Source organism: Planococcus salinarum, from assembly GCF_007004625.1.
Classification (GTDB): Bacteria; Bacillota; Bacilli; order Bacillales_A; family Planococcaceae; genus Planococcus; species Planococcus salinarum.
In genome coordinates this window covers 1-43,479 of the sequence record NZ_VIFV01000028.1, presented here as the reverse complement: position 1 = coordinate 43,479, position 43,479 = coordinate 1, and the positions used below count along the sequence as shown (strand labels likewise).

The window sequence follows — 43,479 nt, the reverse complement described above, 5'->3', positions numbered from 1 at the left end:
CCAGCGTGCCTTGAATGAAAATTCCAATGGTCTCCTTCGAAAAGACGGTCTGCCAAAGGAAATGGACTTCAACCAGGTGGATCAACCGTTCGTTTCTACGGTGGCCGACAAACGAAATAACATCCCATGGAAGTCGCTGGATTATCGTACACCTCTGGAAGCATTTTTGAGTCACCTGAATGGAGTCGATCTGTCTAGCTTAAATTGACAAACGGAAATATATAAAAAATTACATTTTTATTTAATATTTTTACTATTTTCAACAAATATCTAATAACATATAAACTTGGGTTGACCGAAAGCCTGAGCTTTCTCTCCAAACTCAAAAACCCCGCTCAGGTGACAGTCACCTGAGCGGGGTTTTTGAGTTTATGTTGGTTTTTTCGCTTTTCGCCTGCGAAAAGCAGCCATTTGGCTTTGGATTTTTGGTTTTTTTGCTGTGAGTGTGGATGTTTGGATGAGATATCGATCATTTTGCAGTATTTGTGTAATGGGAAATCTGGCTGAATCCGGATATCCGCGTTCGGAGGATTTTTTCCGCGTTCAGGAGATTTTTCCGCGTTCAAGCAGATTTATCCGCGTTCAGAAAAATTTATCCGCGCTCAGCCTTTCCCCACTGCTCTCTCCCTCTGGTCTGCATGGCTTTGCCGCAGCTGTTTACTCCTCCGCTTTCACGCTTCCGCCTTTATTTCCTTTCAGCTCATCCGCCAGATACACCGTGCAGCCGACAATCAGGCCACTTAATACGATCAGTCCCATGTAAATCGGTTTGAGATGGGTTTCTGCTACGCCACCCCACGGAAAAATAATGTCCTGCAAGGTAACGCCGATTACAAAGACGATGATGTAAAACAGCACAATCGTGATAAGCGATGCTTTCATCGGTCTCCCTCCTTGTATGTATTTATTTCAATAAACCCATGAGTCAATGCGCGCTAAGTGAAATTGATCCAATCACTCGCAATGATTATGGCCACGACCAGTGAAAAAACTGCAGCCAAGATCGCATCGTGTTTTACAGAGTTTTTTAGAGTTGGCATCCAGTCCAGCTTGCCGGTGAGGCTAACAAGCCGTGCCACAATAAAAAAGACAACAAAATAACTAAAAAACGTGCCAATCATGAAATCACCTCGTTTAATACCCAGTTTTTGAATCCCTGCTTCAATGGCTGGCTCAGGTTGCTGTCTAAAATGGCAACATAACAAAACAGTAAAAATATCCCTTTTATATTTATTTCGAATAACTCTTTTTATGAAAGCTGTTTTTGCAAATGGCGGCAATCTTGCCAGCCGTATGCGATTTCGGTCAAGGTGATCCCTCTCGCATCGGCTAAAGTCGCTTTTCTGATTTTCATTTCTTCCTCCTCATAGGGCAGGGGTGGCCGCCGAAGTGTACTCGGGTTTATGCTTTTTCGATTTACGATCAACTTCGCATGAAATACGATCAACTTTATGCGAAATACGATCAACTTTGGCTCAAATACGATCAACTGGCTAATCTGACGCTGGTGGGGCTGTATAGATTGCCGGCAGCAGGCCGCTGCTGAGTGAAATTGATCCGCTCGCGAACACATTTTGCGAACAAATCTTTTTTACTCCCAACTTGATCCGTTTATGCCCAACTTCCTGTGTTTTATGCCCAACTGGCGATTCCCCATTTTTTATTCCATTCAAAAAAGGACGGCTCTACGCCGTCCCTTCAGCCCTATTGCAGGACCCAGCCCACCACCGCGATCGATACCAACAAGAGCGCCATAATGCCCACGAAAAGATACCCGACAATCTGAAGCGGCTTCGGCATTGTCTCCAGGTTTTTATAATCCCCTGCGCCTGGATACCCTTCGATGCTTTGCATGTGCCCGACCGCGTCGTTGAATGGCTGCCTGTCTCCGAAGATGGCCGCTCCGTCGTAATCGGCCGAACCGCTCACGTTGAATTCGACACCCGGCTGCAGCTCGACTTTATCCTCGCCAATAAACAAATACGCCGGCTTCGTGCCCGTCACTTTGATGTGCCCATCCTGAAAATACGCGCCGCTTTCCTCCGGCAACGCGATGACCGGCGTTTCACATTCACTGATATAACGCAAAATCAATTCATCGTTTTCCCTTTCATAATGGCACCATACCGCCAGGCCGTCGAGCACATCCAGCCCGCTGAAGTCCTGTACGCCCACCTCATTTTCATCGAGGTGCGCACTGGTCAGAATGTTCGAACCGAGTACGATGGCGCCGGCGCTCCCGCCGTAAACCACGCCACCGCCTTTTATGTATTCTTCCAGGACCGCATCAAATCCGGAGCTGCGCATTTCATGCAATAAATGAAACGTGTTTCCCCCGCCGATATAGACGCCCGAAAATTGCTGCAAGTCAGCCGCAGATTTCCGATGAAGATCGGTCCACATGACAATGTCGTTGATGCCGAGCGGCTGGAAGACTTCCCGCATCCATTGAAGGCAATCGGCGTACGGAATCAGACCGTCCATCGCAATCGGAATATACAATAGCGGCTTCGTTTGGCCAACCCACTCTCTAAACTCCGCATCGAACTTTTCGGTATGTTCTTTGTCTCCGCCACCGGATAAAAATAACGTTCCCATGTCCCCACCCTTTCGCTCGTTGCCGTACTCATACAAAATCGAGAATCTTCAAATCCATCTCATCAATGACGCCCAGCGTCCCGCTCCGGTCCCATAACTTCATCTCTGACGTTTCGTCATTCTTCAGAAACGGAACCAACTTCACCGCGCTGCCGGCAAAAACCGGATTGTGCTTCACGCTGCTGTCTGCTGTGTTCTTTAATTTCAATAAACCCTTAAACTCCAGTTCGGTTATGTGTTGGCCGGTTTCCTCATAAAGTTCCCGGACGGCGCATTCCCTCTCCGTCTCATTGCCTTCGCGCCGCCCAGCCGGCAATTCCCATTGCTCCCGCCAGACGTTGTAGACCATCAGGACCTTGTCGTCACAGCTGATCACGGCAAAAGAGCCGGCCACCGGCGCGTAATCCTTTATGTCTTCTTCCTTTATCTCAATAAAATCCAGAAATTCGAAGCCGTTGTTTTGGGTGGTGTTCATGTGGAAATCTCCTTAAAATAAATTACACTTTATTCAATATACTTCTCCGTCAATCTCAAATACTCCTCAATCGCCTCTTTCAGCGCCTGCTGGGAGGCATCCCAGAAATCAGTCTTTGTTACATCTGCATCCAGGTAGTTCTGTGCCAGCTGTTCGACGGTCATCCGCCCGGAGTTGCGCAGCAGTTCATCGTATTTCTCCTGAAAATCGCCTGTTGCTTCTTTTGCCAAACTGTAAATGCCGTTGCTGAATAAATACCCGATCGTATAGGGAATGTTGAAGAAAGGTTTATCGGCGCTGTAGAAATGGCTGATATACATCCATTTGTAAGGGGCTGAGCCTTCAATGATCCCGCCGTAGAAATCGCTTTCCACTTCTTTGATCAGATTGTTGATCTCTTCCACTGTAAGCTGGCCATTCTTTCTTCTTGCATAAAATTCCTGTTCGAATCGGTACATGTTCGGCACGCTTACTACATATTTCAGGCCGTCTTTAATTTTCACTTCCAGCAGCGCCAGCTTTTCTTTTTCATTTGTCGTGTGCCCGATGGCTGCATCCAACACGAGATTCTCCAGGAACGTAGAAGCCGATTCAGCGACAGATGTGCCTTTTTGCTGGGCAAAAGCAGGTTCATCGTGAAGAATGAAATTGTGATAGGCGTGGCCGAATTCGTGTGCCAGGGTCACGATATCCTGATAATTTTCCCGGTACGTCATGAAGATGCGGCTTTCGTTGCTCAATGGCATGGAAGCGCAGAATCCGCCACCCGCTTTATCGGACCGATTTTCAGTTTCAATCCAACCTTCCTCAAAAGCACGTTCCGCAAATTGACCCAGTTTTTCACTGAACTGCTGGAATTGCTTAATGATGATATCTTTGGCTGCAGAATAAGTTATTTTCTCCTCAGATGCAAAAATCGGTGTTTCCAGATCGAACCAGCTGACTTGCTCCAGCCCGGTCAATGCGACTTTCCGCTGGAAATAGGCTCTATACAGATCCTTATTGTCATCGATCGACTTCACCAATGCCCGGATCGATTCTTCCTGGATCCGATTCTGTTCGACGGCTTCCTTTAAGACGTTGTGCCAGCCGCGCTGCTCATAGACATCCAGGCGGAAACCTGAAATCCGGTTCAATGCGGTGGCAAAATCCTCTGCCTGATCTGCACAGGTTTCTGCAATCGCTTCTGCCGCCTGTTGGCGAAGTGAACGATCTTCCGCGTACATCGCTTCATTCATGGCTTGCCCAATTGAAACTTCCTGCTCTTCCCCAGCGGACCCAATCGGAACTTTCATTTTTGCTAGCAGTTGCTGCTGGTGCTGTTCCCAGGCTTTAATGCCGTTGACCGACAGCACATTGATCAACCGCTCCATTTCAACCGGCAGCCGGTCCTTCACCGTATTTCTTCGTTCTTCCAAATAGAATGAGTAGGCTTTCACTTCTTCGTGTTCCATAAATTCATTCCAGCGGTCTTCCGGAAAATTCGCCAATGCTTCATCCAAGTCGATCTGCACAGAATCCAGTTTCGCTTTGATCACGGCACTCTCATCCAGCAATACAACCGCTTCACTGTCTTGAACGTCCTGCGAATAAAGGCAAATCACAAAATCGTCGAGTTCATCCCACCCGCTTCTTGCGTATTGGAATTGGTTCAGGAGTTTCAGAAAAGACCGGTTATCCGCTGCTTGACCGTATTCCTGATATGCTTTTAAACCCTCACTCAATTCCTCAAGCACGCTCTTTATTTCCACAATCAAATTTTTCAATTCGGCTGACTGGCTTCCTCCGGCATATAAAGTGTCCAGGTTCCAGTTCTGGCTGGTTGTTTGTTCCAATCCAATTCTCCTCTGCTGTCGTTTAAATTTTTGTATTCTATAATAACTTCTATTTATTCCTGAAAATTCCTTTTGAAAATAAAAAGAAAGAAAGGCTAATATAAAATCCAGCCTTTCTCCTCAATCAATTACTATTTCTCAATCCGTTATTCCACATAATACCCCAAAACTTCCGCTTGGATTTCATTGACTTTAATTATTTGCTGGCTGCCTCTGAACCAGTCATCGCCAACAACATAAACTTCATCACCAGCTAATGTGACTTGCGCTATATCCATTTGAAAAATCTCTTCCATACCGGTAGTTGTGCTTTCTGGGGAAGTGTTAGCCTCGAACCATTCCAAATATTCTTCAGTCGAACTGGTTCCCACACGGTGCGCCCGCCCATAAAACGTTTCGAGCTTTTGGTCATTGATGAAAATTTGTCCGTCCACGACTTCCACTTCTTCCCCCAGCAAAGCGACGATTCTTCCGATAGACCAGTGTGTGCCGTCGAACGAGGGACCTTCAAAGGCGATTATGTCTCCTCGGGCGGCTTCTTTGGCTGCGTTAGCCGGGTAAGCCTGCGGATCCACCAATAAAGGATGTTCTGAATAGTCGTGGTTGCCTCTGTCCATCGCATCGGATTTTATTTCCACCACTTCCAGCGGCTCTTCATAATCTGTAAAAACCTTAATTTCCTCCACCGTATCCGGATCAGTCAACGCTGGCAATTCGCTGGACGTGCCTGCTGGACCTGATGGCTCCATGTCATTTCCGCCCATATTTACTACAAGAAAAATTGTAGCGACTGTCAGAAGCAGCATCAGGACAGCTGCATATTTAAAATCAGCAAAATGACTCGTCGGCCGCTCCCCCCGTTTCATCTCTCTCAGAATTTTCCGTTTCAGCGGTTCGTTGAAGCGGGGCGATTCGCCGACAAACTCATCCAGGTCACGTTTGAATTTATTCATCCTGCATCCCCTCCCATTTTCTCAAATCCACCTTCTGCCGCAATAAATCCTTTGCACGCCGCAGCCTCGTCTTGACGGTGTTTTCCGAGCAGTTCAGTAGCCCGCTGATTTCTTTTGACGTGAATTCCTGGTATTAAAACAGCAGAATAACTTCCCTGTATTTGACTGGCAGCTCCAGGATTTTATTCGTGAGATTGCTTTGGTCTGTGTGCTGGACGTAAGTGTCCTCGGGTGATTTTGCATTAGAAATCAAACCGCCGAGTGAATTCGAGAACAGCGAGCGCCTGTTCTTCCAGCTCCGCAGATGGTCACGGCATTTATTGACCGTAATTTTCGACAGATAGGTTTTCAGGGAGGCACGGTGATCGAACTGGGCGGATTTACGGTAATAGCTGATGAACACATCCTGCATGATGTCTTCGGCGGTCGCCCAGTCCTTCACGTAAAAGTAAGCCAGCCGGATCAGGTATTCTCCGTGGCTGTCCATGATCGTTTTCATCTCTTCATCGGTCAGTGTCGTGTATTCATGCACCGGCATACGCCCCCCATCCCTTCCTGAACATCCAATAGACGTAAGTTTTCTGACAATAGTTTCGTTTTTTTAAGTATAGGCGAAAAAGTGGAATTAATAGGTATAATAAAGGATTAATCTTCTAAACCGATCAGAAGGCTTCGCAGTTGCGAAGCCTTCTTTTTATGGACGAGAGAGGAATTTTAGTGGCGGGAATTAGCCGACGAAATATTATCATATGCCACACATAATTATCGTTGCGCACACAAATTTGATTTATCGCACACAAATTCCCGTTACCGCACATAAATTTCCGGGAATAAAATCAGCGCCATTTCCTCATCGAAAATCCCCCGCCAGGAGGCAGTTTTTCGCGCCTTCGCACCTCTGATTAATGCTCTCCTGTTCCCTTCACAGCAAATTTCAACAAAACCTTCAAGTGAATGAATAAATTCGTTAAAAAACGGTGTCTTTTTGGCAAGCACTTTATCAATGCCCATATCCCCTTCTCCCAATGTACTTTAAAGATAAAAAGGCTTCGCGGACGCGAAGCCTTCTTTTAATGGATTGGAGTTTTTCGCGGGGCGAAAAACGTCCGCTTTTTGCACTTTCTCTTTTCAGTGGCTTTCGCGGCTTTTTGGTCATGTTAACCCTCGTTTCGGTAGCCGTTCGAGAATTTTTTAGTGTAAGCAATGGAGATTTCTATATAGACTATCAAGATTGGTGAATAATCACGATTTAGAGTGTCCATTTGGTCTCGAATATGAAAGTTGCCCTTCGTTAATTCCCATATTATGGACTTACTGTCCGCAAATGCTGAAATACTGTCCGGAAGAAGGCAAATACTGTCCGGAAATCCAAAATACTGTCCGGAACGGCTCAAATACTGTCCGGAGCTATTAAACGATCCTGATTTCCCTTCAAAGACGGGAAGTCCGCCAGAATTTATTATTTTCTTTTTATCCCTTCTAATCTATCCCGCCCAGTCGTGAAAAAGTGACACAAGTCGTCTACCTCCTTCTTAGATATAAAAAACCGGCACAGAAGAAAAAATCTCCTGAGCCGGTTGATTTTATTCTATTAAGCCAGTTTCTCTGACGCTCTCTTCTTCTTAACACTAACCAATGCCCCAACTGCCACAATTCCAAGCAACACGCCCCAGAAGATGAGCTTCCATTCCGCCGAATGGACGAAATCGTAAGGCAGGATGCCGAGGTTTTTATGGCCCAAAGTGAGAACCGTCAATTTAACGCCGACCCAGCCGACAATGACGAAAGCTGTCGTTTCCAGTTGTGGATATTCAGCCAGCAACTTAACGAATTTATGTGCCGCAAAACGCATGATGATGAGACCGAAGATACCACCGGCAAGCATGACGCCGAACTGGCCGCCGTTGATGCCGCCGATTTCCATTTTGCCCAGGTGAGGCAATGTCATCGCCAATGCGACCGCAGCAAGCATGGAGTCGATGGCGAAAGCGATGTCCGCCAACTCAACTTTCAATACCGTCATCCAGAAACCGGCACCTTGTGTTGCTTCCGGCTCTAACGAATGTTCTTTGTGTTTTCGCTGGTCGTAAATGTGCTTGAAGGCGATGAACAAAAGGTAAGCCGCACCTAACGCCTGAATCTGCCAAACGTCAACCAGCAACGTGATCAGGAACAACGCTGCAAAGCGGAACACGAACGCTCCCAATAATCCGTAGAACAACGCTTTTTTCTGCTGCTCTTTCGGCAAGTGCTTGACCATAACCGCCATAACCACCGCGTTGTCCGCAGCGAGCAACCCTTCCAGTGCCACTAAAACCAGCAACACCCATACATATTCCAATAAAATCGCTTCCATCTTCCAAACCCCCAGCTAATTTTTGCAACAAAAAAGACCCATGCCTTTTAAAAGGCAAAGGTCTTGCTAAGCAAAATTAACTGCTATCACAACCGGTGGCTGTTAACCACGTAATGACGACTGTGAAATAGGTTTCCCTATAGCTACTCCCCTTTGACGAACGTCAAAAGTCTATTGAGTTGTAACGTCAGTATAGCACCCCCGCTTTAAAAACAGCAAGCTTTTTTCGCTTAATTATGGCAAAGTTCACACATTTTATTTTAGTATATAATAACCATCACATTCGACTGTATGGTTTAAGATTTTATATGGTAGTATATTCTAAATCGGACTGGAGGTGTTTACGTTGGGAAGGACTTGATGAAGATCGGTGAAGTTGCAAAATTGAGTGGAGTGTCCACAAGAACCATTGATTATTACACGAATTCCGGCCTGCTGGCATTCGAACGCTCGGACACCAATTACCGGCTGTACCCGACCAACGTACTGCAGACACTCGAACGGATACAGGTATTGAAAAAACAGCGCATGTCTATTGCGGAAATCCAGGAAATCATTTGTGCAGGCGGGACGCCGGAAACGGAAGAACTGGTTGATGAAGTCATCGACGAATTCAACCGGCTGCAGCAAAAGATTGTCCGGCTGGAAGAACAGCTGAAGGATGCACCGGCTCATGCAAAAGCGCACGCAAGCAAAGCACTGGCAACCCAGATGGCCGCCATCACGGCCCTGCTCGCTTTGCTTCAATAAACCTCGGAGGTGAATCCCTTTTACAGGGAATATAAGTGGATATAATTACGATACTGAATTTAATATTATTGGTCGTCCTGCTCGGACTGACGGCATTTTTTGTCGGTTCAGAGTTTGCGGTCGTCAAAATCAGGATGTCACGTCTTGATCAATTGATTGCAGAGGGCAATAAGAAAGCGGTTATGGCAAAACGAGTGGCAGAGAACCTGGATTACTACCTGTCCGCCTGCCAATTGGGTATTACGGTTACAGCGCTTGGACTTGGTGCACTCGGTAAACCGACAGTCGAACGGCTGATGTACCCGATTTTCGAATTTTTTGCTGTGTCGGATTCGGTTGCATCGGCATCTTCTTATGCAATCGCATTCCTTCTTGTCACTTACCTTCACGTCGTTGTAGGTGAAATGGCACCGAAAACACTGGCAATCGAATTTGCCGAAAAGATGTCGCTTCTGCTTGCTCCCTACCTTTATTGGTTCGGACAGATCATGAAGCCTTTCATCTGGACTTTGAACGGTGCTGCGCGGATTCTATTGCGTTCGTTTGGTATACAGCCCGGGCTGGAACAGGCCTATTCGGAAGAAGAACTGAAAATCGTCATGGCGCAAAGCTTTGAAGGCGGCGCTCTCAATGAAACCGAACTTTCCTATATGGAAAATGTCTTCACTTTCGATGAGCGGGCTACAAAAGAAGTTATGGTTCCGCGTACCGAACTGGTGACGCTCGACAAAGATATGCCGCTGGAAGAAATCGTCCAGATTCTCGATGAATATAATTATACCCGCTACCCTGTCACAGAGGACGGCGACAAAGACCGCATCATTGGTTTTGTCAGCGCGAAGAAAATGCTGCCGCATATCGTAGCGGGCCGTCCATGGGAACTCCAGAACTTCGTCAGGGAATTGCCAACTGTTTTCGAGATGACCGGTTTGCAGAAAGCCTTGCTGAAAATGCAACACTCACGCGTCCATATCGCGTTGGTAGCAGATGAATACGGCGGAACCGCCGGCATGATCACGATGGAGGACCTGCTGGAAGAAATCGTCGGGGAAATCCGCGATGAATTTGATGCAGACGAGGTGCCGGATATCAGTAAAGTCAATGAAACCGATTACCTGATCAACGGCCGTGTATTGCTGCGTGACCTCGAAGACCGCTTTGGCCTTGAGTTTGAAGAAAGTGATGAAATCGATACAATCGGCGGCTGGGTACACTTCAAAAGTGCAGGTGACATCCAGACTGCTGACACGGTTATCGGTGACAATGGCATCTGGACTGTCGTGGAAATGGACAACCAGCAGATCAAAAAGGTTCAATTCCATCCGAAATCTTCTTAGATTTAAAAATACAATCGACTTAAAGAAATATTATACGGAGGTGAATCCCTCTTTCAGAGGGAACCATATTGGATGGTCAAATAATCATTAATTTACTGCTTGTTGCGCTGATGATTCTCGGAACAGCATTCTTCGTCGGTGCTGAATTCGCCATATTGAAAGTGCGCATGTCCAGAATCGACCAGTTAATATCAGAAGGAAATAAAAAAGCTGTACGCGCCAAAGAAGTGGCACATAACCTGGATTTTTACCTATCTGCCTGTCAGCTTGGAATCACAGTAACAGCTCTGATTCTTGGTGCACTTGGTGAACCGACGGTCGAACGGCTGCTCCGTCCTGCATTTGATGCTTTCGCAGTACCGGATGCCTGGGCCACTGCCCTTTCCTATGCCATTGCATTGAGTATTGTAACTTTCCTCCATGTAGTCATCGGAGAATTGGCACCGAAAACATTGGCAATCCAATACGCTGAGCGCATGACTTTGCTGCTTGCCCCTCCGCTTTATTGGTTCGGAAAAATTATGGGACCATTCATCTATGTACTGAATGGTTCAGCCCGTTTGCTCTTGAGAGCGTTCAACGTTCAACCAACTGGACACGAACAAGCCCATACGGAAGAAGAATTGAAGCTCATCATGGCGGAAAGTTTCCAAGGCGGGGAGATTAACCAGACCGAATTGAATTACCTGAAGAACATTTTCGCTTTCGATGACCGTGTGGTGAAAAACATCATGATTCCCCGGGAGCAGATGGTATCAGTCGATAGAGGATTTTCACGCTCGGAGTTTTTCGAGAAATTGGATGACCACGAATTTACACGTTATCCAGTGACGGAAGCCGGCAATAAAGATCAGCTGATCGGCTACATCAATACAAAAGAGCTCCTGACCAGCATGGCTGCCGGGCGCCAACAGGAACCGGCATCATTTATCCACGAAATGCCAAGTTTCACTGAAAATACGCCAATCCAGAAAGTGCTGACAAAAATGCAGCTAAGCAGTACGCATATGGCAATCGTTACTGCAACAGACGGCAAAACAACTGTCGGACTTGTTACGATGGAAGACATCCTGGAGGAAATCGTTGGCGAAATCAGCGACGAATCCATTGATGTTGAGCCGGTTTAAAAAATTAATATGAAATTAAAAGAGAGCAGCCGGCGCTGCTCTCTTTTTTGTGTTCAGCCCCTCACATATTTCGATGCGGAAGTTCAGCCGACTTTATTGCATCAATTCTTTTCCGCTATTCTTTTTAGCGCCAGAGCCCTCTCCGCAATGAACCGGTTCATGTACTTTTCAAGAAACAGCCGATCAGCAATTTTCCCGAGGATTCCGAGAGGCGAGCGATAGTCAAAACGGTCCCGCATGATGGTGCCGCTCCCCTTTTCAATAAATTCATGGGTATGCGTGAATGAGTGGAAAGCACCTTTTACCATGATGTCTGTAAAACGGTGCGGCCTGTCCATTTCGATGATTTTGGCTGTCAGTTTCTGCTTCACCCCAAAATGGGTGGCTTCCCACGTGACCGAATCGCCTTTTTCCATCAAGCCTGATGTTACGCCGGCCACAGCCCGTTCTTTTGTTTTAGCGGTTGTTTCGGTATGTACATCGACATTTCTTGTAAGATTAAAACAAACTTCCACGGGTGCATCGATGTAGATTTCGTGGGTTATTGTCGGCATCCTTTTCGACCTCCTTCCCACATCATACTTTCCAGGGTCACCGCCGCTTATCAAATGGCACTCAGACACCCCTGTCTGCATTCAGATAACTGCAATCGTTCAGAATGTCAGGTCACTTATTAATACAAGAGGCGAAGCGACATTGTGCATCAAACTTGCTTTCATCATTTCAACTTCTTCGGCTGGAGGAAATTCACCGGTTTGCACCGATTGAAGCTGATTGATTTCTGTATTGATTTGCCCTACTTGTTCACTGGCAACACCCAGCTTTTCTTGCATGGCTGCAAACGCTTCTTCCGATTGATCATACTCTTCGATTGTTTCATAGAGAAGATTCAGTATGGCTGTATGGGAAAAATAAGCTTTGCGGATTAACTCTTTCTGGGTTTCGCTTGATAACATATATTGGTTTATCGAAAATTCCTTTTCCGCCAAATCGCCATTGAGATCCCCGAATGAGATTAACCGGATCAGTTTATTGAAGTATTCATCGTTTTGAATTTCAGCTTGCGCCACCAAGTCCTCCAATTGCTCTGAATTCACATCAGCGTCCAGGGCAGACAGATTCTGCAACGATTCTTCCAGGTTGTCATTTGTTTCAAAAGTCTCGAGGGTGGTGATGAAGTTTGCATCACTTTTGCTTTGGTGATTCTCTTCGATCTGCTCGAGTTCGCTGCTGTAGGCCAGGTATTGACCGATATTAAGTACCAGTAACAAAAGAGCGGTAATTATAAGAAGCTTAAAAGGGTTCTTCACTGATTTCATTCCTTCCTGCATGTTTGCAGCAATTGGATTTCCGGCATTTACTTCGAAAGCCCAATGACTGTGCCGATCATTTCAAAGGCCTTCCCACGGGTCAGGTCTCCATCCAATGCGAATTCGAAAGTATAAGCGCCATCCTCCGTATTAAAGAAAGCCATCAGGAAATCCTTCCCTCCGCTGTCGGCCTCCAGGTAGTGCACATCCACTCCGTCAATCGTCTCCGTTTCATGGCTTCCATCCCCGCTGATCATTTCCGTTTCGTCGTAAGCCATGTTGAAAAAACTGGACTCCCTTTCATACACGCCATATATAACTTCGGAATCTGCATTTTCTTCGTATTTGGCAATGTCTTCGTCGCTCAGCAATGTCCCTTTTTCACCGGCGTAGTTCACAAGCAGTTTCGTTGAACTCGCAAATGGCAGCGATATGAGTTCCGCAGAGACCATCGGATATTCCGGAAACTCCGGCACAGCAACTTCTGTCCCAAACTCCTCTTCTGCCCGGTCCTCGATAGCACCGGTCGAATCCGCTGCCTCGGACGAGCAGGCGCCGAGCATGAGGAGTGGCAGTAAAAACGATGAATATGTACGCTTTTTCAATTGATTACCCCCTTTTGGTTCTGCGGCAATTCAGAAATCACCGGTGTATCCACTAAAACCTTACTCCTAATTTATCTCTATACAGTTACTTCTATATGTTCCTTAAAAATCCTCGTCCCGGGATTTTTTATTTTGGAGTGGCCTGGATTCCAAAATCAAAGCGGATTCTATTTTTTTCCATTTTAAGTATTTACTTTCCAAAATGCCTCAAATACTTTCTGTTTCAGGCCAAATACTTTCTATTTTTAACCGAATACTTTCTGTTTCTGCATAAATACTTTCCAAACGGTTTTTCATGCATAGCGACTTGGCTCATAGCTAAATTAATGAAAACAGCACTCTTTCTTTCGACCGCTCTTCACCAGCTTCACTTCAACCAGCTGTCCAAAAACTCACTTTGATCCCCTTCAAAATAGTCTTCAAAGAATACTTTGAACGCTTCACTGTCCACCCGCTTGAATTGGAATCCCGTATAATAGGCTGACAAAAATTCCAGTGCCGCCTCCCGACCGCCCCGGCCGTCAAAAAACTCCTTCAGCAGCAAAGGTCCCTTGCCATAGATGGTGGAATAATACTTCGCTTCATCGAATTCATCCAGTGGAAAATTGAGGTACGTCTCGGGCGGATAGCTTGCCTGGATTGACACCGCATACTGAAATCCGCTGTCCGCGTCGCCATGGCGGTCGCTGAGAAACAGCGCCGTGGTGAATTCCGCCAGGCTCTCATCCAGCCAGGCCTCTTTGAACGGATCATTGGCCACCAGGAAATAAAACCATTGATGGGCGATTTCGTGGACGAGAATCGCATCCAGGGCTTCTTCTTCCGTGGCCACTTCGATAATATTCGGATATTCCATGTAGCCATCGTTCGCGATGATGTCCAGTTCCCCGAACGGGTTGTCGCCGATGTGCTGTTCGAAATAGCGATAGGCGTCGCTTGCCAATGCGGTGGTTTCTTCCAGCACTCCGGTACCTTTGGGCGCGAACACCCGCAGGTTTGTATCACCCGCTTGTGCCGCTGCGGTTTCCCATTCCTCCGAATCCATGAAGGCGATGTAAAAATCCTTGTAGTTGTCGCCTTCAAGCTTGCCGGACGAAACGGCTTCAATCACGCCGTCTTCCGCCGAACTGGCGACCAGATAATCTGCCGGCAATTGGTAGCTTACGATGAAATTGCCGTATGCCGTATCATAGGACTCGCCTTTCGAATCATAATCTTCTATGTTCCAGCCATCGTCATACACCGCGAGCATCGGATACCACTGTGCCAGGTAAAAGTTATCTTCCACTTGGGACAACCGCATGCCTTCTTTCGGCAGCTCCAGGCTGTAGTCAATCGAGATTTCTACAACGGCGCCGCGCTCCAGTTCAGTCTCCAGTGCCACCATCAATTCATTATTGTCCAGCGTGTAATCGGCAGTCTCTCCGTCTACCTGCAGCGCAGAAATTTCGACTTCTGCATGGTCATCCCGATAAAATTGCGTATCCAATGCATTCATGGCATTTGGAACAAGGTAAAAGCCGATTTCGTTCCACGTATCCGCTGAATCGTTCGCCACTCCGATCACCGCTGACACCTGAAATGTTCCATCCTCCTTCATCTGCAATTCCAAGTCGTACTCAGCATTCGTGCCATCGGGCTTTCCGTCCGATGCCTGTTGATCGGTTTGCCCGTCCGCTAGGTGACGAGCCGTTTCGTCGTCCGGGACCGGTTGTTCGGATCGGCCTGAAAAGAAAGCCGAAAGCAACACCAGCAGGCTGATAAAAGCAATCACGCCAGCTGCTGCCCATCCTTTTTTCTTCATCATACATCCCCTGTTTCTGCGTCCTGCCGCAAGTTTATTCATGTATATCCCGTTCTCCGCCGGAAGTGAGAATCTCCTTTTTTATCCATTTACAAGTTTACCATCCAACCGGTGGCCGGGTCATTCACCGATTGGATGGTTGGAAAGAATTTGATGAAGAGAGGCAACTGTCCACCTGGTTCATCGTTTCGGCCTTCCTTTTGCGGGCGAAACCGCAAGCAACCGATTGACAAAGCGCGGCCGCTTGCATAGAATAAGGACAAGCTTTTGTATGAATCGTGGGAGCAGGCGCCGGGAGCGGCGTTGCCTGAGTACAGCCGAGCTGAGCATAGTTGAGTAAATCGTCGAATAGGAAGAGTAGCGCACAACAGCCTCTCATAGAGAGCCGGTGGCAGGTGAAAACCGGTGGGGCAAATGCGTGAATGGGCCTGGGAGAGGTGTCCTGAAATCAGAGTAGGGACATCCGTTTCCCCCGCGTTACTGGGGGCTAAGTGAAAGCCGAACCGGCTTTAACATGAGGTGGCACCGCGGTCAGTCCGTCCTCTGCAAGGAACAGTCCTGTTCTTTGCAGAGGGCTTTTTTTATTGGCTGCGCTTGCCGCACCAAGATCAGAGGAGATGAGCAGAGATGGAGATCAGAAAAATTGAAGGAGATTCGCTGACGCCGATTGCGGTGTTCAACCGGCTACAGGGGCCGAAAAAATGTTTACTTGAAAGTTCGTTGAAAACTTCACATACGGGGCGATATTCCTTTATCGGCGCCGATCCTTCGAAAACATACATCGGTGAAGGCAATCGGCTGAGGGAGATCGATTGCCGAACCGGCAAAGAAACCGTCCACGAAGGCAAGCCGCTTGAGCTGCTGAAGGACTTGGTGCCGACAGACTTCGAAGCCGTCGAGGGATTGCCGTTCACCGGCGGCGCGCTTGGCTATATCGGCTACGACGCCATCGGAGCCTACGAACCGGTGGAAGCCGCACGGGTGAACAGCCTGGGGATGCCGGATATTCACCTGCATTATTACGGCACCATCGTCGTGTTTGACCACGTGAAGCATGACGTAACGATAGTGTCCACCGAAGGAAAAGCGGAAGAAGTTGAAGCCCAGTTGCATCTGACGGAACAGCCGGAAATTCCGGAATTCCAACAGCCACTCCTGTTCCGTTCCAACACGGACGAGGATTCTTATAAGAATAAAGTGACGCGCGCCAAAGAACATATCGAAAACGGCGACGTGTTTCAGATTGTCCTGTCGCAGCGTTTGTCCGCTGATTACACAGGTGACCCGTTCACGCTGTACCGGAAATTGCGCAAGCAGAACCCGTCACCGTATCAGTTTTACATCGACTTTACCGATTACGCGGTGGTCGGTGCGTCGCCCGAGAGTTTATTGACACTGCGGAATGGCCATATGGTGACCAACCCGATTGCCGGCACACGAAAACGCGGCAAGACTCAAGAAGAAGATGAACGGCTGGCAACGGATTTGGAGCAGGATGAAAAAGAACAGGCGGAGCATAAGATGCTGGTGGATCTGAGCCGCAATGATGTGGGCCGCGTGGCAGCAATCGGTTCCGTGAAAATCCCGAAATACATGGAAGTCGAACGCTACCAGCACGTTATGCATCTCGTTTCGGAAGTCACAGGCGAACTCGGCAATGCTATGCATCCGCTCGACGCACTCGTTTCCTGTCTGCCGGCCGGCACCGTGTCAGGAGCTCCGAAGGTCCGCGCGATGCAATTGATCCAGCAGTTTGAAGATGAAAGAAGAGGCGTCTACGGCGGTGCTGTCGGCTATCTCGGCCACAATGGAAACTTGGATATGGCGCTTGCCATCCGCACGTTTGTCGTCAAAGACGGCCAGGTCCATGTCCAAGCCGGCGCCGGCATCGTCTACGATTCGGTTCCGCAGGCGGAATTCGAAGAAACTCTGCACAAAGCGCGTTCGCTGACGGAGGTGTTCGGATGATTCTCTTAATCGATCACTTCGATTCGTTCACCTATAATATTTACCAGTCCGTCGCGGGGATGGGCCGCGAGGTGGAAGTGGTGCGCTACGGTGTGCTGACGGCGGAGGAAATTTTGGCGAAAGAGCCGGAAGCCATCATTCTGTCGCCCGGCCCGGGACATCCCGACGAAGCCCCGGAATCCATCCGGCTGATCCAGCTTGCCGGCGGTTCCGTTCCCGTGCTCGGCATCTGCCTCGGCCAACAGCTGATCGGCGCCGCATTCGGCGGAACGATTATTCATGCACCGGTTATCCGCCACGGAAAAGTGTCGCAGATTTCCCATGGCAATGGAGGCATCTTTACTGAAATGGCGAACCCGCTTCCCGCAATGCGCTATCATTCGCTGGTGGTGGAAGCCAACTCGCTGCCCGCTTGCCTCGAAGTCCAGGCGGTGGCCGAGGACGACGATTCGATCATGGCAATAAAACACCGCGACTATCCGATTTACGGCATCCAGTTTCACCCGGAGTCAATCGGGACGCCGGATGGAGATAAGTTGATGGCCGGGTTTTTGGATCGGATCTGATGAATGAATGAATGAATAGAAAAGCGGAATTTCTGCACCATGTGAATGGGTGGGAATTCCGCTTTTTTAAGTGGAGATTTTATTTCACAGCCGCCTTAAAACCCGAAGAGATCACCTTTTTCGGGATTTCTAAATTTGCTCTTTCGCATCAATAAAATTCTACACAGAATTTTTAGAATAATTTAACACTTGCTCTAGCAATTCCCGACCGCTGTGATTATAATAACAAGTATACCAACTGGTAGTGACGTCATGATGAATATAAGGGGGATTCGAATGTTCGATACAGAGAGCCCTGTTCCCTATCATTTTCAGATACGGGATTTGCTGAAGCAGGAAATTGCGGACGGGGCGTATCAAGAGAAAGTACCCAGTGAACGGGAGTTGATGGAACGCTTCGCCGTCAGCCGGACGACGATTCGCGAAGCGATCAACCATCTCGTAAATGATGGAATCCTGGAGAAGGTGCATGGCAAGGGCACGTTCATCAAGCGCAACAAACAAGTGCACGAATGGCTGCATGCGATCAACAGTTTGACCGATACGGTGAAAGGGATGGGCATGAAGCCCGGTTCGAAGCTCCTGTTCAGCGGCGTTGTGGATCCGCCGGAGCTGGTTGCCTCTTATATGAAGAAAGACCGGCTGCATCTGATCAAACGGTTGCGGACAGCGGACGGCGAACCGATTGCGATCGAAAGCCATTATTACGCGACGGAACTGGGTGCCGCGCTCGAAAGGTATGATTTGGATAACATCACCATTTATGACGTTTTGGAAAATGACCTGAACGTCACGATGCATGAAGCCGAGCAGGCCATAAATTGTAAGCCCTTACAAAGGGACGACGCTGAAAAACTGGAACTGGATCCTGGCGTCAACGGACTGGTGGTCGACCGCCTGATCACGGATACGGCCGGGCAGCCAATTGAATATTACACAAGCGTCGTAAAACCCGAAATGTATGTGTTTCGGCTCAAAATGACAAGGCAAGGACGGTGAGTCAACTGGCTTCGACGACGCACTTTGCCCCGCGAATCATTCACGGCGCCGGCAGTATCAGCAATCTGAAAGCGGCCTGTGAGGCAATCCAGGCAACTTCTCTTTTCGTAATGATCAGCGAACGAGGCAAAAAGTCCCTGGCGAAAACATTTGAGCACCTCGCAGCAAACGGCATTTCGCTTCACTACTTCACAGCTTTTCAAAGTGAACCGACGACCGGGCATCTGCAAGATGCATTAGTAAGCTTCGAGCGTTCGAAGGATGACGGCATTTTGGCGATCGGTGGAGGTACGGCGCTGGACTTGGGCAAAGCCTTATCGGTACTGGCTGCGAACAAAGGGCTGACGTTACGTGATATTCCGCAACAGGGACCATTGAACAAAATCCCGTTGATTGCGATGCCCACCACCGCCGGAACCGGCAGTGAAGTGACGAAGGTGACGGTCATCACCGAAACTAAACAGAAGCGTAAATTGAATCCGGGGCATCCGTCATTAATTCCTGATGTCGTTGTGCTGGATCCGGAATTGACGCTCAGCATGTCGCCCAAAATCACAGCCGAAACCGGTTTGGATGCCTTGGCACACGCAATTGAAGCGTATGTGTCCACCCGCGCGACGCCGATAAGCGATGTTTTTGCGCTTGAAGCCATCCGCGCCATCGGAGGATCCATCCGGACCGCATACCGCGAACCGCAGAATTTGCAGGCGCGCGACGACATGCTTAGGGGAAGCATGTTTGCGGGTCTCGCCTTTTCCAACAGTTCGACCAATCTGGCACATGCGACGGCGCGTCCGCTTGGCACGCGATTTTCGCTGCCGCACGGCTTGAGCGTCGCGCTGATGCATCCGTACGTCATCGCGTTCGGAAAAGAGGCGGCGCATGAACGCTACACTGCAATTGCGGACGCGCTCGGCGCCAAAAGTGTTCTCTACTTTATTGAAGAGCTGAATGCTCTATTCGAATTAAAGGAAGAAGCACGAAAACGGCTCGACTTGGATGAGTTAATAAGATCCATCCCGCTGTTGGTGGAAGATGCACTGTCCGGCAACGGCATCGAAACGAACCGCAAGATACCGACACGGCAAGACATCACGGACATTTACAAAAATCTGGTGACTGACTTAATGGGGGAATGAAAAATGGGAGAAATTACAGGCGGCGGAGTATTGGCAAGAATGCTGCAAATTGAAGGGGTTCAAAATGTATTCGGTATTATTGATGGCACGTATTTCGGCTTCTATTCCAAGCTGGAACCACATGGCATCGAACTTGTTACACCGCGCCATGAAACGAGTGCGGCGCATATGGCGGGAGCTTACGCCCGCGCCACTGGAAAATTGGGCGTCTGCATGGCGAGCAACGGACCCGGCGTGGCGAATATTTTGCCGGGCCTGGTAGTCGAGGAAGCGGAAGGAAATCGCGTCCTCGTCATCACAAGTTCACGCCGCACCGGCATTATGTATCCGGACCGCGTTGGAACGTATCAATGCTTCAACCAATCCGGTGTGATTTCACAGCTCGCGAAATGGAGTGAAGCCGTTCCTTCCTTTGACCGGATTCCGGAAATGATGCGGCGGGCGCTCCGCAAATGCTACGAGGGACGGCCGGGTGTGGTGCATCTCGACATTCCGGAAAACATCATCAACGGAAAATTCAAAGATGAGCCCACTTTCTGGCAGCCGCATCAATACCGCTCCATGACGCAGCCGGAACCTTCCGATGCGCAGATTGACCAAACCGTGGAATTGCTTCTGCAAGCGAAATTCCCGATCATCCACGCTGGTTATGGCGTACTCCATGCGCAAGCTTCGGAGCAGCTCGAAAAAGTGGCCAAATTGCTCAACACTTTCGTAACGACAAGCTGGGCAGGACGCGGTGCGATCCCGGAAAGCAGCCCTCATGCCATGCCGATGATTCATATCGAAGCGAATAACAATATACGCAATGAATCCGATTTGGTGCTGGTGCTCGGTTCACGCCTCGGTGAAACCGATTGGTGGGGCAAAGCACCCTATTGGAACAAAGACCAGCAAGTCATCCAAGTGGATCTGGACCCCGGCATACTGGGCGGCAACAAACCTGTCGAATTGGCTATCCACGGCGACATCGCGAGCTTTCTGACAAAGCTTCACAAAAAAATTGAAATGAAAAAAGACCAATTAAATACAGATGCAATGAAAAAATATGTCGAACACTTCGGTCAGGAACGTGCGAAAGACCGGAAAAAACTCGATGAAAAACTTTCCGATACGTCAGTGCCGATGAATTCCGCCATTATTCCGGCCACTGTCCAAAAGGTCTTTCCGAAAGATACACCTGTCGTCTTTGATGGCGGCAACACCACCATCTGGGCAAACTTCTATTACCAGATCGAAAAACCGGGCACCGTCTTTTCGACCTTCAAATTCGGCATGCTCGGCGCCGGCACTGCACAGGCACTTGGTGCGGCGGTGGCAAATCCCGGGAAACCCGTTGTCTGCATGATCGGCGACGGCGCGATGGGCTTCCATCCGCAGGAAATTGAAACCGCTGTGCGCAACAACCTGCAAGTAATCTACATTGTATTCTGCGATAAGCAATGGGGCATGGTGAAGATGAACCAGCATTTCGCCCTGAAACCGGTGAAGACGCTGATCAAGAAATCGCTCAGTGCGGAAGAGAGCATCAAATCGGACCTTGGCGAAATCAAATTCGATAAACTCGCGGAAAGCATGGGCGCTTACGGGGCTCGCGTCAGCGATCCGAATGATCTGCAGTTTGCACTTGAACAGGCATACGCCACCGGCAAATGCGCGGTGATCCATTGCGACGTCAATCCCGTGCAGCATATGTGGGCACCGGGTCTGAGGTATTTCAAAGACTTACACGCCGAACCAAAGGGGAAATAAACCATGGGCATCGATGAGGTTCAACTCAATTTCAACCCTGCGACTTTGCTGTTGATGAATATCCTGATCGGCTTCATCATGTTCGGTGTCGCACTGGACTTGAAGCCCGCTGATTTCAAACGGACGCTGCGCTCGCCCAAGCCGTTCATCATCGGGCTGAGTGCGCAGTTTATCATCATGCCGGCGCTGACGTTTCTCCTTGTGCTGATCCTGCAGCCGCAGCCCAGTATCGCCCTCGGCATGTTCCTGGTGGCGGCAGCTCCCGGCGGAAACCTGTCGAATTTCCTGACGCATCTCGCAAAAGGCAACACGCCGCTGTCCATCAGCATGTCTGCGGTGTCCACCGCATTCTCGCTGTTCATGACGCCTTTGAATGTGATGCTGTGGGGCTCATTATACGGACCAACGCGCGAAATCCTGCGTTCTTTTATGATTCATCCCATCGATCTCGTCCAAACGATTGTCATCCTGCTCGGCATCCCTTTGGCTCTGGGCATGTATGTGAACCATAAGGCACCCCGCTGGTCATCAAAAGCCAGTCGATTCATGAAGCGCTTTTCGATAGGATTTTTCCTTGTGTTTGTTGCCGGAGCTCTGGCAGCGAACTTCAACTACTTCCTGGAATTTGTCAGCATGGTGGTTCTGGCCGTATTCCTGCACAATATGATCGCCATCCTGACCGGGTATTTTACCTCACGCGCTTTCAAACTGCCGGAACGGGACCGCCGTGCGATCGCCATTGAAATCGGCATCCAGAATTCGGGTCTCGCCCTCATCCTCGTTTTCAATTTCTTTGATGGCTTGGGCGGCATGGCGATTGTAGCGGCATGGTGGTCAATCTGGCATATTGTGACCGGCTTGGCCCTTGCAACATTCTGGTCCAAACGACCGGCACCAAAAGTGGAGAGTGTGACGGTATGAAAATTTTGATAACAGGCGCTGCAGGTTATATCGGCAGCCAGCTCGTGCAACAACTGGAGAAGAGAATTTCGGCCGAAGAGAAACCCTGGCGCATCGTCGCGACAGACATTCGGGATCAGCCCCATTATGAAACCGGCGCGCATACGAGCTATCATAAAATGGACGTCCGCGCTTCTGAATTTACCGAGTTCATGAAAGACCAGAAAGTCGATACCGTCGTACACTTGGCATCAATCGTGACGCCAGGCAAGAAGAGCAACCGGGAGTTCGAATATTCCGTAGATGTCCTGGGTACACAAAACGTTTTGGAAGCCTGTGTCGCAAACGAGGTCAAACGGATCGTCGTGACTTCGAGCGGTGCGGCCTATGGTTACCATGCCGATAATCCGGACTGGCTGACGGAAACGGATCGCTTGCGCGGCAATGAAGAATTCGCCTACTCCCACCATAAGCGGCTGGTTGAGGAAATGCTGGCGGATTACCGCGAAAAGCATCCCGAACTCCAACAGGTCATTTTCCGCATCGGTACGATTCTCGGACAGAATGTGAACAATCAAATCACCGCCTTATTCGAGAAACAAGTGCTTCTCGGCATCCGTGGCTCGGAAAGTCCGTTCGTCTTTATCTGGGATCAGGATGTGGTGGCATGTCTGATTCAGGCAATCTCGAATGACACGACCGGCGTGTTCAATGTCGCCGGCGACGGAGCCCTGACCATAACGGATCTTGGCCGGCTGCTCGAGAAGAAAGTGCTGCGCTTACCGGCAGTGGTGGTGAAAAATGGCTTGTTCGTGTTGAAACGCTTGAATCTGAGCCAATACGGCGAAGAACAGATTAACTTCCTGCGCTATCGGCCGGTATTGGACAATAGCCGCCTGAAGCAGGAATTCGGGTTTACGCCGACCTTCACTTCCCGGCAGGTGTTCGAGAATTACATTTCGAAAACGTGGCCCAGCCAATAAAACCAAAAAAGGCACTGTCCGATTGTTTCGGGCAGTGCCTTTTCTTTTGGAGATTATTTCTGCTATCCAGAAAACATCGGAATCTTGTAAAACCAGCTTAATGCGCTCCAATAATGCGCTCAGCCGCCTGCCGGGCACCGGAAATATTTTTGGCAATCGGACCTATTTCGAGTTCAGCCAGCGAACCCATTACATATAGGTTTTGATCCCATTGCAGATTGCCGTTGACGATAGGAAATCCGCAATTGGCACATTTCAACCGGTTCTCTTTGATGACAGACGGCAGCCAGGTTCCACCCGGCATCATCGATTCGAAGCCGGTGGCCAACAGCACCGTTCCGCTCTGATGAAGCAAGCGGTCGGTCTCGTCATACAGCTGGACTGCATCTGTTTCAAATGCGGCATGATGGACCTGTGCTTCTTCGATCTGCAGCTTATTTTTCCGTTGCTGGTGCAGCAGTTTGATGTGCAGGTCCCTTGGAATCGAACCTTTATGGCGCGCCTGGGAAATCAGCATGCGCCGCTTCTGGTAGGAAGACGCTTTCCGGAACGAAATTTGTTTTTTTGGCCCCAGCCAGCCAGGATCACTGTCAAAATCATGGATGCGGAACGGATGCCGCTTCAGCAGCGTCACCTGCTCCGGAAACAAAGTGCTCAACTTCATGGCCAAATGGACCGCCGTGATTCCTCCGCCCACCACAGTAAATGGCGCTTGCATTTCCTCGAACTCCGGCAGCGCCGGATCGAAAATATGATAGACCGGGGCCTGGCATTGGTCTTTCAACGTCACGGCCCATTCCGGCCAACTCAATTGTTCACTGTTGCCGATGGCCAGCACCAGATTTTCTCCCTGTACCTTATCCGCGTTTTGCAGATGCACCTGCCACCCCGCTGTAATTTTGCTGACGGCTTCCACGGTTCCTTGAACCCAGGCCTGTTTCAACGCCAAATCGTTGATAAGGTGATCGCAATGGTTTTCAAACAAAAGAAGCGAAGGCCGCTTAAACCTTCCCAGGAAAGAACCCGCTTCATTGGCGCCATTGCTTTTGACGAATGCGTCCAGGCTGAAAGGGTTCACATCCAGATGATGGACACCCGGCGAACGTAAATAAGGCATGGAAATGGCATTGGTGCAGCGCCGCCAATTCGCCAGCGGTTCCGCATGCTGATCAATGATGACCAGGTCTTCCACCGCAATCTTTTTCTGCTTTATCAAGTAACTCGCCATTGTTATTCCTTGAATACCACCGCCGACAATTATCCATTTGAACATGACCCGGCGCTCCTTCCCCATGCACTTCTCAGCTCTTTACTCTTACTGGATTCGTTCAAGAAACACGAACCGGCTAATTGATGAATAAGAACAGTCTTTTGTTTCCTTCATCCATCAGTTCCGGATTTTGTCCCGCTCCAAATTCGATCCATTTCACTCTCTTGCTGCGGTGCTTGATTTTTTGGTCCAGCTCATCTTCAACCTCCATGAGCATTGCGACAACCTTATGATATGGCCATTGGAAATAATTCATGGCGGCGTTAACGGGAGAGTCCGCCAGCACCAGGCTGTAGAATTCATCCACTGTCGCCGCTTTTTCGGCCAGTGAATCTTCTGCCTCGGTTACGAATTGGTACAGTTTTCGCTTTTCCTCGGGAAGCCTGGCAATTTCGCTCTTCAATAAAAAATCCATTAACCGCTCATTCACTTTTTCCACGTCCCTGCTCATTGGTTTGTTGAAAAGTATACAACCTATTTTACCAGCTGGCTTTTTTGACGCCCGGCAATTGGCCTTGGTGGGCGAGGTTCCGGAACGCGATCCGGGACATGTTGAATTTGCGCATATAGCCTCTTGGCCTGCCGGTTACCTCACAGCGGTTCTTCAGACGGGTCGGAGAAGAATTCCGCGGCAGTTTGCTTAGCGCAACGTAATCCCCTTTTTCCTTCAGTTCCTGGCGAAGCTCCGCATAGCGGGCTACCATCCTTTGCTGTTTGTGGTGTTTCGCCACTTTTGATTTTTTGGCCATGTCCATCTCTCCTTCCAATTAGTAATTATTACGATTTAAAATTATGGAAATTTTTTTATTTTGTTTCGCGGTGCAATGTAACTCTTCTTAGCCGCGGACAGTATTTCTTCATTTCCAGGCGTTCCGGGTTATTGCGTTTGTTCTTCACCGTCGAATAATTGCGGTCACCTGTTTCGGTGCAGGCCAATGTAATGTTTACGCGCATTTTTCATACCTCCTTTCTCGTTTAAACTTCTTCGTAAAATGCCGGCAAGGGATCCTGGAACGTTTTCCAATCCATCGTCATTTCTTCTTCCGTCAGTAAACAGCGATCCAACTCTTCCGTAATGGCCTGCTGATCCATGCCCACTCCGATCAGAACAAGCTCGGTCATCTTCACGCCGTACCCCAAATCCCATGCGCCCGCTCTTTCAATGCTCAAAGAGGGACCGGCCTGGGACAGCAGTACCGCAACTTTATCCCGTGTGGAGAGCCATAAGAAACCTTTGGCCCTCACCACTTCCACCGGCCAATCGACAATCCAGTCCATCAACCGTTCCGGATGAAATGGCCTGGTGCTCCGGAAGACAAAAGAGCCAATGCCATATTCTTCGGTTTCGGGAATGTGCTCTTCATTCAATTCCTTTATCCATCCTGCGCTTTGGCTGGATTTTTCAAAATCGAACCGCTTTGTGTTCAGCACGTCCTGATTGTCGACATGTGAATACACCGTTCCGATGATTTTGGCGTCCGGATTCAAGCGCTTCAGAACGGCTTTCAATTCCTCGCCTTTCTCTTCCGTCACTTTATCCAACTTGTTGACGACCAACACGTTCGCAAATTCAATCTGATCAATCAACAAATCAGCGATTTCCCGCACGTCATCCTCTGTCGCCGCTTCTTTTCGTTCGAGCAGTGTCTCCCCCGAAGCAAAGTCCGCCCAAAACCTTGCAGCGTCCACCACCGTCACCATCGTGTCGAGCGTGCAAAAATCGGCCAGGTTGATCCCAAGGTTTTCATCCAGATAAGAAAAAGTCTGCGCTACCGGAACCGGTTCGCTGATTCCCGACGACTCGATGACGATATAGTCGATTGTTCCAAGCTTCGCCAGCTTTTCCACTTCAAGGACCAAATCTTCCCGAAGCGTGCAGCAAATACAGCCATTTTGCATTTCCACCAACTTTTCCTCAGTTCGTGAAAACCCGCCCTGTTCAACCAATGAAGCATCTATGTTCACTTCGCTCATGTCATTGACAATGACGGCCACTTTCAGCCCGTCGCGATTGTGCAGGATATTATTCAGCAAAGTAGTCTTGCCCGAGCCCAGGTAGCCGCTCAGGACCGTCACCGGAATTTTTGGATCCATCTGTAGTCCACCTTTCTGAGAAACAGTAATTATGTAAATAGTAATCATTACGTTTTATAGCATATAAGGTTCTTGCGAAAACTGCAAGCACTTCTATTAAAAAATGTGATTTTGGTTTTGAGATTTCTCTTCCGTCCGCTCCCAGACAATAAAAAAGAGCAGAAACTCATAGATACGTTTCTGCTTTGCGGCTAGGTATAAGCTTGTTCTTCAGCCAAATATGGATGGTTGGACTTGATTCATGCAGGATCGCTTTTGCAGGTGAACTCAGGTAGGAGAAAATTTCAAAGGATTGAAAATGTTCCTGGAACCATTCAAAATGAGGTTAAAGAAACAGATCAGGGGCAGTCCCAAAAATTATCATGATGAGGGGTTTTTTCAATGGCATCGGAATTACTTATTTCTCTGGGCGGAATTCTGCTTCTGCTTGCTCTCGGCCTTTACCTGCTGCAAGGCAAAGGCGCAATGCTGATCGCGGGCTATAATACACTGCCGAAAGAAGAGAAGGAAAAATACGACGAAGTCGCTTTGTGCAAAGCGACGGGCAAATTGATCTTGAGCTTTATATTTCCCATTGCGTTGCTTACTTTGGGTGGCTTTTTTCAACTGACTGCCCTGGTGATTGCCGGTGGCGTATTACTGGGAATCCTAATAGTATTCGGACTGATTTACATGAATACCGGCAACCGCTACAAGAAGGACGGGAAATGATTCCTTCCAGTCGATTTATGGCGCAAGCCCGTAATAGAAAAAGAGATGCAGGTAAAAACCAGTGACGGAAAAGACCAGGCTAAACAAGGTATAGATTATCATCATCGTTACTTTCGCCGTCCTGGTGATTTCCAGTTTCCCTACGCCTTTATAGATGTGGATTCCCAATGCAATGAAAAAGGGCAAGATCATCAGAAAATAGAAAATGATGATTCCAATTGCATATGCATCTGTCCATTCTCGGGAAAAATTAATATCGCCCTTGAAAGCATTGTTGATCCAGGCATACAGAATTAAGAAAGACAGCTGGACCACTACCGCGTAGGCAAATAGAGGCTTCCGAAATCCCCCAAGATTGGAAAGCTTCCAGTAAATGAAGCAATAAATGACGGCCACAATGATTCCGGTGTATAGCGTAAATGGATAAAAGATAGGAGCCCTCCTTCCGTAAGCGGTTTGCACAATCTTTTATTGCTTGCAATTGTACCAATAATACCCAGTAGCTTCCAGTTACTCTCAAATACCACGTTTGCCACGAAAAAAAGAAGGAGTTTTGCAGCGTAAGGGGTTTCGTTTCATATCGCAAAACATTAAAATGTCTATTAAAATGACTAGCAAATCAACCTATCAGTTGCCTTACACAAATTTACCAATAAAAGGGTACGAGAGAGACGGAAAGAGAACACGAAAAAACACCTCAAGCGGAGGAACTCTGGATTAACAGAGTTTCTGACTAAATGAGGTGTTATTTTTACTTCTCCAATTTCACCATAGAGGTTTTTGTTCATTTGAAAGTTTGATTGTAAAAGGGACATAGGTGAACATGCCGAGAAAAAATAAGATGAAAAAAGAAATAAAAACTACCTTGTTTAAATCGAAAAAGGAACTTAAAAAAACAATTATGAATAGCGGAACGAAAGTAAATAAAGAAATCCCTAATTGCGTTCTTTGAGATACATATTGTCTTTTTTCACAATTCGGACAATTTTTGTTGTTTTTAAACCCAATTATAACTGTATCAGACCAACTCCACTGATGATTGCAATTTTGACAGTTTGGTATCTCTCTCACTCCTTTCTTTTAGAATCCAGAACTATTCGCAGATATGTTTAAGTGGTATCCGACTTTTTCTGTGAAAAATACAGAATTCCCATCACAACCGCTGGTATCATAGGCATTAAAAAAGCCAAATTTGTATAGAATAGTATCGGTGCTATCAAAGCACCGATACCGAAAAGAAGTAACGCTAAAGATTTATCTTTAATACCATAAAAGAGTAATAAAACACCAGTTATTCCTAGTACGATAAAAAATAAAATTATCCAATTCATATACTTTCACCCGCTACTAATTATTTATATTGGAGAAAAAACTTACTTCTATCTGATGATTTCAAATCATTCGAATGCTTCGTTATGAATCTTATCTTCACTATATCCTTTTTCCATATAAAAACCAATTATTCATAAATTCCGGTAAAAAAAGACCCCGATATGGGAACTCTGAATTTCCAGAATTCCTCAAAGATTGGATTGGATTTTATTTATACATTTTTTATTACATTTGCAATCGCATTTTTGAGTTTTGTGATAGGAAACAGAACCCGTTATTTGCAGCGAACTCCTTCTTTATCTATCCAAATTAAGTTAACATCTTACATATTTCCGCTTGAAACCGATTCTGTCTTTTTCCATCGCTTTTTCGATGGCTGCGGTGGCATTCAAAAAACTGTTTTTCTTGCCTTCCCGCTTCATTTCAACGGTACCTACCTGCCTTGCCGTTTCCAATGCTTTTTCGGTCAATGGCTTATACGAAACTCCGACCGTTTCGATGAAATTATTCATCGCCAATTTGGTGCGTTCCGGTGCGTCGTGGATGGTGCGTTCCGGCGAATCGTAGATTGTGTCTTTCACAAGGTCGAGCATGCCGGAAATCTTGCTCTCCGAAAACTCCCCGTCTTTGCGGCTTCCGAGAAGCCAGCAATAGCAGCTCCAGCCCGCGGACATACGCAACTCGTCGCCGCTTGCAATCCATCTGTCGGCTACTTCCTGCGCAATGTCCGATTCAGACAAGGTCACTGCAACCACAAAATCAGAGATCATATAGAAATACGCGGAATCCATCCAACGGTCGTAATCCGCTGCCGTCATCGCTTTCGGATCGGCGATGATGCCGGCAAAATACATCGCATCGTAATTTCCCGTCGCATACAATTGCTCGGCCAATTCCTGGTCGACCTTTATTTTCTTGGCAATCGGTTTCATTTCACCTGTTGTCACACCAAAAAGCGGCTCACGCGCTCCGTTCGACATGTATATCTTTTTCATCCGCTCTTTGCTCAATGCTTCGAGTTCCTGCATAACCGTTTCGAATTCCATTGGGTTGCACTTCCTTTCCCTGTTATCATCATCCCTGGAAATTGAGGCATCACATCAATCCAGAAACTTTCTAAAACTTTTCAAAAGTCGTTACACCGCGTGGGCTTAAATAATTCCGATGGCTCAGCTCCTCCACCCATTTTTTCGGATTTAATTGATACAGGCCATAAATGTCCTGGTATGTCAGACTTCCGGTATTCACTCTGATGGGTTCCGGATTTTCTCGAAGTTCTTGTATGTATTTTTCCAAAGCATGCTGATTCGGGACACTATAAACCTTGAACACATCTCCCGTTTCCATGTATTTTTCAAGATAGTTCAAAAACCAACAGCTTTCGATTCCTTCCACTTCGTACAGATAAGGCAAAGAAAACAACCCTTCAATTTCTTTCAGCCATTCATCATCCAGTTTTTGAACCGTGAAGAAATGAACATCTTCTTCGCTTTCGAATTCTGTTCGACTATTATACTTTTCAATTTCCTCAGGCATTTCAAAAGGTTTTGAGGACGCAAGGAAGGTGATTTTAGACATTTTTTACCCCTCCATTTAACCATACTCTTACGTCATGGTTTGAATTTCAACGACTCGTTCTTGCTATACATATTCCCCTTGCAACTTAGCCCTTTAATGCTCAAGTATCCCCTTCAACTCTTGGGTCTGTTCCGCAGCTAACATATAAAATCCGCGGTCATCTTCTGTGCTATCCATAGGATCTTCGTGAGTTAGAAGGGTGCTGCCATCTTCCAAATACCAAACGTAGCGCCGAATTTCGGATATCCCTTCCTGAGGCAGATCCAATGTAAAGAAGACATCGGCTTTCATCTCCAAATCAGCAGGCTTTTCCACTTCCTTCTCCAGATTTATAACATCCCTCAAATCCGTTACCAACTCTGAATCCGTAATGTCAGTATGGAACTCTACACCGTTTGTCTCACCTTCCTGAAATGGTGTTCCTACCCGCAACACTTCTTCATCCGATGAACAGCCTGTAAGTATAAGGAACAGCATCATTGTAGCCACCAGCCATTTGAATTTTCTAATCGGACTCTCTCCCCTCTGCTTTTCTGGAACAGTTTTTTGTTGGAATTTTCTAACTATATTTTACCATAATGCAAAGAGCTCTTTATAAAAATATGGGGAAACTCAGCGAACGTTGATATCTGAGGTTGAGCGTTGATATATTTTTTTGAACGTAGATATAATTCTCTGAACGTCGATATATTCTCCTGAACCTCGATATCCGAATAATATATACAACCAGTGCTCCAATGGAGTGACTTTTTTACTCAAACTTCTCCACAATCCAAGACCAAAGACAGAATGGATGCTTTTCGCAGGCGAAAAGCGACAAAACCGGCAGAATAAATTTGAAAAAATTAGAAACTGCCTTCCCATTCTATGCACAAATTGTCTTGCGAAAAAACACCCGCTCCTCTCCACAGACATAAAAACCGGAAGGCTCCATCAGCCTTCCAGTTCCTTATAACTCTCTATAAAATCGCGGATCTTCTGGAGCTGATTTAAAAGCAATAATTTTCAGGGTATATTCTCATTTTCACGCCAAAAAATACTCTTCTTTATTCTGAATCCGGTACAGCTTCACTACTCCACCCGTTTTTGGATAGGCGATAAAATTGTAGGATTCACACGGACCGAGCCCTCTTGATAAGCCTTCAATCTTGCCGATGGGCTGCGCCAACTCTTCCCCGATTCGACAGGCATAGGCCCATTGGGTGTCCTCCAGCACAAAGTAGACGAAATCCCCACGGATGCTGGCGGCAAAAGTTCCCGCATTCAGCAGTTTCGGATCTTCGTGTACAATGATTGACTTGGTTTCAGGAACGATTTTCACCAGCGGCTTTGTTAAAGGAACCATCCAGATCGAGGACTCCTCGCCTTTGACCAGCGCCAGCACCTCCAGTATGTCGGGTTTGGTTGGCAAGTCTGATTCATATTTGAAAAGAGGAGTTCCCTTTAAATCGAACAGGACAAGCTTTTCAGCTGGCAACCCTTTCCTCAAAGTTCCGTAATAATAGCTGATCCAAATGCCTTCCGGACCCACCACCACATCTTCAATCGCATCGCCCGCGTGAAAAGAGCCAACTATTTCACCATCCCGATTTGCGATGTGGACATTCGGTTCATGCCCTCGGCTTCTGCGCTGCACGAGAAGAAGACGATCCCTATCCAACCAGCGGATAAACGGGCTGGCGTTTGTGATTGGGGATGGAATCCACTTACCATTCACGACAAGCCAGCGCTTCCGTTTCGCCAATATATACAAAGCCAATCCGTATTGATCCCGCCAGTCCGCGTCGCATATCGAATAATCCTCAACACCGGCATCCTTCTTTGAAAAAACGACTTCTTCCATTAAATGAATGGGCGTTTTAATCATGGAAAGCCACTCCTGACTTTTGCTTATTGCATATCTCTTTTTTACCTATTCTATGTATACTTTTAATAAACCTTTTACATTATCAGGGACTTATCCAATACAGTTCTACAAACTGACTGCCTTTTGTAAATTTTTCTAAAAACCACTTGCACCTTCCGTTACGGAAGGTTTTATAATGGAAATAAATACATAATGGAAACGGGGATGTTCATGTATTCGATCGGAAAACTTGCCAAAATGAGCCATGCTTCAATACGAACCTTACGCTATTACGATGAAATCGGATTATTGCTGCCAACTCATAAGAATGAGGCCGGACACCGCTTTTATTCGAATGAAGATATTTCAAAACTCCATTATATTCTCATGCTGAAAGACCTCGGATTCGCGCTTGAGACGATTCAGCAGTTTCTTTCCAATCGGGAATTCGACCTGCACAGCGTACTTTCGATGCGGAAGAAAATGATTCTGGCAGAGCAGGAAAATTTAAAGAAGATGGAGACGGCTATCAATACGTTGCTGACCATTGTCGAAACGGAGGAAGATACGAATTGGGAGATGATTTTCAACACGTTTTCTACATTTCCGGCCGACAAAAGCCTCTTGAGGGAGCTTTGGGCCAAGCATTTCACGGAAGATGAGCAGCTTGTCCTGAACAAATTTTCTGGCCCGGGAGACCACAGTCAAGAAGAGAAGCTTTGGCGCGACCTTACGCAGGACGTGCGTGCCAATTTGCATAAAGACCCACAAAGCCCTGATGCCCAAAGATTGGCAAAACGATGGATGGATTTGGTGGACCGGGTTTACGAAGGTAATGCCGAATTGGCTCAGAAGGTATGGGAGCTGAATAAAAAACGGGAGCCTCATCTTCGCTTCTTTGTCTTCGAACAGGAAATCATTACATTCATCGACCAAGCCATCCGGCATTATTTCGAAGGGAAGGAGTCAAAGCTATGAAGAAATTCATTGTCTTTGATATCGTTTGTTATGTGGTCCTTCCCTATTTTATCTGGAACTACGGCCGGGAGCCTCTGGGTGATTATTACGCGATGCTGCTTTCCACCATTCCCGGATTTTTCTACACGATTTACCGCTTTGCCATAGAACGTCAATTTAATATTGCGGGGATATCGATTTTACTGTCGCTTTTCCTTGGAACCATGATCAATTTACTTTCACAAAATGCAGAAAGCATGCTGTGGAACCAGGTTTATCTGGGCTATGCATATGGAATGATCTTCCTGATTTCTGTTTTGATCAGGAAACCCCTGGCTCTGCGTTTTGCTGTCGACTTTGTTTATCTGCAAGGCTTTGCGAAAGAAGACAGCTTCGCCGCATTTTCGAAAAAAGGGGTCTTTATGTGATTTCAACTGCTGACCTTGCTGTTTTTCGCCAGCAGCGTGTTTCAAAATTCGTTAAAAGCCTGGATGGTCCACACGCATGGAGTTGGTGGGTATGGAGAGCTGCTGATATACATGAAAGTCAGCGGGTGGATATTTTATGGTTTAATAACGGCCGGCTTTTTCTTTGTCGGTTCCAAGGTCAATTTTCAGAATCAGCAATCGAACGCGGACGCTCTTTCTCCCGCTTCCCCAGAAAACCCGTTGCAGGAAAAAGAGAGTCTTTCTTAACTTGGTTTGTATGGACAAAAAAAGAACAAGGTGCTTTTCTTTTAGCACTTGCTCTTTTCGTTATGATAAAGGCTCTACAGTTTTCACTTTTTCTCCAATTCTTTTATTCTTTTCTCCAGTTTTTCCACTTTCGCCATATTGAACAGTGCCACCGCCAATGTTGCCGTCACCAGAGAAAATAAGAATATCACTTCAGTTTTCACCAAATTTCCCCTTACAACCCGTTACTTGAAGTTCGTGGTTTTGTTTTAATTTCATTGTGGAGTAACTGGTATGTATAAAAAAACTCTATTTCAGGAACAAACGGATTCAAATCCCGAAGCTCTCGACTTTCCCATTTATATAATCCCTCAGTTGCTTTAACTCCGTCTCATGAAACTGCACCTCCATCTTTTCCCCCGTATAGACGGCCAGTCCCTTTTCAACGGTTGCGCCAAACTTTGCGGGCAGGTTTTCAGCTCCCCATACACCCGCTTCTTTCTTAGAACATATTTCCCCTTCTTTGAGGTACCAGTAAACCCGTATCAAATTCAGCATGCTGTAAACCGGCTTTTCGGGAATCCCTTCCAGGCAATCCGCATAGTCATCAAGGATGGAAGAAAGATAATCGGCTTTCGGCACGGTCGGGAAAATCTCGTGGATCGGTCGGCCTTCGATGCAAATGCCCCGGTGATTCAGAATCGTGATATGTGCCGCCAGATCAATGTCGTATTTTTCTTCTCCATCAAGACAGACATTCGTTCCTTGTGCAACATCCAGTTCATAGCGGTCCCGCCAATATTCGCTGAAATGAAAATCGTATGGCGTCGGAAACTTCCACTCCACCAGCTGCGAAACATTCAGGAAGCTGACTTCCACCGGGAACGGGTTGCCCGACTGCTCCAAAAAGAGCGACACCAGTTTCTGCTTTTCCGCCATCCCCACCGGAACGTCCGTCACCACCAGCAAGTCGATATCGCTCCTGGCCGGATTAAAGCCGCCCATGGCAAGCGAACCGTGGAGGTACACGCCGACAATCCGGCTTTCGAGCTCCAGGTGCATTTTGCGAATCAAACCGTGGAGAAATTCTTTTATTTCAAGTGAATCCGCAGTCAATCCTTTTTTCATCAGGAAACTCCTTTCGTTTATGCTGGGACACGCCGAAGAAGAGGCGCCGATCTTTTTTTCTGAAACTCGATACTTTCCATCACTTGGTTCCTTCTACTATATCCAATATTTTCTTTCATCACCATTTATTTTCAGACTATTTCACGTATAATAAAATTAATAAACTCGCCAGATAAATCACCCCAAGGATTTATCTTCCAACCGAAAGGAAAATCGCCCATGACTGTTCGTCCAATTTGAGTTTCCCCCGAATTTAATAGCTTATATACGAATTTAATTCTTGGGGGACCTTTTATATGAAACTGAATAGAAATTTCCACTTGCTGCTGACGGGACAATCGCTTGCCAATATTGGCGATATCCTATACATCGTCAGCATTATTTACCTGATTTTTGAACTGACCGGGTCCGCAACCGCGGCGGCTTTCGTTCCTTTTACCATTACCGCTTCGATGTTCCTGTCAAACACCCTGACGCCTCTGCTCATGGAGCGCTGGAATCTTAAGTGGCTGCTGGCAGTGTCTCAAATAGGGAAAACCGGATTGCTGCTTGCACTGGCTTTCCTGATGCCGCAGTTGGCTCTATCCAATTTTGTCTGGCTGTTTTTTATCATCAGCCTTGCGGCGTTGCTGGACGGCTGCGCAAATCCGGTCACGCAATCGCTGATTCCGCTTTATGTGAAGAATGAACACCTGCTGAAAGCAAACAGCCTAACCGAAACGGTGACCCAGTTTATCCAGACAGCCATGTGGTTTGTCGGCAGTTCCCTGCTGATTTGGCTGACAGCAAACGACCTGCTGTGGATAGCGGCCGGGTTGTTCCTGCTGTCGAGCATGCTGTTGATCAGCCTGGAACCGGCGGACTTCACCCCTGCCAAATCGCAGGGCAAATGGCGGCAAATCAGCAAAGGCTGGAAGACCGTCACCCAATCGCCCGTGCTGAAGCGCATTGCCTGGATGGATGTAATGGAAACAATTGCCGGCACCGTGTGGATTGCCGCCATCCTGTTTGTATTCGTCAGCGACGCGTTGCTGGTCGACGAAAAATGGTGGGGATTCATCAACGGCTCCTTCTTTTTGGGATTGATTGGCGGCAGCCTCTTTTGTTTGAAATTTGCCGACTGGATTGACCAGCGGCTCAGTTCTCTCATCTTTTGGGGATCGGCACTCACCAGTCTGGTGACCATTCTCTTCGGACTGAACAGCCTGCCGCTGCTGGCGTTGCTCTTTTCATTTCTCGTCGGAGTTTTCAGCCAACTCAAAAACATTCCGCAGCAAACCGTGGTGCAGACCAGTGTGCCAACCGCTCAACTGCCGACTGTCTATACGACGCTCGGGGCAATTGGCACCGGCACATTCGGAATTGCTTCTTTAATGATGGGAATTCTGGCAGATGCTTACGGCATTCGCAGTGTCTTTGTGTTATCCGGCCTGTTATTGGGCCTCGTCAGTCTCGTCGCCTATCAGGGGAGATCCCTTTTCTGGCGAACGGCGCAGGAGTAGCTTCACCATAAAAAGAAGGTCAACGGAATCATTCCGTCGGCCTTCTTTTTTATTTTATTCAGCTGGCAGCTGTTAAAATTCGGGGTTGTTTTAGTTTCCTCCCCATTTTTCGGCCACACCTTCCAGGGCATCTTTCGTTTCGACATCGGCTTTTTTTATAATGGACAGCGAACCGTCCCCTTCAAGAACGATTGCTTCCACGTTCTCGAACGAGTTCAGGCCCTGCTGTCGCACTTTGCTTCTTAAGTCTTCTTTTCGAAGACGTTCTTTTAGCATCAGCTCTTCATTAAACCGGCCATCGTAATACAAGAACGCTGGTGTGGCTTTTATATAATCCGAGAAACGTTTGGAATTCACCGACAGTTTTGTGACGATGTATTGCAGCAATGTCAGCATGACCAGGAGAACCACGCCATCGGCAAAAGTGACTTTGTCATTTGTGATAATGCTTGCCAAAGTCGCACCATACGTCACGGTTATGATGAAATCAAATATATTTTCATTCGTAAGAGTCCGTTTTCCAAAAAAGCGCAGCAAAACAACGAGGAAGGGATACGTCAATAAGCACATAATTGCGACGCGAAAAATGCTTTTCCAGCCATCATACAATATCATATCGACCATTGGTCCACTTCCTCACCGTTCATTTTCCAAGGCAGGGCTTTATTCAAAAGTTACCCTTCAGTGTCTGAAATGAAACGGAAGCGATGGCATATGAATTTTACAAAAACTATCTCCAGAGAAATTATTTTCTCAGTTCATCTGAAAGGCCTGAGTCATTTCCATATTGGAACTTGCCTATCTTCTTTTCTGCTGGCGAAAACAGAACCACTCCTTCAACATCAGCAATCTCCTCTTCTCCAGATTCTTTCTGATAGCCCACCTGCGCTGTAAAGGTATATTTATTCGACACCTTTTCACTTTCTTCGATTGTTACCCCTTTAAGGTTCAGCGTATAATCATTCGAATGGGCAAAACTCTGGTAGGCACCCCCGAATGTCCTCATAAAGGTATCGAGTGCGCTTTCCGTAAAATATTCACCGTATGTCTCCTGGATGTACTTATCAAACTTCTCATTTACTTCTGCGCCGTCGACGACCGTTTTGTATTCAGGATTCCACATCACGTCTATGAACTCCTCGTCGGGTCCGTTGAATTGAATCGCAAGGACCTCTTCAATTGCATCCTTATCGAAATCTCCCGCTCCTGTTTGGGAACAACCGGCAAGCAATAAGCCAAACAGCAGCATGCCAAAACTTAAAACAACTAACATTATCCTTTTATTTTTATTCAGCATGGGTTTCCCTCCCTTTTATTGGTATACGATTTATACCAGTAAGAGTTTCATAATTCCCATATTTATGTATTTTATTTAATTAATTGCTGTGAGCTCTGCCATTCCAGATTGAATCATTTACACTTAATACCAGCCACTCCATATAAAAAGCGCTACTTTTATCCAGCTCACTCGTCTGGACCGGTAAGGAGGGGAAAACATGGACGAAGAAGTGGAAAGATTGTTTCTCGCACACAATAAAACGGTTTACCGCTATATATACTGGCTGGTCAAAAACAAAGAGACCGCAGAGGACCTGACACAGGACACCTTCTATAAAGCCTTCAAAAATTTCCACAAGTTCCAGTGGCAGTCTTCCGAGTCGACGTGGCTGTTGAAGATTGCGCGCAATGTGACTTACGATCATTTCCGGAGAAAAGGGCTGATCAGTTTTTTGAAATGGGACGGCAAAAACGATGTGGATACTTCTTCGTTGAGCCCCGAGTCTTCCATTCTGCGCAATGAAGAGCTTGCCAGACTGTATGAAGCTTTTGACCATTTGAAGAAGGATTACCGCGACGTACTGATTCTCCGCAAAGTGAATGAGCGCTCCATCAAAGAAACCGCCTATATCCTCGGCTGGACGGAAGCGAAGGTAAAAGCCAAGGCCGCGCGGGCGTTTGAGGCTTTGAAGCAGGAATACACCCGAAAGGACGGTTTTGTAAATGAGCCAACAAAATGACTTCGACCCCCTTTTCGAAGAAATGAAAAGCGCGGAGCTTTCCGAATCTGCAAAACGGGATACCCTTGCCGGACTGCACAACAAGCTCAGCCGCAAACGGCAGCACTTCATCCCGACTGTGGTATCCGGTCTTGCAGCCGTTGCCGTCATCGTCTTTCTTGTGCTTTTTGCTTCCAACTCATCGATGTTCGAGAATATCTCGAGCGGCGGTGGCGGCGAGGATCAGCTGGTGTTTGCCGGTGCGGGAGAGAACTGGGAGATTGAGTATGTGGTGATGTATCAAGAAGGTGAACGGGAAAAAGATGTTGCTACTCTAACCTATATCGGAGATGGCAACCCACCAGAAACTATTGATTATGAAGTTGGATCTTCGAGCGGAACAAATAATAGTTTGAATGAAGAAAATTCCCTTGTCATAACGAGCCAGGGCAAAGGCTTGAAGCTTCATGAAAGCCAGGAGAATGAGGCTGTCATCAGGTGGGAAGGAAAGTCCGAAACCTTTTTATTAACACGCAAATAACATATAAACATCATAACTATTCCGATTGATCGTGTGTATATAATGAGCATGCCAAAAATTGAAAAGAAGAGAGCCTGCTGAATGCAGGCTCTCTTCTTTTTCGCTCATAAAATCCTGTATTTAATCCACGCAATCCTCCTAGCCCCTAACTTGGATCATTTTAAAAAAATATGTATACATGTCTTAACTAAAAAATCCTTTATCAACTATATCCATTACAACAATTCCCCAATACCAAAAACTCATCACAAAAAACATCGTTCCGAAGGTGGTAATCATTTTGGGGAGTTTTCCGTTCGTGTAAATGAGCAGCAATCCAATGCCGATGTGAAAAATGGCAAATATAATAAGACTGATTTTTAACGCCCCCAACCTCTGTAAGTTGAACCCTGAAACTATTCCTGTTCATCTTCTTTCCTTACAGCTTTTTTTATTCCAATAATTACAGCGTACGTAATGATTATTCCAATAAGCATACCAATCAAGCTTTGCATGGAACTATCACTGTCTTCGAATAAGAGTTGGATTATAAAATATCCAAGAACGGCTCCTAGTATAAGACCAATAAACGTTTTCAAATCCTTTTTCATAATCACACCCCTTCCATTTACTGTAACATACCGTACAAAGGTAGCTAAATGACCCTTTCTCCTTTGACAACGCCCATACAACTCCTCCAGGAAAATTCACTTGAACGGTTTTTCGCTTTTCGCCTGCGAAAAGCATCCATTTGTCTTTTGGTGTTGGTTTGGTCTCCTGAATGCTGGGCGGCATGCTTGTTTACTCCCAACTATGGTCGATTTACTCCCAACTTTGCCTCTTTTACTCTCAACTTTGCCTGATTTACTCACAACTGGCTCTTTTCACAATTCAGCACACCTTATTTTATTCAAAATAAATGAAAAGTATCATCTTCGAGGTGTTGAGCCTGCTTGGATTCAGGTTGGATTTTTTTATGCCCAACTTTGGTCGATATATGCCCAACTTTGGCTGGTTTATGCCCAACTTCCTCACTTTTATGCCCAACTCCCTTTTCCCGCCACTTCGAACACTGTATTTTTATTCAAAATGAACGAAAAATACCACGAATAAAATCTATAAAATCGTTCACCCATAAAAATACCCCCGAGCGAAAACTCAATAAGAGCCTTCGTTCGGGGGGTTCTAATTTCTAAGTCCTAATCCATATACCGATGCTTCCGCAGACTGTTCAAGTTGGCAATTTCCTGCTGGAGCTGGCTGCCGATATTGGTTTCGCGGACTTTTTTCCGTTCCAGTTCTTCATCGACCAACCGTTTGATCGACAAAACGTCGGTTCCGTCGGTCAACACTTCTTCTTTCGAAGTGAACAGCTGGTGGGCAACGAGCTGCATGCCGAAGGAATTGTATAACAGCGTGTAACCGGCAATCCCTGTGGTGGATTGATAGGCTTTTGAGAATCCGCCGTCGATGACAATCATTTTGCCGTTCGCCTTGATCGGATTTTCGCCGTCGATTTCTTTTACCGGCGTATGGCCGTTGATGATGCGGCCGTGTTCCGGATTCAAATCAAATTCGGCGAGCATCTTGCGGCACATGTCTTCGTCTTCGCGCAAATGGTAATACGGATTTTTCCGTTCTTTATGCGTCTCTTTTTCTTTGATGAAATAGCGCTCAAAAGTCGTCATCTCGCGTTTGCCGAACAGGGAAGAATTTTCCCCCGTCCATTGGTACCACACCATATCGGTCGCAAAATCATCGGTTTCTTCCGGATGGGCAAACGCGTGGCGCAGATATTGCTCAAAGACATCAAGCAATTCGCGGCCTGCGTAGTTCTTGCCTTCGATCTCCATTTTTTTCATGTCACCGTTTTCTTCCAGCGGAATGCAGCCGTGGATCAGCAGATTGCCGTTGTACTGCAAATAAAGGCTGCCTTTTTTCATCAGGAAATTCATGTGCCGCGCCAGTTTCTCCGAATGCTGGATGGAGAATAATAATTTATCGATGACTTGCTGTTCTTCATCCAATAACTTATCGGGCTGCTCCGGATCGATTGTTGCGAAGCAAGTGTTTACGAGGGAATAAGTTTTCCCGTGCAGCGTCGCTTCATTCCTTTCATAATCAATTTTTTCGAGCAGCAAACGATCCTCCATGTCAAAACAGGAACGCCTTTTGATGATTGGGCTTTCCAGCTTGAATTGGATGATGGAAATGGCTTGGTGAATTTTTGTGATTTGCAGATGTTCCTGCTCCGTCAGCTTTTCATCTGTGATCCGTTTTGGATGGAAAGCGGGATTGTCCTCGTAATAGGTTTCCGCCAAATTCAAAAGCGGCCGCAAATTGATGCCGTAGACATCCTCGATGATGTCCAGGTTGTTATAGCGTGCACAGATCCGGATGATGTTCGCCAGACAAACTTTTGAGCCTGAAAAAGCGCCGAGCCACAGCACATCGTGGTTACCCCATTGAACATCTACGGAATGGTAATCGATGAGCGTATCCATGATTTTATGCGGATCCGGTCCCCGGTCATAAATATCGCCGACGACATGAAGATGATCCACCGTGAGGCGCTGCATCGTATATGCCAGACCAATGATCAGTTTATCCGCCTGGCCAAGCGCGATGATCTGATCCAGCATTTTTGCGTAATATTCCTTCTTGTTCGTAAACTCGTCCGTCTTATACAGCAACTCTTCAATGATATACACAAATTGCTTCGGCAAAGCCTTGCGTAATTTCGACCGCGTATATTTCGAAGCAGCATAGGACACCAGTTTCAGCATGCGCTCGATGATTTCGATGTACCATTCCCGCAATTCCCGTTTGCTGCTGAAATGGCTTTTGATCAACTGCAGTTTCTCTTCCGGGTAATAAACCAGCGTCGCGAATTCATTGAGCTCCTGTTCCTCTAATTCATCCTTGAACAAATCCCTGATTTTCACTTTCACATTGCCCGAACCGTTTCGCAGTACATGCTGGAACGCCTGGTACTCGCCGTGCAAATCACTGACAAAATGCTCTGTCCCTTTCGGCAGATCCAATATCGCTTCCAGGTTGATGATTTCTGTCGCCACTTTTTCCTCGCTGTCGTATTTCTGCGCCAATAAATCCAAGTATTTTAAATTCAGCATATGAAATCCCCTTTCAAAATCTGCTCACATCTATATTCATGAAAAGCCCGCTTCATTTCGAATCAAGCCTTCTGCAAAAGAAAATTATCTCTATCTCCAGTCTATAGCAGTTGGGGGGCAGGCTCTAGTATTAAATGAAGGGCATATGTCTTGACCATCTAAAGTCGATTATTATAGGGTTAATAACAGAGGAATTGAAGAATACGGCTTATGAAACTGACGGTTTTATTGAAATACCAGCAAAAGACAGGTATTCTCTGACAGCCATTGAGGAGGAAAGTGATACATGCACGAGACGAAGAGAATATCCACTCACGACTCATTAAAAGCGGTTTCTTATAAACTGTTTGAGGTGATCAGCGATGAGTTGGATGTGAACACCGCGTATGTGACGCAAAAAGGACCGAAAGCCATGGAGGTCATCAGTTCGTTCAACAGGGATCATTACATTATTCCGGAAGGCTATGAGGTCGATTACGATGGAACTTATTGCCGCCTGATCATCCAAAACGACCAGGAAGTGATGCACACAAACGATTTGTGCTCTTTCACGCTAACGAAGGATTTGGAAGTGACGGACCAGCTCGAAGTTAAAGGATTTCTGGGCGTGACGCTCCGTGATTTCTACGGCAATGTGTTTGGCACGCTCTGTGTCATGGACAAAGAAGAAAAAAATTTCACCGACAAAAATATTCAATTCATGAAAAACATGGCCGAAGTGCTGTCCTACATTATTCATCTGGACAATACCGTCGCAGACATTGATTTACTGAGTGTGCCGATCATCCCGATCAAAAAAGGACTGGCGATTCTGTCACTGCAGGGAAACATCAACGAAGAACGGTCCCAGAAGATTATGGAAGATACGCTGAGTTACGCAGCCAAAAACGGCAGCCACTCGTTTATCATCGATTTATCCCAGCTCGTTCTTCTGGAGAACCGCTTCCCCGACATATTGAAAAACCTGGTGCTCGGCCTGAACATTATGGGCATCAAAGTTATGATGACGGGACTGCCGCCATGGCTGGTCAAAATGCCGGAAGTCCGCGACCATTTAACGGACCTCAAGACAGAATATGTGATGGACATCGAATCGGCGTTGAATAAGATTGGGTATACATTAGAAAGTTAAAGAAAATTCTATTATAAAAATAATCGAGTAGGAGGGAGCGATTAACTCCCGACCTCTCACACCACCGTACGTACCGTTCGGTATACGGCGGTTCAATTAAGATGCATAACGCAAAGTTTCATAACGTGCTACCAGACTTTTGAGCCC

At 46.9% G+C, this 43,479-nt stretch carries 49 protein-coding genes, 2 pseudogenes and 1 other annotated feature; of the genes and pseudogenes, 20 read left to right on the top strand and 31 right to left on the bottom strand.

Features of this window, described 5'->3' with window-relative positions; all coding sequences use genetic code 11:
• Positions 1-208 (top strand): annotated as a pseudogene (locus tag DIJ65_RS13485) (IS30 family transposase); the annotation flags it as partial.
• A gap of 449 nt (positions 209-657) precedes the next feature.
• Here the strand turns inward: DIJ65_RS13485 and DIJ65_RS13480 are convergent.
• The 10 genes and pseudogenes from DIJ65_RS13480 to DIJ65_RS13440 form a co-directional block, all read right to left on the bottom strand.
• Positions 658-882 (bottom strand): hypothetical protein, encoded by a 225-nt coding sequence (locus DIJ65_RS13480; protein ID WP_117303011.1) that lies wholly within the window; start codon positions 880-882, stop codon positions 658-660.
• Positions 883-935: 53 nt separating this feature from the next.
• On the bottom strand, positions 936-1,121 hold the full coding sequence (locus tag DIJ65_RS13475) for a hypothetical protein (protein ID WP_117303012.1): 186 nt from the start codon (positions 1,119-1,121) through the stop codon (positions 936-938).
• A gap of 583 nt (positions 1,122-1,704) precedes the next feature.
• Positions 1,705-2,598: a Type 1 glutamine amidotransferase-like domain-containing protein gene (locus tag DIJ65_RS13470; RefSeq protein WP_117303014.1), complete on the bottom strand. Its 894-nt coding sequence runs from the start codon at positions 2,596-2,598 to the stop codon at positions 1,705-1,707.
• 28 nt (positions 2,599-2,626) lie between these two features.
• Complete coding sequence (locus DIJ65_RS13465; RefSeq protein ID WP_071152450.1) at positions 2,627-3,073, bottom strand: NUDIX domain-containing protein; 447 nt, start codon at positions 3,071-3,073, stop codon at positions 2,627-2,629.
• A 29-nt stretch (positions 3,074-3,102) separates the two neighbouring features.
• The gene (locus DIJ65_RS13460) at positions 3,103-4,908 is read right to left on the bottom strand and encodes a M3 family oligoendopeptidase (RefSeq protein ID WP_071152451.1); all 1,806 of its coding nucleotides are present in this window, start codon (positions 4,906-4,908) and stop codon (positions 3,103-3,105) included.
• A 146-nt stretch (positions 4,909-5,054) separates the two neighbouring features.
• The gene (locus DIJ65_RS13455) at positions 5,055-5,861 is read right to left on the bottom strand and encodes a S26 family signal peptidase (RefSeq protein WP_071152452.1); all 807 of its coding nucleotides are present in this window, start codon (positions 5,859-5,861) and stop codon (positions 5,055-5,057) included.
• A pseudogene (locus DIJ65_RS16610) lies at positions 5,854-5,982 on the bottom strand (sigma factor-like helix-turn-helix DNA-binding protein); the annotation flags it as partial. The gene DIJ65_RS13455 and the pseudogene DIJ65_RS16610, both read right to left, overlap by 8 nt.
• 12 nt (positions 5,983-5,994) lie before the next feature.
• Positions 5,995-6,399 (bottom strand): sigma-70 family RNA polymerase sigma factor, encoded by a 405-nt coding sequence (locus DIJ65_RS13450; RefSeq protein ID WP_230321425.1) that lies wholly within the window; start codon positions 6,397-6,399, stop codon positions 5,995-5,997.
• A 269-nt stretch (positions 6,400-6,668) separates the two neighbouring features.
• The gene (locus DIJ65_RS13445; RefSeq protein ID WP_117303016.1) at positions 6,669-6,872 is read right to left on the bottom strand and encodes a hypothetical protein; all 204 of its coding nucleotides are present in this window, start codon (positions 6,870-6,872) and stop codon (positions 6,669-6,671) included.
• 580 nt (positions 6,873-7,452) lie between these two features.
• Positions 7,453-8,217, bottom strand: a complete 765-nt coding sequence (locus tag DIJ65_RS13440; protein WP_117303019.1) for a TerC family protein — start codon at positions 8,215-8,217, stop codon at positions 7,453-7,455.
• A gap of 360 nt (positions 8,218-8,577) precedes the next feature.
• Between DIJ65_RS13440 and DIJ65_RS13435 the strand changes: the two genes are divergently transcribed.
• From DIJ65_RS13435 to DIJ65_RS13425, 3 genes are all read left to right on the top strand, one after another.
• Positions 8,578-8,967 carry a MerR family transcriptional regulator gene (locus DIJ65_RS13435; protein WP_117303020.1) on the top strand — a complete coding sequence of 130 codons (390 nt, stop codon included), beginning with the start codon at positions 8,578-8,580 and terminating at the stop codon, positions 8,965-8,967.
• 35 nt (positions 8,968-9,002) lie between these two features.
• The gene (locus tag DIJ65_RS13430; RefSeq protein ID WP_117303022.1) at positions 9,003-10,304 is read left to right on the top strand and encodes a hemolysin family protein; all 1,302 of its coding nucleotides are present in this window, start codon (positions 9,003-9,005) and stop codon (positions 10,302-10,304) included.
• 68 nt (positions 10,305-10,372) lie between these two features.
• Positions 10,373-11,431, top strand: a complete 1,059-nt coding sequence (locus tag DIJ65_RS13425; protein ID WP_117303023.1) for a hemolysin family protein — start codon at positions 10,373-10,375, stop codon at positions 11,429-11,431.
• A gap of 101 nt (positions 11,432-11,532) precedes the next feature.
• Here the strand turns inward: DIJ65_RS13425 and DIJ65_RS13420 are convergent, their stop codons facing one another.
• The 4 genes from DIJ65_RS13420 to DIJ65_RS13405 all read right to left on the bottom strand — a co-directional run bounded on the left by DIJ65_RS13420 (position 11,533) and on the right by DIJ65_RS13405 (position 15,150).
• On the bottom strand, positions 11,533-11,985 hold the full coding sequence (locus DIJ65_RS13420) for an SRPBCC family protein (protein ID WP_117303025.1): 453 nt from the start codon (positions 11,983-11,985) through the stop codon (positions 11,533-11,535).
• A 99-nt stretch (positions 11,986-12,084) separates the two neighbouring features.
• Entirely contained in the window at positions 12,085-12,741 is a 657-nt protein-coding gene (locus DIJ65_RS13415; protein WP_142836504.1) for a hypothetical protein, read from the bottom strand.
• Positions 12,742-12,788: 47 nt separating this feature from the next.
• Entirely contained in the window at positions 12,789-13,346 is a 558-nt protein-coding gene (locus DIJ65_RS13410; protein ID WP_117303028.1) for a hypothetical protein, read from the bottom strand.
• A gap of 367 nt (positions 13,347-13,713) precedes the next feature.
• Complete coding sequence (locus tag DIJ65_RS13405) at positions 13,714-15,150, bottom strand: M1 family metallopeptidase (RefSeq protein ID WP_117303030.1); 1,437 nt, start codon at positions 15,148-15,150, stop codon at positions 13,714-13,716.
• A 335-nt stretch (positions 15,151-15,485) separates the two neighbouring features.
• Positions 15,486-15,697: a binding site (T-box leader), on the top strand.
• Positions 15,698-15,777: 80 nt separating this feature from the next.
• Here DIJ65_RS13405 and trpE point away from each other — a divergent pair.
• The 7 genes from trpE to DIJ65_RS13370 all read left to right on the top strand — a co-directional run bounded on the left by trpE (position 15,778) and on the right by DIJ65_RS13370 (position 23,457).
• Positions 15,778-17,118: an anthranilate synthase component I gene (trpE, locus tag DIJ65_RS13400; protein WP_117303032.1), complete on the top strand. Its 1,341-nt coding sequence runs from the start codon at positions 15,778-15,780 to the stop codon at positions 17,116-17,118.
• The gene (locus DIJ65_RS13395; RefSeq protein WP_117303033.1) at positions 17,115-17,684 is read left to right on the top strand and encodes an anthranilate synthase component II; all 570 of its coding nucleotides are present in this window, start codon (positions 17,115-17,117) and stop codon (positions 17,682-17,684) included. Before trpE ends, DIJ65_RS13395 begins: the two co-directional genes overlap by 4 nt.
• A 276-nt stretch (positions 17,685-17,960) precedes the next feature.
• On the top strand, positions 17,961-18,683 hold the full coding sequence (locus DIJ65_RS13390; RefSeq protein ID WP_117303035.1) for a GntR family transcriptional regulator: 723 nt from the start codon (positions 17,961-17,963) through the stop codon (positions 18,681-18,683).
• The gene (locus DIJ65_RS13385; protein WP_185959556.1) at positions 18,680-19,822 is read left to right on the top strand and encodes an iron-containing alcohol dehydrogenase; all 1,143 of its coding nucleotides are present in this window, start codon (positions 18,680-18,682) and stop codon (positions 19,820-19,822) included. The genes DIJ65_RS13390 and DIJ65_RS13385 overlap by 4 nt, the downstream gene beginning before the upstream one ends.
• Positions 19,823-19,825: 3 nt before the next feature.
• Positions 19,826-21,574 (top strand): thiamine pyrophosphate-binding protein, encoded by a 1,749-nt coding sequence (locus DIJ65_RS13380; RefSeq protein WP_117303038.1) that lies wholly within the window; start codon positions 19,826-19,828, stop codon positions 21,572-21,574.
• Positions 21,575-21,577: 3 nt separating this feature from the next.
• A complete protein-coding gene (locus tag DIJ65_RS13375; RefSeq protein ID WP_071152283.1) occupies positions 21,578-22,495 on the top strand; it encodes a bile acid:sodium symporter family protein in 918 nt (305 codons plus the stop codon).
• Positions 22,492-23,457, top strand: coding sequence for an SDR family oxidoreductase (locus DIJ65_RS13370; protein WP_117303039.1), 966 nt, complete (start codon positions 22,492-22,494; stop codon positions 23,455-23,457). Before DIJ65_RS13375 ends, DIJ65_RS13370 begins: the two co-directional genes overlap by 4 nt.
• Before the next feature lie 97 nt (positions 23,458-23,554).
• Here DIJ65_RS13370 and DIJ65_RS13365 read toward each other — a convergent pair whose 3' ends face one another.
• The 5 genes from DIJ65_RS13365 to DIJ65_RS13345 all read right to left on the bottom strand — a co-directional run bounded on the left by DIJ65_RS13365 (position 23,555) and on the right by DIJ65_RS13345 (position 26,821).
• Positions 23,555-24,730 (bottom strand): FAD-dependent oxidoreductase, encoded by a 1,176-nt coding sequence (locus tag DIJ65_RS13365; RefSeq protein WP_117303041.1) that lies wholly within the window; start codon positions 24,728-24,730, stop codon positions 23,555-23,557.
• A gap of 73 nt (positions 24,731-24,803) precedes the next feature.
• Positions 24,804-25,157, bottom strand: coding sequence for a hypothetical protein (locus DIJ65_RS13360; RefSeq protein WP_142836503.1), 354 nt, complete (start codon positions 25,155-25,157; stop codon positions 24,804-24,806).
• Positions 25,158-25,206: 49 nt separating this feature from the next.
• A complete protein-coding gene (rpsN, locus tag DIJ65_RS13355) occupies positions 25,207-25,476 on the bottom strand; it encodes a 30S ribosomal protein S14 (protein ID WP_071152285.1) in 270 nt (89 codons plus the stop codon).
• Positions 25,477-25,531: 55 nt separating this feature from the next.
• On the bottom strand, positions 25,532-25,681 hold the full coding sequence (gene rpmG, locus DIJ65_RS13350; protein ID WP_071152286.1) for a 50S ribosomal protein L33: 150 nt from the start codon (positions 25,679-25,681) through the stop codon (positions 25,532-25,534).
• A 21-nt stretch (positions 25,682-25,702) separates the two neighbouring features.
• Positions 25,703-26,821 carry a GTP-binding protein gene (locus DIJ65_RS13345; RefSeq protein ID WP_071152287.1) on the bottom strand — a complete coding sequence of 373 codons (1,119 nt, stop codon included), beginning with the start codon at positions 26,819-26,821 and terminating at the stop codon, positions 25,703-25,705.
• 381 nt (positions 26,822-27,202) lie between these two features.
• On the opposite strand from DIJ65_RS13345, the gene DIJ65_RS13340 reads away from it, so the two are divergent.
• On the top strand, positions 27,203-27,532 hold the full coding sequence (locus DIJ65_RS13340) for a DUF3784 domain-containing protein (RefSeq protein ID WP_071152288.1): 330 nt from the start codon (positions 27,203-27,205) through the stop codon (positions 27,530-27,532).
• Positions 27,533-27,547: 15 nt separating this feature from the next.
• Here DIJ65_RS13340 and DIJ65_RS13335 read toward each other — a convergent pair whose 3' ends face one another.
• The 7 genes from DIJ65_RS13335 to DIJ65_RS13305 all read right to left on the bottom strand — a co-directional run bounded on the left by DIJ65_RS13335 (position 27,548) and on the right by DIJ65_RS13305 (position 32,309).
• Entirely contained in the window at positions 27,548-27,928 is a 381-nt protein-coding gene (locus DIJ65_RS13335; protein WP_142836502.1) for a hypothetical protein, read from the bottom strand.
• Between the two features lie 369 nt (positions 27,929-28,297).
• Positions 28,298-28,603: a TIGR04104 family putative zinc finger protein gene (locus DIJ65_RS16725; RefSeq protein WP_084226101.1), complete on the bottom strand. Its 306-nt coding sequence runs from the start codon at positions 28,601-28,603 to the stop codon at positions 28,298-28,300.
• Between the two features lie 38 nt (positions 28,604-28,641).
• Positions 28,642-28,863 carry a hypothetical protein gene (locus DIJ65_RS13325; protein ID WP_071152290.1) on the bottom strand — a complete coding sequence of 74 codons (222 nt, stop codon included), beginning with the start codon at positions 28,861-28,863 and terminating at the stop codon, positions 28,642-28,644.
• 315 nt (positions 28,864-29,178) lie between these two features.
• Positions 29,179-29,910 carry a DNA alkylation repair protein gene (locus tag DIJ65_RS13320; protein ID WP_071152291.1) on the bottom strand — a complete coding sequence of 244 codons (732 nt, stop codon included), beginning with the start codon at positions 29,908-29,910 and terminating at the stop codon, positions 29,179-29,181.
• Between the two features lie 70 nt (positions 29,911-29,980).
• Positions 29,981-30,442 (bottom strand): hypothetical protein, encoded by a 462-nt coding sequence (locus DIJ65_RS13315; protein ID WP_071152292.1) that lies wholly within the window; start codon positions 30,440-30,442, stop codon positions 29,981-29,983.
• 93 nt (positions 30,443-30,535) lie between these two features.
• Positions 30,536-30,919: a hypothetical protein gene (locus tag DIJ65_RS13310; RefSeq protein ID WP_071152293.1), complete on the bottom strand. Its 384-nt coding sequence runs from the start codon at positions 30,917-30,919 to the stop codon at positions 30,536-30,538.
• A 547-nt stretch (positions 30,920-31,466) separates the two neighbouring features.
• A complete protein-coding gene (locus DIJ65_RS13305) occupies positions 31,467-32,309 on the bottom strand; it encodes a hypothetical protein (RefSeq protein WP_071152294.1) in 843 nt (280 codons plus the stop codon).
• Between the two features lie 210 nt (positions 32,310-32,519).
• Here DIJ65_RS13305 and DIJ65_RS13300 point away from each other — a divergent pair, with 210 nt between their 5' ends.
• From DIJ65_RS13300 to DIJ65_RS16600, 3 genes are read left to right on the top strand one after another with little or no spacing between them, the layout of a single operon-like run.
• Positions 32,520-33,266, top strand: coding sequence for a MerR family transcriptional regulator (locus tag DIJ65_RS13300; protein ID WP_071152302.1), 747 nt, complete (start codon positions 32,520-32,522; stop codon positions 33,264-33,266).
• Positions 33,263-33,673, top strand: a complete 411-nt coding sequence (locus DIJ65_RS16605; protein ID WP_230321427.1) for a VC0807 family protein — start codon at positions 33,263-33,265, stop codon at positions 33,671-33,673. Before DIJ65_RS13300 ends, DIJ65_RS16605 begins: the two co-directional genes overlap by 4 nt.
• Positions 33,670-34,122 (top strand): hypothetical protein, encoded by a 453-nt coding sequence (locus tag DIJ65_RS16600; RefSeq protein WP_230321429.1) that lies wholly within the window; start codon positions 33,670-33,672, stop codon positions 34,120-34,122. Before DIJ65_RS16605 ends, DIJ65_RS16600 begins: the two co-directional genes overlap by 4 nt.
• 127 nt (positions 34,123-34,249) lie before the next feature.
• Here the strand turns inward: DIJ65_RS16600 and DIJ65_RS13290 are convergent, their stop codons facing one another.
• Positions 34,250-35,047 carry an aminoglycoside adenylyltransferase domain-containing protein gene (locus DIJ65_RS13290; protein ID WP_071152295.1) on the bottom strand — a complete coding sequence of 266 codons (798 nt, stop codon included), beginning with the start codon at positions 35,045-35,047 and terminating at the stop codon, positions 34,250-34,252.
• A gap of 296 nt (positions 35,048-35,343) precedes the next feature.
• On the opposite strand from DIJ65_RS13290, the gene DIJ65_RS13285 reads away from it, so the two are divergent.
• Positions 35,344-36,549: an MFS transporter gene (locus DIJ65_RS13285; protein WP_071152296.1), complete on the top strand. Its 1,206-nt coding sequence runs from the start codon at positions 35,344-35,346 to the stop codon at positions 36,547-36,549.
• A gap of 90 nt (positions 36,550-36,639) precedes the next feature.
• Here the strand turns inward: DIJ65_RS13285 and DIJ65_RS13280 are convergent, their stop codons facing one another.
• Positions 36,640-37,173, bottom strand: a complete 534-nt coding sequence (locus DIJ65_RS13280; protein WP_084226102.1) for a DUF421 domain-containing protein — start codon at positions 37,171-37,173, stop codon at positions 36,640-36,642.
• Positions 37,174-37,294: 121 nt separating this feature from the next.
• Entirely contained in the window at positions 37,295-37,846 is a 552-nt protein-coding gene (locus tag DIJ65_RS13275; protein ID WP_117303042.1) for a hypothetical protein, read from the bottom strand.
• Between the two features lie 199 nt (positions 37,847-38,045).
• Between DIJ65_RS13275 and DIJ65_RS13270 the strand changes: the two genes are divergently transcribed.
• Entirely contained in the window at positions 38,046-38,567 is a 522-nt protein-coding gene (locus DIJ65_RS13270; RefSeq protein ID WP_071152298.1) for an RNA polymerase sigma factor, read from the top strand.
• The gene (locus DIJ65_RS13265) at positions 38,551-39,087 is read left to right on the top strand and encodes a hypothetical protein (protein WP_071152299.1); all 537 of its coding nucleotides are present in this window, start codon (positions 38,551-38,553) and stop codon (positions 39,085-39,087) included. Before DIJ65_RS13270 ends, DIJ65_RS13265 begins: the two co-directional genes overlap by 17 nt.
• Positions 39,088-39,482: 395 nt before the next feature.
• On the opposite strand, the gene DIJ65_RS13260 is transcribed toward DIJ65_RS13265, so the two are convergent.
• Complete coding sequence (locus DIJ65_RS13260) at positions 39,483-39,677, bottom strand: hypothetical protein (RefSeq protein WP_117303044.1); 195 nt, start codon at positions 39,675-39,677, stop codon at positions 39,483-39,485.
• Between the two features lie 100 nt (positions 39,678-39,777).
• Between DIJ65_RS13260 and DIJ65_RS13255 the strand changes: the two genes are divergently transcribed.
• Positions 39,778-40,179 (top strand): hypothetical protein, encoded by a 402-nt coding sequence (locus tag DIJ65_RS13255; RefSeq protein ID WP_071152301.1) that lies wholly within the window; start codon positions 39,778-39,780, stop codon positions 40,177-40,179.
• 86 nt (positions 40,180-40,265) lie between these two features.
• On the opposite strand, the gene DIJ65_RS13250 is transcribed toward DIJ65_RS13255, so the two are convergent.
• Positions 40,266-42,197 carry a fructose-1,6-bisphosphatase gene (locus tag DIJ65_RS13250; protein WP_142836505.1) on the bottom strand — a complete coding sequence of 644 codons (1,932 nt, stop codon included), beginning with the start codon at positions 42,195-42,197 and terminating at the stop codon, positions 40,266-40,268.
• A gap of 289 nt (positions 42,198-42,486) precedes the next feature.
• On the opposite strand from DIJ65_RS13250, the gene DIJ65_RS13245 reads away from it, so the two are divergent.
• A complete protein-coding gene (locus tag DIJ65_RS13245; protein ID WP_117303047.1) occupies positions 42,487-43,332 on the top strand; it encodes an STAS domain-containing protein in 846 nt (281 codons plus the stop codon).
• The last annotated feature ends 147 nt before the right edge of the window (positions 43,333-43,479 follow it).

Bases quoted from the DNA above. Each gene is read 5' to 3' on its own strand.
- DIJ65_RS13345 (WP_071152287.1), bottom strand. From the start codon at position 26,821: ATGGATCCAAAAATTCCGGTGACGGTCCTGAGCGGCTACCTGGGCTCG.
- DIJ65_RS13390 (WP_117303035.1), top strand. From the start codon at position 17,961: ATGTTCGATACAGAGAGCCCTGTTCCCTATCATTTTCAGATACGGGAT.
- DIJ65_RS13435 (WP_117303020.1), top strand. From the start codon at position 8,578: ATGAAGATCGGTGAAGTTGCAAAATTGAGTGGAGTGTCCACAAGAACC.
- DIJ65_RS13365 (WP_117303041.1), bottom strand. From the start codon at position 24,730: ATGTTCAAATGGATAATTGTCGGCGGTGGTATTCAAGGAATAACAATG.
- DIJ65_RS13290 (WP_071152295.1), bottom strand. From the start codon at position 35,047: ATGAAAAAAGGATTGACTGCGGATTCACTTGAAATAAAAGAATTTCTC.
- DIJ65_RS13440 (WP_117303019.1), bottom strand. From the start codon at position 8,217: ATGGAAGCGATTTTATTGGAATATGTATGGGTGTTGCTGGTTTTAGTG.
- DIJ65_RS13300 (WP_071152302.1), top strand. From the start codon at position 32,520: ATGTATTCGATCGGAAAACTTGCCAAAATGAGCCATGCTTCAATACGA.
- DIJ65_RS13285 (WP_071152296.1), top strand. From the start codon at position 35,344: ATGAAACTGAATAGAAATTTCCACTTGCTGCTGACGGGACAATCGCTT.
- rpmG (WP_071152286.1), bottom strand. From the start codon at position 25,681: ATGCGCGTAAACATTACATTGGCCTGCACCGAAACAGGTGACCGCAAT.
- DIJ65_RS13405 (WP_117303030.1), bottom strand. From the start codon at position 15,150: ATGAAGAAAAAAGGATGGGCAGCAGCTGGCGTGATTGCTTTTATCAGC.
- DIJ65_RS13280 (WP_084226102.1), bottom strand. From the start codon at position 37,173: ATGGTCGATATGATATTGTATGATGGCTGGAAAAGCATTTTTCGCGTC.
- DIJ65_RS13465 (WP_071152450.1), bottom strand. From the start codon at position 3,073: ATGAACACCACCCAAAACAACGGCTTCGAATTTCTGGATTTTATTGAG.
- DIJ65_RS13270 (WP_071152298.1), top strand. From the start codon at position 38,046: ATGGACGAAGAAGTGGAAAGATTGTTTCTCGCACACAATAAAACGGTT.
- DIJ65_RS13450 (WP_230321425.1), bottom strand. From the start codon at position 6,399: ATGCCGGTGCATGAATACACGACACTGACCGATGAAGAGATGAAAACG.
- DIJ65_RS13305 (WP_071152294.1), bottom strand. From the start codon at position 32,309: ATGATTAAAACGCCCATTCATTTAATGGAAGAAGTCGTTTTTTCAAAG.
- DIJ65_RS13420 (WP_117303025.1), bottom strand. From the start codon at position 11,985: ATGCCGACAATAACCCACGAAATCTACATCGATGCACCCGTGGAAGTT.
- DIJ65_RS13260 (WP_117303044.1), bottom strand. From the start codon at position 39,677: ATGAAAAAGGATTTGAAAACGTTTATTGGTCTTATACTAGGAGCCGTT.
- DIJ65_RS13480 (WP_117303011.1), bottom strand. From the start codon at position 882: ATGAAAGCATCGCTTATCACGATTGTGCTGTTTTACATCATCGTCTTT.
- trpE (WP_117303032.1), top strand. From the start codon at position 15,778: ATGGAGATCAGAAAAATTGAAGGAGATTCGCTGACGCCGATTGCGGTG.
- DIJ65_RS13340 (WP_071152288.1), top strand. From the start codon at position 27,203: ATGGCATCGGAATTACTTATTTCTCTGGGCGGAATTCTGCTTCTGCTT.
- DIJ65_RS13245 (WP_117303047.1), top strand. From the start codon at position 42,487: ATGCACGAGACGAAGAGAATATCCACTCACGACTCATTAAAAGCGGTT.
- DIJ65_RS13315 (WP_071152292.1), bottom strand. From the start codon at position 30,442: ATGTCTAAAATCACCTTCCTTGCGTCCTCAAAACCTTTTGAAATGCCT.
- rpsN (WP_071152285.1), bottom strand. From the start codon at position 25,476: ATGGCCAAAAAATCAAAAGTGGCGAAACACCACAAACAGCAAAGGATG.
- DIJ65_RS13455 (WP_071152452.1), bottom strand. From the start codon at position 5,861: ATGAATAAATTCAAACGTGACCTGGATGAGTTTGTCGGCGAATCGCCC.
- DIJ65_RS13380 (WP_117303038.1), top strand. From the start codon at position 19,826: ATGGGAGAAATTACAGGCGGCGGAGTATTGGCAAGAATGCTGCAAATT.
- DIJ65_RS13275 (WP_117303042.1), bottom strand. From the start codon at position 37,846: ATGCTGAATAAAAATAAAAGGATAATGTTAGTTGTTTTAAGTTTTGGC.
- DIJ65_RS13445 (WP_117303016.1), bottom strand. From the start codon at position 6,872: ATGGGCATTGATAAAGTGCTTGCCAAAAAGACACCGTTTTTTAACGAA.
- DIJ65_RS13325 (WP_071152290.1), bottom strand. From the start codon at position 28,863: ATGAATTGGATAATTTTATTTTTTATCGTACTAGGAATAACTGGTGTT.
- DIJ65_RS13475 (WP_117303012.1), bottom strand. From the start codon at position 1,121: ATGATTGGCACGTTTTTTAGTTATTTTGTTGTCTTTTTTATTGTGGCA.
- DIJ65_RS16605 (WP_230321427.1), top strand. From the start codon at position 33,263: ATGAAGAAATTCATTGTCTTTGATATCGTTTGTTATGTGGTCCTTCCC.
- DIJ65_RS13265 (WP_071152299.1), top strand. From the start codon at position 38,551: ATGAGCCAACAAAATGACTTCGACCCCCTTTTCGAAGAAATGAAAAGC.
- DIJ65_RS13375 (WP_071152283.1), top strand. From the start codon at position 21,578: ATGGGCATCGATGAGGTTCAACTCAATTTCAACCCTGCGACTTTGCTG.
- DIJ65_RS13470 (WP_117303014.1), bottom strand. From the start codon at position 2,598: ATGGGAACGTTATTTTTATCCGGTGGCGGAGACAAAGAACATACCGAA.
- DIJ65_RS13370 (WP_117303039.1), top strand. From the start codon at position 22,492: ATGAAAATTTTGATAACAGGCGCTGCAGGTTATATCGGCAGCCAGCTC.
- DIJ65_RS13320 (WP_071152291.1), bottom strand. From the start codon at position 29,910: ATGGAATTCGAAACGGTTATGCAGGAACTCGAAGCATTGAGCAAAGAG.
- DIJ65_RS13395 (WP_117303033.1), top strand. From the start codon at position 17,115: ATGATTCTCTTAATCGATCACTTCGATTCGTTCACCTATAATATTTAC.
- DIJ65_RS13310 (WP_071152293.1), bottom strand. From the start codon at position 30,919: ATGCTGTTCCTTATACTTACAGGCTGTTCATCGGATGAAGAAGTGTTG.